The sequence below is a fragment of the Streptomyces sp. NPDC042201 genome (assembly GCF_055582185.1).
Window position 1 is genome coordinate 134,021 of sequence record NZ_JBVJDS010000014.1, and the last position, 57,671, is coordinate 191,691.

A 57,671-nucleotide genomic window follows, 5' to 3' on the forward strand; every position below is an offset into this window, starting at 1 on the left:
CGCGTCTGGACCCCGCTCGCGAGACTGCTGGAGCGCGACGTCCCCGACGCGCTGCCGCTCTCCGAGGACGAGCTGTACGAACTGCTCGGCCCGGGGGCGGCCCGCCTCGCCGCGGCGGGCGTCGCCGTCCACTGGCCCAGGGAGCTGGCCCGTACGCTGTCCGCCGCCGCGGTCGTCCGCCCCGCGCCCGGCTCGGCCACGGACGGCACGCCCTTCTTCGACAGCGAGGAACTGCTCAAGTTCAACTGGCAGTTGGCGCTCGACGGCGATCCCCTCAGTGAGAAGGAGATGGACGCGCTCGCCGAGTCCCACCGCCCGATCGTCCGGCTGCGCGACCAGTGGGTGGTCGTCGACCCCGCGCTCGTCCGCAAGGCGCGCAAACGGGAGCTGGGCCTGCTGGAGCCCGTCGACGCCCTGGCCGTCGCCCTCACCGGCACCGCCGAGGTGGACGGCGAGACGGTGGAGGCGGTCCCGACGGGCGCGCTCGCGATCCTGCGCGACCGTCTCACCGCCGGCCCCGCCGCGGTGCCTCAGCCGGCCGCCCTGGCCGCCACGCTGCGCGACTACCAGCTGCGGGGCCTCGCCTGGCTGGACCTGATGACCTCGCTCGGTCTCGGCGGCTGCCTCGCGGACGACATGGGCCTCGGCAAGACGATCACGGTCATCGCCCTCCATCTGCACCGGGCCCGTACGGCCCCGACCCTCGTCGTCTGCCCCGCCTCCCTCCTCGGCAACTGGCAGCGCGAGATCACCCGTTTCGCCCCCGGCGTGCCCGTGCACCGCTTCCACGGCGCGGGGCGCACGCTGGACGAGGTGGCGGACGGCTTCGTCCTCACCACGTACGGCACGATGCGCGGCAGCGCCGACATACTGGCCGCGCACCCCTGGGGGATGGTCGTCGCCGACGAGGCGCAGCACGTCAAGAACCCCTTCTCGTCGACCGCCAAAGCGCTCCGCACGATTCCGGCGCCCGCCAGGGTCGCGCTGACCGGCACCCCCGTCGAGAACAACCTCTCCGAGCTGTGGGCGCTGCTCGACTGGACCACCCCCGGACTGCTCGGCCCGCTCAAGGCGTTCCGGGCCCGCCACGCCCGCATCGTCGAGAACGTCGAGAACGCGAAGAGCGCCGACATCAAGGACGCCGACAACGCGCAGGCGGTGGAGCGGCTGTCCCGGCTGATCCGGCCGTTCCTGCTGCGCAGGAAGAAGTCCGACCCGGGCATCGTGCCCGAACTGCCCCCCAAGACCGAGAGTGACCACCCCGTCGCCCTCACCCGGGAACAGGCATCCCTCTACGAGGCGGTCGTCCGCGAGACGATGGCGGCCATCGAGAGTGCGGAGGGCATCGCGCGCCGCGGCCTGGTCATGAAGCTGCTCACCTCCCTCAAACAGATCTGCAACCACCCCGCGCAGTATCTGAAGGAGGACGCGGCCCGGCTGACCGGCCGTTCCGGCAAGCTCGCCCTCCTCGATGAACTGCTCGACACGATCCTCACGGAGGACGGCTCGGTCCTGATCTTCACCCAGTACGTATCGATGGCCCGGCTGCTCGCCGCCCACCTCACGGCGCGTGCGATCCCGTCCCAGCTCCTGCACGGCGGCACACCCGTCCTGGAGCGCGAGCGCATGGTGGACCGGTTCCAGTCCGGCGAGACCCCGGTCTTCATCCTCTCCCTCAAGGCCGCGGGCACCGGTCTCAACCTCACCCGGGCCGGCCATGTCGTCCACTTCGACCGCTGGTGGAACCCGGCCGTGGAGGAGCAGGCGACGGACCGCGCGTACCGCATCGGTCAGACCCAGCCCGTGCAGGTCCACCGGCTGATCGCGGAGGGCACGGTCGAGGACCGGATCGCCGAGATGCTCGCCTCCAAACGGGCGCTGGCCGACGCGGTCCTCGGCTCGGGCGAGACGGCCCTGACGGAGCTGACCGACCGGGAGCTGGCCGATCTCGTCTCCCTGCGGAGGCTGTCATGACCGCCCCGCGCACCCCGCGCCACGACGACCGCCGCCGCACCTTCCCAGCCCTGCCGCGCCGGCCGGGCACCGAAGGCGATTTCGCCGCCACCTGGTGGGGCAACGCCTGGGTGGAATCCATGGAGGACGCCGCCCTCGACCCGGCCCGCCTCCAGCGCGGCCGGGCCTACGCGGGCGGCGGCCATGTCGACGCGATCACGGTCACTCCCGGCCGGGTCATGGCCTACGTCCACGGCTCAAGACCTCGCCCGTACCGTACGGAAATCCGTCTGCGCACCCTCGGCGACACCTCCTGGGAGGACCTCCTCGACGCCGCGGCGGCCCGCCCCGACCACATCGCGGCCCTCCTCGACAAGGACATGCCGCACACCCTCGCGGCGTCGGCCGATCTTCTCCCCACCGTGGGCGACCTCACCCCCGACTGCTCCTGCCCGGACGACGGTTACCCCTGCAAGCACGCCGCCGCCCTCTGCTACCAGACGGCCCGGCTGCTCGACGAGGACCCCTTCGTCCTGTTCCTGATGCGCGGCCGCGGCGAACACGAGGTCCTGGCCGATCTGACCCGGCGCAACGCCACCCGCTCGGCGGCCGAACGGACCACGGCCGCACCGCCCATGCCCACGGTCGCGGCCCGCGCCGCCCTCACCCCGCGCACGCTCCCGGCGCTTCCGCCCCCGTTCCCCGCGCCCGCGCAGCCCGGCCGCCCGCCCGTCTATCCGCAGACACCCGGCGCCCCCGACCCGCTGGCGCTCGACCTCCTCGCCACCGAAGCGGCGTCCCGCGCGCATACGTTCCTCACCACCGGCCTCGATCCCGTCGCCGCCCTCACCCCCTGGCAGGACGCGGTCCGCCTGGCCGCCGCCCACCCCGGCTCCGGACTGACCGCCTCGACCCGCGCCCTCTACCGCGACCTCGCCGCCGCCCTCGACCGCACCCCCACCGACCTGGCCCGCGCCGTCGCCGCCTGGCGCCAGGGCGGCCTGGCCGGACTCGCCGTACTGGAAGACCCCTGGGATCCCCCAGCCGGCCCCTTCGACCGCGCCCGCCCCGCCCTGGCCGCCGCCGACTTCGGCCACTTCCGCCCCTGGCGCAACCGCCTCTCCACCCCCTCCCTCCAGCTCCGCTTCGGCCGCGACGGCATCTGGTACGGCTACGAATCGGACCGCGACCGAGAAGACTGGTGGCCCCGAGGCACCCCCGACACCGACCCGGTCGGCGCCCTCACCGCCCTCCTCGGCAGATGACGGACGGCGTCAGTCGCCGTTCAGCCGTGCCTGGTGACAGGCCGGCGCCGGACGGAGACCGCGTCCCGCATCGGGGGCTGGACGAGTTCGCGCAGCTTCGCCCGGGTTTCCGCATCAGTCGAGTAAATGACAGTCCCGACCATGCCCCGCGTCAGCAGTACCTTGTAGGTGTTACGGATCAGTCGATTCACATCGTCGTCCGGCGTGGACCTCTTGAATACCGGGTCCTTAGAAGCCGCACGGTCAATGATCCAGCGGTCCTCACGCCACACCAGATCCGGGCCCATGATGACGCCGCTCCAGTCGTACTCGAAGCCTTGCGCCGTGTAGACACAGCCGACCTGCCCGAAGCCGGCCGGATCGGTCGCCCACAGCGCCGACGGAGGAGCGCCCATGACGGATCGGTCGCCCTTCAGGTTCCAGGGGCGCGCCCAGTTACCGATGACCACATCGGCGGGCAACGGCTCGCCGGGCTTGGCGTCCGACCACCTCCAACAGAAGCCGGCTGACATCCGCGCGCTGTATCCCTTTGACTGGCGCTCCCGCAGAAACTCCTCCAACTCCCCGGGGGAGTCGACGACGCCGAGTTCCATCCTGCCGTCCGGCTCCCACGCGACGGTGTGCTCTCCCTCCAGACCAAGGAGCCGCACGACCCAGCGGACATACGCGTCGCTGCCGCCGCATCTGAACTGGCTGTCCAGAGGAATCACCCGGCACGCAAGATTCTTTGCCGCCGCCGCGACGCGGATCTCCTCCACGGTGCCCATCTCGCCGGGCCTCACCACCTGGTGCTGGTCGAGCAGAAAGACCGGAACGCGCGCCGCGTCGATCAGTTCCTCGATCTGCCGCTTGGGGGTGCGCTGGGCGGCAGGCGTGTAGCGGTTGGCGGATGTCTCGCGGATGCGGTGCGCCTCGTCACAGATCAGCACATCCAGACCATTGCGCCGGGCGGTCATGAAGCTGTTGAAGTACTTGAAGAGATCCTGCACTTCGCGCTTACGGGCACCAGCAACCTTGCGCATGGTTTTCGTGAACGACTGCGAGCCGGTCGCGTGCAGGGCCGGGATGTTCCGCCGGTACAGCTCACCGAGGAGCGAAAGCGCGATCACGCTCTTGCCCGTCCCCGGGCCGCCGGTTACGACGAGTACTTCCTTGTGGTCCGCCTCGTGTGCCTTGCGTACGGCCTTCAGCACCATCTCGTACGCCACTCGCTGCTCGTCCAGCAGTACGAACTGCTCTCGCTCACGTACTTCCTGGGCAGCCACCTTCATCAGTTGCTTCGAGGGCTGGATTCTCCCGGCGAGCAACTGGTCAGCCGCCTCGGCTCCGGACACCGGAGCAAGCCTCGACCGCAGAAACGACAGGAAGTCGCCACGCCGATCGGCGGTGAACAGCTGACCCCGTTCGCTCTCCCCGACCTCGTCCAGCCCCCCGACACCGAAGGCGGTCGCGTTGTGCAGATACGCGGCTCCGAAGATCCGTTCCGGATGCTCCGCCAGCGCGCCGTTGAAGGCGACAAGGTAATCGCAGTAGCCACGGACCTGCTCGATCGGATTCAGCACAGGGTGCGTGTAGGCGTCCACCCGGCACAGCACCGGATCGTCCTCGTCGGGGTGCGCCTCGCTCCACTGTTTGAGCTCGACAACGACGTATGACGGCTCATGCGTCGTGGGATGCACCCCGGCGAGTACGGCGTCGGCTCGTTTGCTGGTCAGAGGCAGCCCGTACTCGAGAAGCACCTCGACCTGCCCGAGTCCGGCGTCGAGCAGCGCATCAGTCAGTGCGGGAATGCTCCGCTCCCAGGAGCGCACCTCGGACACCCCGGGCCGATAGCCGTGCAGATGCACGAACTGCTCGGTCAGATGGAGAGCCAGCGACCCTTCGAGGCGGCGGGCGGTGACCGCGGCGGCGGAGTCGCGGAACAGCAAGGAATGCCCCCAGGCAGCACGAAGTAGCTCGTGCGGGTGGGGGCATGTCCTGGAGCGGAAGCCCGTCGGGCCGCGTGTGTGTTGATCAAATGCTACCCAAGGGCCGATGTGGTGTGCCGGCGGTAAACCGGCATCAAGGTTTGATGATCTTCCGCATGGGCTGGGGCAGTGGGTGACACACCGCTTTGATCACATGTCCGCGGAGAGCATCCCTCGCGTCCGCGTCTGTCGCGTATATCACCACGCCCATGATGCCTCGGGTGAGCAGCACGTGATAGGCGTTGCGTACACACCGTTCGATGTCGGTCTCATCAATGCTCTTCTGTCGCAGTTCCGGGTCGTAGGTGGCCGTTCTGTCGACACCGAACCGGTCTCCCTGCCAGATCAGGTCAGGGCCGATAATGACGCCTACCCAGTCGAATTCGAAGGTCTGAGCCGTGTACGCACAGCCGATCTGTCCGGTCCCCCGGGGGTCCGTGGCCCAGAAGTCGGCATCGGGCGCGTCGGCCACCGCGGAGCCGGCCTTCACGTTCCACGGGCGACGCCAGGTGTCGATGGCGACGTCCGGAACCAGATTGCCGTCATCATCGGGCGCGCTCCAGGGCCAGCAGAAGCCACCCACGATGCGTGTGCTGGCACCCTCCAGCCGACGCGCCTCGAGGAAATCCTCCATCTCCTCAGGCGTGTCGGCGACCTGCACTTGCATCCGTCCGTCGGGTACCCACGGCTGCGGCGTGTGTGTGCCGACGCTGAGGAGCTTGAGCACCCAGTCACGGAAATAGGCACTTCCCTGGGCCCGGAACATCCCGTCCAGGTCGATGAGAGTGTGCTTGAGACCGAGCTCCTTCGCGCGCTGCACCAGGTACTCAGCTGTGCCTACTTCCCCGGGCCGCAGCGACTGCCAGTCGTCGAGGAGGAACACGGGGACGCGAGCCGCAGAGATGATCTCGTCCGCCTGCGGACGTGGATTCTCCCGTTCCTCCCGCGAGGTGTACCGGTCGATGGAGTGACGCCGGATGCGATGCGCCTCGTCGCAGATCACCACATCACAGCTGTCCGGAGCCAACTTCTTCAGCTGGTTGAAATACGTGAACCGCTGGGTGGCTTCCTTCTTCAGCTTGCCTTTCATACCGCGCGGCGCGTCGCGCGCGTAGTTGTCACGCAACGTCAGTGTGAGCGCCTTCGCCCCCGAGGCGTGGATGACTTCCCAGCCGTTCAGTTCGAGGGTGCGGCGCAGTTCAAGTGCGATGGCGCTTTTGCCGCTGCCCGGCCCGCCGCGAACGATGATCACTTCCTTGGTGCCACCGCCCCGGACCCGCTTCACCGCCTCGTGGACCTCCTGATGAGCAATCTCTTGATCATTGAGCAGCTGGAAGCGCTCCGGCTTGCCCATACGGGCGGCGAGATTGACATCGGTGATCTTGGGGGGCGCGTACTCCATGGAGTCGATGAGTGCTTGAGCCGCTTCACCGCCCGGCCTCGCGGCCAGACGCGCTCCGAGCAACTTCCGGAAGGGTTCGAGGCGGTCCATCGTGTAGAGCCGCCCGTGATCGCTTGCCGGAAGACGGAACAGCTCCTGTACGTCGCTGTCATGGGCGTTGTGCATGAGCACTGCCCCCGCGACGCGCTCCGGCTTCCCGCGAAGTACCGCCTTGTACTGCATCAAGTACTGGCAGTACTGCTGCACCTGACGCACCGGATGCAGTTTCCACTTGTCGTAGCCGAGATTGACAGCCACTGATCGCTCCGGGTGCACCGTGGCAGTGCGCTGCTGCTTCAACTCGACCAGTACATAGGAGGGGTCGCCACTTCCGGGGTGTACCCCGGCCAGCAGGATGTCCACATCGGAGTCGGTGTTCGGAAGGCCGAATTCGATGAGTACCTCAACCTGGCCAAGCCCCCGGACCCCGAGTGCGTTGATCACGACGGGAAGGCTGTTCTCCCAGGCTTCGACCCACGAGCCCGCAGGATCCTTCTTCTGCGGGTGACCGTGCTTGTACGCCGTGATCAGGCGCTCGGTCAGAGGACGACGGGTCATCCCCGGTTGCCGCTTGATCTCTTCGACCAGCGCGGATACAGATTCCCGGAGCAGATACGACGACAAGGACTTCCCCCACGGCACGCGAAATCTCGTGCGGGTGGAGGCATGTCCGGTGGGAAGCCTGTCGGGCCGCGATGAAGACAGAAGGCTAGCGCGACCGCTCTGCGGTGGCCACGCGAGCGGTCGGGCTGGGCTGACGTACGGCCTTCCGTCTACGGACCGACCGGTGAGGAGTCCGGGACAGAAGCGGCTGTGGCAAGGGCGCTGACCGAAGCCTGCTCCGGGAAGACGGCCGGCGGTCCACTGACGGGCGCTGTAGCCGTGGCGAACAGTTTGCCCGCGGAATGTTGGCCGCGGCCGTCGGAGACGACGATCCCGCCGGTCCACTTGCCCTCGGGGGACTGGTAGCGGTGCTGGAGTTTGCCCAGCCGAGGACAGTGCCGGGAACGGACTTCCTGGAAACCGGGATGGCAGTGGACGTTGCCGGCCAAGTCGCCCGCGTATGTCACTGCCGCGGCGGGTGCCAGGACCGCGGACACGAGAAGGTCGGCGATCTGCAGACCGAGGTGAGTGTTGCTGTGACCGAAAACGGGAGACTCGGGAAGATGCGGCATGCAGTCCCCGCTCTTGCTGAACTTCTTGGTGGTCACACAGTGCACATTGCCCATGTTGTCGGAGGGATTGCGGCTGTCGAGGACTGCGATACCGCTGCCGGACCGCTCGGCGAGGTAGTGCTCGAAGTTCGCGCACAGCGACGTGACCGCGGCCGCGTACATGGCGGTGTCATCGTTGACCACACGGTCCTGCTTCACCCAGATACGGGCCATGACCGTACAGTCGCGCTGCTCGAGAATGGTCAACAGATGATCGAGGAAGCCGTGTGCCATTCGCCGCTGATTGCGCCCGGTCCGGCGGAAGGACTTGCGGATCGTCTCGCCCTTGATCTCGTGGTGCACCACCTGACTGAGGACGGAGAGCTTGCGCAGCTCGGGCCGGAACTTCTTCTTGAGAGCGATGAAGTCCCACGCGAGTGCCTTGACCTGGTTCTCCGGAACGGTAAATCCGCCGATCACCATGACAGGAACCGAGTCGGCCACAGCGGGATTGAGGAGTTGGCCGGTGCCGGATTCGTCGAGGTAACACAGGTACAAGAGAAGCGCCCCCGGGTGCGGAAACAGCTATGGCCGACCCCAGATCCCTGGGGGACGGCCATAGGATTTGCCACGCCGGGCAGGACCCGGTCGCAGCGTGGTGTTCGTACTGCTCCGTAGCGTAAGTGACCGCTGTCTTGATGAGCAACGTGATCGGCTGCCGGATATGACGGAGCCTGCCGTGTCCGGGAGGGGAGATTTCCCCGTGGCCCTGGCGCGGCAGGCTCCGTCCTCAGCTCCGCGGTCCTGCGGTCCGTCCCGCCGTGGGAATGTTCAGGCGGTGTGGGAGGTCAGGCGGTGTGGAGGGTCAGGCCGTAGCGGCCCAGGATCTCGTTGATCGGTTGGTACCAGGTCTCGCCGCCGCTGCTGCAGTTGCCCCAGCCGCCCGAGGTGACGCCCTGGGCCTGGTCGCCGCTGAGGAAGGAGCCGCCCGAGTCGCCCGGCTCGGCGCAGACGCTGGTCTTCGTCATCTGGTAGACGGCGCCCTGGCTGTAGTTGACGGTCTCGTTCTTCGCCAGCACGTTGCCGCAGTGCCAGTGTGACGTGGAGCCGGAGCGGCAGATCGAGGCGCCTATGGGGGCCTCCGCCGAGCCGCGGACCAGCTGGTCGGGGACGGCGCCCCAGCCGATGACCACGGGGACGGTCCACCAGCCGCTGCCGACGTTCACCCACGCGTAGTCGTCACCCGGGAAGGACGATCCCTGGAAGTTGCCGATGTACGAGCCGTCCCAGCCGCTGACCGAGGCGCCCGCCTGGCCGCAGTGGCCGGCCGTGACGAAGCCGCCGTACACGGAGAAGCCGATGGAACAGCGGACGTTGCCCGTGTAGTACGGGTCACCGCCGACGGTGCCGGCGGAGAAGGTCTGGGGTGCGGCGGCGGTCGTCTTGACGGTGACGGGCCCGGCCTGCCGCGCGCGGGTGAGGAAGCCGCGGACATCGTTGTCGTTCTTCTGCGCGGCGACGACGTTCACCACGACCTGGTTGGCCTGGGGGTCGACGTGCCAGCTGCTGACGCCGGCCGGCGCGGAGAGCGCGTCGATCTGCGCCTTGGCCGCGTCGAGCTGCCGCGCGCTGTGCTTCACGAGCCGTACGGTCGCGCCCGTCGCCCGTACGGCGTCGGCCTTCCGGTCGCTGGTGACCGCGACGGTCAGCTTGCCGCTGGCCGCGTCGAACCAGGAGCCGCCGTACGACGATCCCGCCGCGCGCTGTGCCTTTCCTTCGACAGCCGTGGCTGTCTTCTCCGCGGTCAGTCGCGCCTGGGCCTGGCTCTTCGTCAGGCCCAGGTCCTTCTGCATCGCGGAGAGCAAACCGCTGGAGGCCTGCGGTGCGGGGGTGGGGGAGGGGGAAGCCGCGGCCGCCGGGACCATACCGGCGGTTGCCCAGGTTCCGAGGAGGAGGAGTGCGGACAGACCGGTACGGATCACTGTCGTGCGTCTCAAGGGAGTGGCCCTTCTGTTGTTCCAGCATCGTGGGGATGGAACAGCAGGCGCCTGAGAGCGCTCTCAGGCGATGCCTGGGCGGAGCGTAGCCGAGGATTAAGGGCAGGTCCATGCCAATCAAGAGGGACGACCGAACGGGCCGTGGACGCCGGTGCCGCGTGCCCGGATTCAGGAGGCGCGCGGCCCGATTCCGTCCGCCCAGCGCACCAACGCCGCGAAGTCCGCCTCTCGCAGCCCCCGGCGCGGATGGATCCGCAGCAGCAGCGCCGGAGCGTCGTGGTGCGCCGCCACATGGGCCGTGTCCCGGTCGGTGATCATGTCGTCGACCCAGGCGAAGGGGCGGCCCGCCGCCCACTCCAGCAGGGGGCGGGTCTTCCAGTAGAGGCCGTCGGGGTCCTTCGCGAAGAGCTCCGGCCATTCGATCACCGGGAGGTCCGTGGGGAGGCCGACCACCGGGGCGATCATGGCGTTGGCCTCGTGCATCCAGGTGGTGGCCCAGGCGAGTTCGAACGGCAGGGCCAGCAGCCTGGGGCCATGGCCGGGGTTGAGCCGGACGCGCAGACCGCGCCGGTGGCTGCGCGAGCCCGGGGACTGCCGGGAGAGCCAGACCGAGGGGTGCAGATAGGTGCTCGTGTAGCCGCGCGGGCGGTGCAGGCGGGCGCCGTAGGGATTGAGGGGGCCGTCAACGTCGAGGAGGAGCAGTGGTCGGTCCGTCATGGAAGAGAACTGCCCCTCACGGAGGCGGATTACGACTTCTGCGCGCCGCTATCGGTTAATCGTTCGATCGCCGGTGTCCGATCTTGGTAACGTCCGTGACGTGGCGAAACTCAATCAGATCATCGCAGTCGAGAAGGGCGTCAAGTCCAAGGCGCACCAGGACCTGACGGCAGCTCATCACGGTCTCCAGAAGCCGGCGTTGCTGGCCGGTATCTCCCGTACGTACCAGACGAAGGACGAGGAGGGCGAGCAGCTGCCGCCCGAGTCGACCCGGGTGCAGGTCAAGGCCGAGGACGTACTGCGCGAGACCGCGAAGACCCTGACCAGGCTGTTCGATGTGACCGCCACCAAGGACTGGGCGAACTGCGCGGCGCGCGCCGATGTCACGGTCGACGGGCGGGTGCTGGTGAGCGACGTACCGGTGGCGTATCTGCTCTTCCTGGAGAAGCAGCTGACGGACATCAACACCTTCGTGCGCAAACTGCCGGTGCTGGACGCGTCGGAGTCCTGGAGCCAGGACCCGTCGACGGACGCGTGGAAGACCGAGGCGGTACGGACACTCCGTACGAAGAAGGTCCCCCGCAACCATGTGAAGGCCGAGGCGACGGAGAAGCATCCGGCGCAGGTCGAGGTGTACTACGAGGACATACCCGTCGGGTACTGGACGACGGTGAAGTTCTCCGGCGCGCTGCCGGCCCGGCGGGTGAACGAGCTGCTGGACCGGGTCGAGAAGCTTCAGCAGGCCGTGAAGTTCGCCCGCGAGGAGGCCAACGGCGCCGAGGTCACCGACCAGCGGGTGGGTGACGCCGTGTTCGGTTACCTGTTCGGGTAGCCTCAATGATTCCCCGGCCGCCGGTTGGTCGGCCGGGGTGCGCGAGGAGCGCAAGCTGAAACTGAAGCTTGTCGTGACGGCGCGGTTCCAGTGGAGGTTCGAGTCCTCCCCGCGGCACATCCGGAAGGGTGGACGGGCCGCGGTAGCCCAACGGGCAGAGGCAGACCGCGATCAATCTCAGACTATTGCTCCAGACTCAGCATTCGCCACCGATCGCCGGATCGAACGGGCTCAGGCCCCGGACGTCGAAATGCCGGTTCAAGTCCGGCCTGCGCAGCTCGATGCGCGGTGGTCCAAAGGCAGGACGCGGCGACTTCACACTGACCTGAGTCCTCAAGTGTGCCGGCGTGCGAGATGGGTGGCATCACAGGGCCCGGGGGCCGGCTACGCCCCCGGGTCCGCTCCTTTTTGAGGCGGTCACGGCGGTCACGGCGCTCACAGTGCTCACGGCGCTGAGGGCGTCTGTCGCGTTCGTGGTGCGAAAGAGACACCGCGGCCCGCGAAGAAGCGGGTGAAGTCGTCCAGGGGCAGATCGGCGGTGCGGCTCTCCGCCGTGGTCCCCGACGGATTGTGGAAGTGGACGCGGTCCTCCGTACGGCCCGTGGCAAGGACCAAGTGGCCGCCCCGGCCCGGGGCCGGACGCCGCGGGTTGCGGATCTCGTAGTGGACCGAGGCCATGACCGAGCGGCCCGCGTCGAGGAGGTCCACCAGCTCATCGGGGGTCAGCAGCCGGTGGACCGTCGCGTCCAGGCCGTGTGTCGCGCGTACGTACTCCGCGAAGGGGGCGTAGATCAGGCCGCGGATGGTGCCGTCCTCCGGGTCCTCGGTGTACGCGCCGTACTTCAGCGCCCCGTCCCGCAGCGCGAACAAGGTGGGGACCGCCTCGCCGGTGGCCGTGCCACCGGCGGCGCCCAGGGCCATGCGCAGGCAGGTCATACCGCACAGCTGGCCGCACCAGCGTCCGTAGTCCGCCAAGGTGGCCGCGCCCGAGGTCTCCCAGGCCGGGTCGGTGGCCGGGTCCAGGCCGCCGTACACGATCTGCTCGATCAGATCGGGGGAGGCGAACTGGGTGTGGACGGGGACATGGCAGGTCGGGCAGGTCACCGTACTCCCTGATGTGGCTGATCCGGCCGAGGCGGCTGATGTGGTTGGTCCGGCTGAGGCGGCCGGCGGGACGGATGCCGCCGGTGTCACTGGCGGTAGCCGCTCAGGAAGCGGCCGATGCGGCTGATGGCCGCGTCGAGATCGTCGGCGTACGGGAGGGTCAGGATCCGGAAGTGGTCCGGCCGCGGCCAGTTGAAGCCCGTCCCCTGGACGACCTGGATCTTCTCGCGCAGCAGCAGGTCCAGCACGAACCGCTCGTCGTCATGGATCTTGTGCACCTTGGGGTCGAGCCGGGGGAAGGCGTACAGCGCGCCCTTCGGCTTCACGCACGACACCCCCGGGATCTCGTTGAGCTTCTCCCAGGCGCGGTCGCGCTGCTCGTACAGCCTGCCCCCGGGCGCGGTGAGCTCCCGGATGGTCTGCCGGCCGCCGAGCGCGGCCTGGATGGCGTACTGCGCGGGCGCGTTGGGGCAGAGCCGCATCGAGGCGAGCATCGTCAGGCCTTCGAGATAGCTGCGCGCATGCTGCTTGGGACCGGAGACGACGAGCCAGCCGGAGCGGAAACCGGCGACGCGGTACGTCTTCGAGAGCCCGCTGAAGGTCAGGACGACCAGGTCGGGGGCGAGGGCCGCGGCGGTGTGGTGGACCGCGTCGTCATACACGATCTGATCGTAGATCTCGTCGGCGAACACCATCAGCTGATGGCGGCGGGCGAGATCGAGGATGCCTTCGACGATCTCGCGTGGATAGACCGCGCCGGTGGGGTTGTTGGGATTGATGATCACGACGGCCTTCGTCCGCTCGGTGATCTTCGACGCCATGTCGTCCAGGTCCGGGTACCAGTCCGCGGACTCGTCGCAGAGATAGTGCACGGGGCGGCCGCCGGCCAGGGTGGTGACGGCGGTCCAGAGCGGGAAGTCGGGGGCCGGGATCAACACTTCGTCGCCGTTCTCCAACAGCGCCTGTACGGCCATCGAGACCAGCTCGGAGACGCCGTTGCCGAGGAAGACGTCATCGACGGTGACATCGGCCAGACCCAGGGTCTGGTAGCGCTGGGCGACGGCGCGGCGTGCGGACAGGATGCCGCGCGAGTCCGTGTAGCCGTGCGCCTGCGGCAGCATCCGGATCATGTCCTGGAGGATCTCCTCCGGCGCCTCGAACCCGAAGAGCGCGGGGTTGCCGGTGTTGAGGCGCAGGACGCTGTGGCCCGCCTCCTCCAGGGCGTCGGCCTGCTCGATCACCGGGCCGCGGATCTCGTAGCAGACCTCGCTGAGCTTGCTCGACTGCCGGAATTCCATGCGGTGGCCTCCCAGACCTTGTTGCGATACTTGGTTTTACCAAGTGTGGGCTTGGAAAGTCCAACAACATGTCTAGGATGCGTCACATGCCACGCCGTCGAAGCTACGACCAGTACTGCGCCGCCGCCCGTGCCCTCGATGCCGTGGGCGACCGCTGGACCCTGCTGATCGTCCGGGAACTGCTGGCGGGTCCGCGCCGCTACACCGATCTGCACGCCGATCTGCCCGGCGTCAGCACGGATGTGCTCGCGTCCCGGCTCAAGGACATGGAGCGCGACGAACTGGCCACGCGCCGCAGGCTGCCCCCGCCGGCCGCCGCGTATGTGTACGAACTGACCGAGCGGGGACGGGGGTTGCTGCCGGTCCTGACGGCGCTGGCGGAGTGGGGCGCCCCGGCGCTCGACGAGCGCCGGCCCACCGACGCCGTACGGGCGCACTGGTTCGCCGTACCCCTGCTGCCGGTGCTGGAGGGGCTGTCCGGCCCAAACGGCTCCGGCGGCTCGGGCGGATCTGGCGGTGGCTCCACTCCGGGCGGACCGGGTGTGGGCGTGGTGGAAGTCCGGCTGGACGAGGGCGCGTTCCATATACGGCTCGGTGACGGCGAGCCCGCCTACGGCGACGGGCCGGCCGACCACCCCGACGCCCGCCTCGTCCTCGACGCCGACACCTGCCGCGCGCTGACCGGGGGCGCGCTGACGGTCGGGGACGCGGTGCGGGACGGACGTATCGAGGTGTCGGGCGAGGGGACACTCGCCAAAGTGCTGCGCGGCGAGTGACGGCGTCCGGTGGCCGCGCCGCCCCGGGCTCCGGTCTACTGGACGATGATGGACGGGTGCGACTCGAAGCGATCACCTGGGAGCGGCTGACCGAGGCCCTGGCCGAACGGGTTCTGGAGACAGGGGCGGCGGACGGGAGCCCCTGGCTGCGTGTCGCCGTCGACGGCGCGCCGGCCGCCCGGCCGGGGGAGCCAGCCGCCGCGCTCGCCGAGGCGTTGCGGGTACGCGGCCGGTCGGTGGCCGTCGTCGGGACCGGCGGTTTTCTGCGGCCCGCCTCGCTGCGGTACGAGTACGGGCGCGAGGACCCCGAGACCTACTACGGCGGCTGGTTCGACACGGGTGCGCTGTGGCGGGAGGTGTTCGGACCGCTGGAGCCCGGCGGCTCCGGACGGATCCTGCCCGACCTCTGGGATCCGGCCACCGACCGGGCGACCCGCAGCCCGCGCAGCGAACTCCCGCCCGGCGGTGTGCTGGTGCTGCACGGGCCGCTGTTGCTGGGGCACTGGTTCCCGTTCGACCTCACGGTGCATCTGCGGCTGTCGCCGGGCGCGCTTCTGCGCCGTACCGACGAGAACGAACGCTGGACGCTCCCCGCCTTCGAGCGGTACGAGGCAGAGGTGGACCCGGCCGAGGCCGCCGATGTGGTCGTACGGGCCGACGATCCGCGCCATCCCGCGTGGGGCGGCCTCGGAGCCCGGCGCGGCTGAGCGCGAAGGTCCGGTCCGGGCGGGAAGGTCCTGGCCGAGGCGCTACGTCACGTCCGGGCGGCCGCCGGTCACCGTCACCGCCCGCGCCCCCGCCCGGCAGCCCTCCACCGCGGCCGCCACGGCGTCCGCCCCGGCGAGCCGGGCCGCGAGGAACGCGCCGGTGAAGGCGTCGCCGGCCCCGGTCGAGTCCACGGCCCGCGCCGGGACCGGCGGGACGCGCGCCCTGACGGCGCCCGCCTCCGCCACCAGAGCGCCCCGCGCTCCGAGCGTCACCACCGCCACCGGCACCCGCCGGCTCAGCTCGGCCGCGGCGTCCGCCGCGTCCGTCAGCCCGGTCAGGAGCCCGGCTTCGTCGGCGTTGGGCAGCAGCGTTTCCACCCCCTCGACCGCCGCGAGGAAACGGTCCGTCCCCAGTTCCTTGAGGAATCCCGCCGAGGCGGGGTCCACGCTCACCGGGACACCGCGCTCCCGCGCCGACCGCAGCGCGGTGACGGCGAGCCTCCGGCTCGCGTCGGAGAAGAAGAGATAGCCGGAGAGATGCAGCCGGGCGACGCCGTCCAGCAGCGACGGCGACCAGTCGGCGGGTGACAGGCACAGGGACGCGCCGCTGTCGGTGAGGAGAGTGCGCTCGGCGGACGCGTCGACCAGGCAGATCACCGTGGCGGTCGGCGCCCGGTCGTCGACGACGAGATGGGCGCGTACGCCGGCCTGTCGCAGCCGTTCCTCGTGCCAGGCGTGGGCATCCGTCCCCACCCGGGCCAGCAGCCGCACATCCGCGCATCCGGTGCGGGCCGCCCAGCAGGCCGCGTTGGCCCCGGCGCCGCCCGGCAGCGTACGGATCTCGGCGGCCGTGTCCGTACCGTGCGCGAGGGGGGTGCGATAGCGCGCCACCACATCGGTGACCACGTCCCCGATCACCAGCAGCGCGCCGCCACGGAGCGCGGAGCCGCCGGCCGCGGAGCCGCCGGCCGCGGAGCCTCCGCCCGGCCCGTCGCTCACCGGTCCGTCGCTCACCGGTCCGTCGCTCACGACGCTGCCGCGATCCGCGCCGCCGCGATCCGCGCCGCCGCGATCCGCGCGGCGAGCCGCACATTGCCGCGTACCGCGGCGAGATTGGCCTCCAGCGAGGCGCCCCCCGTCCGCCGCATCAGCTGGTCCAGGAGGAACGGAGTCACGGCCTGCCCGACGATGCCCCGCTCCTGGCATTCGGCGAGCGCCTCCGCGAGCACCCGGTCGTGCAGCGCCGGATCCAGCTGTTCCGCCTCCGGTACCGGATGGGCGACGAGGAGCGCCGCCTCCGGGCCGCCGAGCGTGTCCTGCGCGGCCATTACCGCCGCCACCTCCTCGGGTGTACGGACGGTCCAGTCGACCGGCTCGCCGGAGGAGGCCAGGTAGAAGCCGGGGAACCGGTCCGTCCCGTAGCCGAGGATGCCGACGCCCAGTGTCTCCAGCCGCTGCAGCGTCGCCGGAACGTCCAGGATCGACTTGACTCCCGCGCAGACGACCGTGATCCGGGTCCTGGCCAGCAGCCGCAGATCGGCCGACTCGTCCTGGGTCTCGGTCCAGCCGCGATGGACTCCGCCCAGGCCGCCCGTCGCGAAGACCCGGATGCCTGCCCGCGCCGCCAGGAACGCCGTGGCGGACACGGTCGTCGCCCCGCTCGCCCCGGCCGCGAGCGCGGGCGCCAGATCACGATGACCGAGCTTCCGTACGGAGTCGTCCTCGGCGACCCGCTCCAACTGGTCCTTGGACAGGCCCACGTGGGGCCGGCCGTCCAGCACGGCGACGGTGGCGGGGACGGCCCCGCCGGCCCTGACAAGCGCCTCCAGCTCCTCCGCGACCGCCAGATTGCGCGGGCGCGGCAGACCGTGCGCGATGATCGTCGACTCCAGGGCGACCACGGGACGGCGCGCGGCGAGCGCCTCCCGTACCTCCGGGGACAGCTGCGATGTGGTGTCTGACATGTCCCCATCCATGACACATCCGAGGCCCGCGCAAACGTCAGCCGCAGGCCGGCAGCCCGGGCAGCCGGTCCGTGCGCACCACTTGGATCACGGAGCGCGAGCCGGCCGCCTTCGCGTCGCCCTCGTTGAAGGCGACGGCCAGAGCTCCGTCCCGCGCCTGCGCATAGCCGTAACGCGGGGTGATCCGGGTGTACGAGGACGACCGGAGGTCGAGCGCGTAGGCGGCCTCCGGCGTACGCCAGGTGATCAGCGCGCCACTGATCCGCAGCTGGTCGATGCCCTCGGTCGCGCTCGCGCTCGCGGTCTCGGTTTCGGTCGTGCTCGCGGTCCCGGACGCCGGCCCGGAGCGAGCTGCGTCCAGCGGCGCCGTGGGCCGCGGCTGCCCCGTGCGCCACACCATCAGCCGTTGCCGCTCCTCGCCGGCGATCCACGCCCATGCCGAGCCGTCGGAGACCACCGAGCGGATGTCGCGCACCGCCGCGATCTGCGACGGGAGCTCGGCCGGGCGCCGGGTGACGAGCGAGACCGCGGCGAGCCGGGTGGCCCGCCCGGTCCTGTCGGCCTCCCGCCAGACCAGTAGATCACCGGCGGCGAACGGCGTATCGAGGACTCCGCTGTGGAGGGACAGAGGCGTCCCGCCGGCGGCAGCATGTATCGCGTGGACCGTGGCCCTGCCGCCGCCCGCTCCCTGCGCCCAGTAGACCCAGCCGCCACGCACGACGGGCTGCGGCAGCGGCCCCGGCAGGGTGGACCGGGCCAGCCGCCGGCTGGTGCCCGTGGCGGCGTCCCACACGTACAGGGACCAGGGGCTGTCGAGCGTACGGCCTTCGAGCACCGCGAACGCCGCCCATCGCCGACCGTCGAAGTCGGCGCTCAGCAGCTGGTGTTCGTCGGGGTCGGCCAAGGTCAGCAGGGTGCGGGGCGGGTCGTCGCCGCGGACGAGGGCCGCTCTGCGCCGCCGTTCGTCCGACAGCTGTACGGCGGTCCAGGCGGCCGCGGGCCCCACCTCCGTCAGTACGGCCCGCTGCCCGGCCGGTGCGCTCAGCTCGCCCGCGGCCAGGGCGGAGCGCCAGCTCGCCGGAAGGGGGACCTCGCAGGCCGCGGCGGACGGGGCCGACGCCCCGGACGCCGGTCCTGACGCCGCCCCGGACGCCTGGCTGTGCGCCGGTCCGTGCGCCGGTCCTGACGCCGCCGACGAGCATCCCGCGAGGCCCGCCAGCAGCAGTGCTACGCCCAGGACGCGAACGCCTCTGCTACCAGACGTACCCACGGCCACCCATGATCGTGGTCAGGGTGTCGGCCGAGATCCGGGCGGATTTGGGCACCCCCGCCGCCCAGGGGATGACGCTGGTGCTGACCCCGCCCACCGGATCGAGATAGTTCACCTGCTCCGCCGCCGTGTCGCTGTTGTAGCCGTCGATCGACACCCAGTGGAAGATCTCGATGTTCGGATGCCCCGCCAGATGTGGTCCGCCGGGGACCTCCCAGGCATTGCCCGCGATGGCCCAGTCGTTGTCCGTGTTGTGAACGATGCTCTGCTTGAAGGCGGTCTTGTCGCTCGCGGTGGGCTCGTAGGGCAGTGCCTGGGGCGCGTAACCGGCCCCGGGAAGCCGCTGGTTGAGCGCGTCCGCCATCGGATAGCCGGTCGGATCGGGCACATTGATATTGATGCCGTACCAGGCCGTGCCGCCGCTGTCGGTCTTGAGCAGCGTCGCCGCCTCCTGCTGCGAACGGCCGCCGACCTCGTCGTGGGCGGACTGGGTGATCACGAACGCGGCGGGGCCGCACCAGTAGGAGGTCTGCTGTGACTGGTGGATACCGCCGGAGAGTACGTAACCGGCCTGGGAGGAGGACGATCCCGGGACGGACGCTCTTCGGGTGGTGAGGTCCTCGTACGATCTCGCCGCGCGGGCCCGCTTGGCGGAGGCGAGTTCTCGCTGATCCCGGGTGAGCCGCTGCGGGCCGAGGGTGTCGTGGGCCGCCTTGTAGGAGGCGCCGGGGGTGGGGGGAGCGGCCTTCGCGTTCGCGGGGCCCGTGGCCGACAGGGCCACGAGCACTGCCCCGACGGCGGTGAGGGCGAGCCAACGCCCTGTGCGCGCTGCTGACATCTGTCTTGTCACTCCTGTCCGAGGTGGGGGGAAGCTCGGTGAAGCGCTGTGCCGTCGGTGTCGTGGTGGGATGCGGTGCGGTGAGTTTGACCGGTCCACGCAGGCTCTGTCAGCGGCTCGAACGTATTGCCGGGGACCAACATTGGGCGCACCAAAGACGGAATCGCCGACCAGCGAGGACGCCGGCCGGCGAAACTTTTGAGATGTGTTCCCGGGAGACCTTTCGAAAGGCCCCCCAGGAAGGAGGCGGGTCAGGCGGCCCCCAGGATCAGGCGGCCTTCAGCCCGTCCAGCGCGCCACTCGGGTTGAGCACGTACTTCCGGCTCGCTCCGTGGTCGAACTCCGCGTAGCCGCGCGGCGCGTCGTCCAGGGAGATCACCGTGGCGTTGACCGCCTTGGCGATGTGGACCCGGTCGTTCATGATCGCGTTCGCCAGGCCCCGGTGGTACTTCATCACCGGGCACTGACCCGTGCTGAACGTGTGGCTCTTCGCCCAGCCCAGGCCCAGCCGTACCTTCAGCGTCCCGGTCTTGGCGTCCTGGTCGATACCGCCCGGATCGTCCGTGACATACAGGCCAGGGATACCGAGCGCGCCGCCCGCCTTGACCGTGCTCATGAGCGAGTTGAGGACGGTCGCCGGAGCTTCCTCCGTGTCATGGCCGTGGGCGCGCGCTTCGAAGCCGACCGCGTCTACTGCCGCGTCCACCTCCGGCTCGCCCAGGATCTCGAAGACCTGGTCCTCGACCGAGCCCTCCGTGAGGTCAACCGTCTCGCAGCCGAAGCTGCGGGCCTGGGCGAGCCGTTCGCCGTTGAGGTCCCCGACGATCACGACCGCCGCGCCCAGCAGCTGCGCCGAGGCCGCGGCCGCCAGGCCGACGGGGCCCGCGCCCGCGATGTACACCGTGGAGCCGACGCGCGTGCCCGCGGTCACCGCGCCGTGGAAGCCGGTCGGGAAGATGTCCGACAGCATCGTCAGGTCGAGGAGCTTCTCGCGGGCCGCGTCCCGGTCGGGGAAGCGGAGGAGATTGAAGTCCGCGTACGGCGCCATGACGTACTCCGCCTGGCCGCCCACCCAGCCGCCCATGTCCACGTAGCCGAATGCCGCGCCGGGACGAGCCGGATTCACGTTCAGACAGATGCCGGTCTTCTGTTCCTTGCAGTTGCGGCAGCGGCCGCAGGCGATATTGAACGGTACCGATACGATGTCTCCGACCTGGATGAACTCCACGTCGGGGCCGCGCTCGACGACCTCGCCGGTGATCTCGTGTCCAAGGATCAGACCCTCGGGTGCGGTAGTACGGCCGCGCACCATGTGCTGGTCGCTACCGCAGATATTGGTCGCGAGGATCTTGAGGATGACCCCGTGCCGGCAGACGCGGCCGATGTTCTCCTTGGCCACTCCCGGGCCGTCCTTCAGTTCCAACGTCGGGTAGTCGATGGTCCTCACTTCGACCTCACCCGGCTTGATGTATGCGACTCCCTTGTTTCCTCCACTCATGGCTGACTCGCCGTCCCTTCGCGTCTACTCATCCAGCTGATGACTCGGCCTGTGTGCGTGCTGGAGTTCGCTACCGCTCGGGCGGTCCGGCCATGAGCGCGTTCGAATGCAGGAACTGGCCCGGTCGGTGGGTGCCGGACTTCCCGCACCCACGCACTGTCTTCGCCGGGCTGTACGCGCGGTGGTGCTCCACTGATCAGCCTAAGCCCGCGACGCAAAGCGGACAAGTGGCGTTAAAAAGGTGCAACTTGTCGAGTGGAGTGTGTGTGGTCCTGCCCCCTGGCCGCGATTACCGCGCGTACACCGTTGGCTCACCGTCGGCGAGCGCGGGTCCGCGACAGCGCTCAGAACAGCGGCTCCGGGAGCACGCCCTCCAGGGCCAGGAGCTGCCGCTTCGTCTCCAGCCCGCCGCCGAATCCGCCGAGCCCGCCGTCGCTCTCCACCACCCGGTGGCACGGCACCACCACCGGAAGCGGGTTCGAGCCCATCGCGATGCCGACCGCCTGGGCCGCCCGCGGCTGCCCCACCCGGCCTGCCAGATCGCCGTAACCGACCACCGTGCCGTACGGGACACCCGTCGCCAGCTCGCGCAGCACCTGCCGGTTGAAGCCCGAGGAGAGCGACCAGTCCAGCGGCAGCCCGAACTCCCGCAGCCCGCCCGCGAAGTACGCCGACAGCTGGCGTATCGGCTCGGCCAGCCGGCCCGACGCGGACTCGATCTGCTCGGCGCCGAGGCGGTCCCTGAGCTGCCCGAGCGTCTTCTCCCGCACCGGCCCGTCCGCGTGGAAGGCGACACTGACCAGCCCCTGGCCGGTCGCGGCCAGCAGCAGCGGCCCGATGTCGCTTCTCACGACGGCCCACTCCAGCGGCGACTGCCCGTAGTTGTTCATGCGGACCACCGTACGATCCACCACTGACAACGGACCGGCGAAGTTGGCCACCATGTGAAGAGATTGCGTGGGAAAGCCCCCGGACCGAGGGTTTCGGCCCTTTCGTGTCGACAAATCACCTGCCACCTGTTTGTTTACCGGGCCGGTCGTCCTACTCTCGCCCGAACCAGCGCTTCCGCACACGGAGCACAAGGGGCGAAGGGCACATCGGTATGCAGGGAACGATCGACGGATTCAGCTACGGCCTCGTCACACCCGTGGCGGCTTTTCTCATGGCCTGTCTGGGCGGGGCACTCGGCCTTCGCTGCACCGCGAGATTCCTGCGCACCAGGCACCCGTGGAAGCCGGGCGGCCTCGCGCTCGGCGCGGCCTCGATCGGCTCCGGCGTCTGGACGATGCACTTCATCGGGATGCTCGGGTTCTCCGTCACCGAGGTACCGGTCGGCTACGACAGGCTGACGACGTTCGCCAGCCTGGCCGTGGCGATCGTCATGATCGGCATCGGGATCTTCATCGTCGGCTACCGCGGTACGACCCCGATGGCGCTGGTCACCGGCGGCACGATCACGGGCCTCGGCATCGCCACCATGCACTACCTGGGCATGGCCGGTATGCGGCTGCACGGGCGTATCGAGTACGACACCGTGACGGTCGCGCTCTCCGTCCTGATCGCCGTCGCCGCGGCGACCGCCGCGCTCTGGGGGATCGTCTCGCACCGCGGCTTTCCGGCGAGCCTGGCCGCCAGCGTCGTGATGGGTGTCGCGGCCACCGGGATGCACTACACCGCGATGGCCGCGCTCCACATTCATCTGGACGCCGGTGCGGGCGCCCCCGGCGGCGCTCCTGGCGGCGCCCCGGCGACCGAGCTGCTCGTCCCGATGCTGGTCGGCCCGGCGGTCTTCCTGCTGCTGGCCGGCGTGGTGGTGCTGTTCGACCCGCTGATGGTGACGGGGGACCCGGACCGCGAACGGCCCGTGGAGGCCGTGACCGGGCCGTGCCGCCGGGCCGGGGTGCCCGCGCAGCGGATCAGGCCGCGCCGGCCCTACCGTGAGCCGTCCCCCTACGAGCCGCCCGGCCGCGAGCCGGCCGAGCGGACGGCCGCCACCTCCCGCCGCCAGGGCTCCCCGGACCTTCACGACTGGTGATCCGCCGCCGCCCGGCCCCCGTCCATCGCCGCTGACCGCCCGACTGTCAGTGCGGGGTCGTACGGTGGATCCATGCGGCCCGTTTCCCACATCGAACGTACGGTGGCGCCTTTCGAGGTCGTCAGTTCCTACCAGCCCAGCGGCGACCAGCCGACGGCCATCGCCGACCTGGAGCGGCGCATCCGCGCAGGTGAGCAGGATGTCGTCCTGCTCGGCGCGACCGGCACGGGAAAGTCGGCGACCACCGCCTGGATGATCGAGAAGCTCCAGCGCCCCACCCTGGTGATGGCGCCGAACAAGACGCTCGCGGCCCAGCTGGCGAACGAGTTCCGCGAGCTGCTGCCCAACAACGCCGTCGAGTACTTCGTCTCGTACTACGACTACTACCAGCCCGAGGCGTACGTCCCCCAGTCGGACACGTACATCGAGAAGGACTCCTCGATCAACGAGGAGGTCGAGCGGCTGCGCCACTCCGCGACGAACTCGCTGCTGACCCGCCGCGATGTGATCGTGGTCGCCTCGGTCTCCTGCATCTACGGCCTGGGTACCCCCCAGGAGTACGTGGACCGGATGGTGCCCCTGAAGATCGGCGCGGAGATGGACCGGGACGAGCTGCTGCGCCGTTTCGTCGACATCCAGTACACGCGCAACGACGTGGCGTTCGCCCGCGGCACCTTCCGGGTCCGGGGCGACACCATCGAGATCTTCCCGGTCTACGAGGAGCTCGCTGTCCGCATCGAGATGTTCGGTGACGAGATCGAGGCGCTGTCCACGCTGCACCCGCTCACCGGCGAGGTCATCAGCGACGACGACGAGCTCTACATCTTCCCGGCGAGCCACTACGTGGCCGGCCCCGAGCGCATGGAGAAGGCGGTCAACGGCATCGAGCAGGAGCTCGAGACCCGCCTCGCCGACCTGGACAAGCAGGGCAAGCTGCTGGAGTCCCAGCGGCTGCGCATGCGTACGACGTACGACATCGAGATGATGCGCCAGATCGGCTCCTGCTCCGGTATCGAAAACTACTCGATGCACTTCGACGACCGTTCCCCCGGCACCGCGCCGAACACCCTCATCGACTACTTCCCCGAGGACTTCCTGCTGGTCATCGACGAGTCGCATGTCACCGTGCCCCAGATCGGCGCGATGTACGAGGGCGACGCGTCCCGGAAGCGGACCCTCGTCGACCACGGCTTCCGGCTGCCGTCCGCGCTCGACAACCGCCCGCTGAAGTGGGAAGAGTTCCAGAAGCGGGTCGGTCAGACGGTCTATCTCTCCGCCACGCCCGGCACCTATGAGCTCTCCCGCTCCGACGGCTTCGTGGAGCAGATCATCCGGCCCACCGGGCTCATCGACCCGCAGGTCGTCGTCAAGCCCACGGAGGGCCAGATCGACGACCTGGTGCACGAGATCCGCGAGCGCACCGCCAAGGACGAGCGCGTCCTCGTGACCACCCTCACCAAGAAGATGGCCGAGGACCTCACCGACTACTTCCTCGAGCTGGGCATCCAGGTCCGCTATCTGCACAGCGACGTCGACACCCTGCGCCGGGTCGAGCTGCTGCGCGAGCTGCGCGCCGGGGAGTACGACGTCCTCGTCGGTATCAACCTGCTCCGTGAGGGCCTCGACCTGCCGGAAGTCTCGCTGGTGGCGATCCTCGACGCCGACAAGCAGGGCTTCCTGCGCTCGGGCACCTCACTGATCCAGACCATCGGCCGTGCCGCGCGAAACGTGTCGGGCCAGGTCCATATGTACGCGGACAAGATCACCCCGGCGATGGAGAAGGCCATCGACGAGACGAACCGCCGCCGGGAGAAGCAGACCGCGTACAACACCGAGCGCGGTATCGATCCACAGCCGCTCCGCAAGAAGATCAACGACATCGTCGCGACCATCGCGCGCGAGGAGGTCGACACCGAGGCCCTGCTCGGCACCGGCTACCGGCAGGCGAAGGACGGCAAGCCCGGCAAGGCCCCGGTGCCCTCGCTCGGCGGGAAGAACGCGAAGGGCGGCAGGGCCGGTGCGCGGGGCGCGGTGGTCACCGACCGCCCCGCCGCCGAACTCGCCGGAATCATCGAGGAGATGACCGATCGGATGCGGGCCGCAGCCGCCGAGTTGCAGTTCGAGGTCGCCGCGCGGCTGCGCGACGAAGTGGGCGAACTGAAGAAGGAATTGCGGCAGATGAGGGAGGCGGGACTCGCCTGACGCACCGGGACATCCGGTGTGTTGCAAGACCGACACAAAAACGGTTTAAGCCTCCTGCACCGTCCGCACGACTGCGTAGGGTTCTGCGCAACCGCACACGGACGGTTGCGGGGGAACCATTCGAGAGGGGACAGCGCGTGGTGGACGTATCCAAGGGCAGTGCGCCCGGGGGCCCTGGGGTCAATCTGACCAAGGGTCAGGCCATCAGCCTGGAGAAGAAGGGCGGCGGCACCCTGACCGCGGTGCGGATGGGGCTCGGCTGGCAGGCCGCGCCGCGCCGGGGCCTCTTCGGCTCCCGGACCCGCGAGATCGACCTCGACGCCTCGGCGGTGCTGTTCGCCGACAAGCAGCCGGTCGATGTGGTCTTCTTCCGCCATCTCGTCAGCGACGACGGCTCGGTGCGGCACACCGGTGACAACCTGGTCGGCGGCGCCGGCCAGGGCGGCGACGACGAGGCGATCCTTGTCGACCTGCAGCGCATCCCGGTCCATATCGACCAGATCGTCTTCACGGTGAACTCGTTCACCGGCCAGACGTTCCAGGAGGTGCAGAACGCCTTCTGCCGCATCGTTGACGAGACCAACGGCCAGGAGCTGGCGCGCTACACGCTCGACGGCGGCGGTCAGTACACCGCCCAGATCATGGCCAAGGTGCACCGCGCGGGCGCGGGCTGGCAGATGACGGCCCTCGGAAACCCGGCCAACGGCCGTACGTTCCAGGACCTGATGCCGTCGATCCTGCCGCACCTGTAGACACCCGGTAGACACCGCGGTTCGTCGGAGTGGAGCACACAGCTCGCGGAGGCCAGGCCCTGTCCGACAGGGCCTGGCCTCCGGGGGCTCCACCGACACGTGAATCCGAACACCTCGACCGACACCTGAACACCGACGCGAGACCGATGAGGGGACAGAGGCGATGACGGCCGAGCTGGTCCGGGGGCAGAACCACCCCTTGCCCCACACCCGACTGGAGATCCGGGTGACAGCCGGCGCCCCGGTCATGGCCTGCGCCACGCTCGGTGACGCCCAGGGCAGCGTGCGTGGCACGGAATGGATCGCCCACCCCGGCTCGCCCACCCTCCCGGGCATCGAGGTTTCCCGCCAGGCCGCCGCCGGCCTGCGCTTCCACATCGATCTGGAAGCCGTGCCGGAGCAGGCGCATCTGGTGCATGTGCTGCTCGCCCTCCCCGAAGGCGTCGGCGGACCCGACCGCTTCGGCACCACCGCGGCCCCCTTCGCCGCCGTCACCTCCACCGACGGCACCGAGGTCGCCAGCTTCACCCTCACCGGTCTGGACGCCGAGTCCGCCGTCGTCGCGCTGGAGCTGTACCGCCGCCAGGGCGCCTGGAAGGTCAGGGCCGTCGGCCAGGGATACGCGGGCGGGCTCGCCGAGCTCTTCGGCGACCAGGGACTGCCACAGGCCCGCGCCGTCGCCGCAGACATCCAGCAGGCGGTGGCCCGGCACATGGCCGGCGTCGTCCAGACGCCCCTGCCCGGCGCGCCGGACGGCGTGCGGGTCAGGCCCGACGGGCTTCCTTCGTCCGCGGCGTCAGGACCGGCCACCTCGGGCGGCGCTCCCGCACCGCAGCCCATGACCCCCGCGCCGCAGACCGCGCCCGACGCCGTACCGCAGCCGGCGGCCGCCGCCGCGCAGGCCGGGGCGGGCGGGGCGGGCGGCGCGGTCAACTACACGCACCCGGGCCGTCAGACCTCCGCGCCCCCGACACCGCCCCCGGCCGCGCCGCCGGGACCGCCGGGGCAGCCTGCCCGGCCCGTCGCGGGCGACGCCACGGGCTGGTCGATGGAAGAGCGCCTCTACAACCAGGTCTGGGGCATGTTCGAGGACCTGGCCCGCACCGTCGCGGCGTACCGCAGCGCGATGGACTTCGCCGAGTCCCGGCTCGACCAGGAGCTGGACCGCGTCCTCTCCGATCCCCGTAACCGCATCGGCGGGGCGGGCGACGCCGCCCGTGAGGCGGCCCGCGCCAAGCACGACCAGCTCGCCGGCCAGGCCCGCGACGTCCTGGAGCGCGATCTCGCCCAGCTCGTCGCCGAGTCCGAGGTCGTGGAGCCCGCGCTGCCGGCCGCCTACGCCCGCTGGGACAGCCCCGTCTGGCACGCGTACCGCGTCCCGATGGAGATCCCGATGGCGCTGCGCCTCGGTGATGTCCATCTGCCCGAGCGCCCGGAGCTGCGGATCCCGATGCTGGTACGGCTGCCGCTGGAGCGCGGGCTGTGGGTCGACAGCGGCCGGTCGGGCTCCGAGGCCGCCCTGATGATGGACGAGGCCCAGCTGCGCGGGCTGGCCATGGACACCGCGGTCGCCCTCGCGGCCCGGCTCCTCGCCGTCTATCCGCCCGGCGAGTTCACCGTCCATGTGATCGACCCGGCCGGTTCGGCGGCCCGGTCACTGGCCCCGCTGACGGCCTCCGGCGTGCTCGCCGAGCCTCCGGCGGCGGGTGCCGGGGGAGTGGCGGCCGTCCTCACGAAGCTCACCCAGCGGGTGGATCTGGTGCAGATGGCGGTGCGCGGCGGCGCCGCCGAGTCGCTCCCGCCGGATCTGGACACCGCCGAGCAGCTGCTGATCGTCAATGACTTCCCGCACGGCTTCGACGACCGCGCGGTGACACAGCTGCGCTATCTCGCCGACGAGGGCCCGGCGGTCGGCGTGCATCTGCTGATGGTCGCGGACCGCGAGGACGCGAGCGCGTACGGACCGGTGCTGGATCCGCTCTGGCGGTCCCTGCTGCGGATCACCCCGGTCCCCGACGATCACCTGGCCGACCCGTGGGTCGGACATGCCTGGACGTACGAGCCGCCGGCGGTACCGCCGGGGAGCCGGGTGCTGCTCCAGGTGCTGGAGCAGGTGGCGCTCACTCGACGCTCCTGGCGTCGCTGACCTGCACACTTGGCTCCCCTTTACCTTTTTCTTTACCTTTCCTTGGGCTTTCCTGTACTCTTCTTTGCAGCGGAGGGGAGTACTCCCACATCGCGACGTACCCGTCAATACGGACCGCAATCGGTCCCGGGGCGTCGGCCCGGCCGGCGGCAAGACCGCCCGGGTGGAAGAGACCTCCGGCAGCGACGACGCTGATCAGTAGCCGTACGACGCCGGAGGCGCAGTGGACGTTTCATTGAACTTGTGGGTGCTGACCATTCTTGGTCTGTCCGCCCTGATCGCGGTCGACTTCTTCATCGGGCGCAAGCCCCATGACGTGTCGATGAAGGAAGCCGGTATCTGGACGGTCGTCTGGATCGCCCTCGCCGCGCTGTTCGGCCTCGGCCTGATGGTCTTCGGTACGGGCCAGGCGTCCGGGGAGTTCTTCGCGGGCTTCATCACCGAGAAGTCGCTCAGTGTCGACAATCTCTTCGTCTTCGTCCTGATCATGGCGAAGTTCTCGGTGCCGTCGCATCTGCAGCAGCGGGTGCTGCTCATCGGTGTGCTGATAGCCCTGGTCCTGCGCGCGATCTTCATCGCCGCCGGCGCCGCCATCATCGCCAGCTTCTCGTGGGTCTTCTTCATCTTCGGCGCGTTCCTGATCTACACCGCCTGGAAGCTCATCCAGGAGGCGCGCTCCGACGACGAGGACGAGGAGTTCGAGGAGAACCGCCTCCTCAAGTCCATCGAGAAGCGCTTCGGTGTCGCCGACAAGTACCACGGCACCAAGCTCTTCATCCGGAGCAACGGCAAGCGGATCCTGACCCCGCTGATGGTGGTCATGCTGGCCATCGGCACCACCGATGTGCTGTTCGCGCTGGACTCCATCCCCGCGATCTTCGGCCTGACCCAGGACCCGTACATCGTTTTCACCGCCAACGCGTTCGCCCTGATGGGACTGCGGCAGCTGTACTTCCTCATCGGCGGACTCCTCAGGAAGCTGGTGCACCTCAGCTACGGCCTGTCGGTCATCCTGGGCTTCATCGGAGTGAAGCTGGTGCTGCACGCGCTGCACGAGACGGGTGTGCACGTCCCCGAGATCTCCATCCCGGTCTCGCTGGCGGTCATCTGCGGTGTCCTGGTCATCACCACGATCACCAGCCTGATCGCCTCCAAGAAGCAGGCGGAGCGCGACGCGGCCGCCAAGACCGAGACGGACAGCAAGGACAGCATCGAAGCCTGATCCGCACGGCAGGGGTCCGGGGCGAGTGGCGAGGCTGCCACCCGCCCCGGACGCGTTTCGCGGCGGCGACGGCTCGTTCAGTAGGCGACGGCGGTTCAGCGGTGGCGACGGTTCAGTAGGTCACGGTGATCCGCCGCGCCGTCCCGTCCACCCGTACAGGACCGCCGTACGGAATGACCAGCTGCGGGTCGGTGTGGCCGAAGTCCACATCGAAGACGGCCATGGTGCCGGGGGCGTACGCGGCCAGCGCGCGCACCACCGCCGCCCGCTGCTCCCGCGCGTACCGGGCCGCCTCCTCCGGGCTGTGCCGGCGCTGCAACGACCAGGTCTTGGGGCGTGCCATCAGCAGCGCGGGAAAACGCCGCAGCAGATCGCGCTCGCCCATATTGCGCAGGATCCGGAACACCTCCTCGGCGGCCGGCAGTTCCTCCGAGGTCTCCAGGAGCAGTACGCAGCCGTCGTACGCGGAGAGATCGGCCTGGATCTCCCGGTCCGCCATCAGCAGCCAGGAGAGAATCTCCAGATTGCCGCCCCAGCTGCGGCCCTCCACCACCCGCTCGGGCCCGTGCCAGCTCCAGCCGCCGCCCGGCCGGGTCTCCGGCTCCGTCATGAAGGTCGCCGGATCCGCCCAGTCGCGGTCCGTGTCCCCGAACCGCCGGGCAGGGCGCAGTTCGTACGGCCCGGAGCCGAACAGCGCGGCCCGCAGCGACTCCTCGGTGAGCGGATCCATCGCGCCGGGCCGGCCCAGCGCGGTCATCACACCCCCGCCGTGGTAGCCGACGATCCCGGTGTTCCACAGATACGCCAGCAGATTGGTGTGGTCGCTGAAGCCGAAGAAGGGCTTGGGGTTCTCGCGGATCAGCTTCCGGTCCAGCAGTGGCAGTACGGTGATCTGATCGTCCCCGCCGATGGTCGCCATCAGGGCGGTCACGGTCGGATCCGCGAAGGCGGCGTGCAGGTCGTCGGCCCGCTCCTGGGGCGTCGAGCCCATCTTCCGGGTCGTCGGATACTCGACCGGGATCAGCCCGAAGTCCTTCTCCAGCCGGCTGAGGCCCAGTTCGTACGGGAGCGGCAGCAGCCCCGGCAGACCGGAGGACGGCGAGACCACCCCGATCCGGTCGCCTGGGCGGGGCTTCGACGGATACACGGGGGTCGGCATGGAACGATCGTAAAGAGCGAGCCGAGGGCTATCGAGCGATTATCAGCGGGCAGCCGAGCCGGGCCGCCGAGCCGGGCAGCCGGGGGCCCGGCGGGTCACCAGCCGCGGGCCCGCCACTCCGCGAGGTGCGGGCGTTCCGCGCCGAGGGTGGAGTCGTTTCCGTGGCCGGGGTAGATCCAGGCCTCGTCCGGCAGGGCGTCGAAGACCTTGGCTTCGAGACCGTCCATCAAGCTCGTGAAGTCCGCGGGACCGGCGGTGTTCCCGGGGCCGCCCGGGAACAGGCAGTCGCCGGTGAACACATGCGCGTGGCCGTGCGGGTCGTCGTACACCAGGGCGATCGAGCCCGGCGTGTGGCCCACCAGATGCAGGGCGGTGAGCCCGATCTCCCCGACCCGGATCGTGTCCCCGTCCTCGACGAGGACATCGGTCGGGACGGGGATGCCCTCGGCGTCGTACCGACCGGCGTACGTACGGGCGCCGGTGGCCGCCACGACCTCGGCGAGAGCCTGCCAGTGGTCGCCGTGGCGATGGGTGGTGACGACGGACGCGATGCCGTCGTCACCGATCAGGGTCAGCAGCGTCGCGGAGTCGTTGGCCGCGTCGATCAGCAGCTGCTCGCCGGTGGCCCGGCAGCGCAGCAGATAGGCGTTGTTGTCCAACGGCCCGACGGCGACCTTGGAGATCATCAGGGCGGGCAGCTCATGCACATCCGCCGGTCCGCCGACCTTCACCGCTCCGCTGTACGTCATACGGCTCAGCCTATAGCGGAGGCAGGAGGGGCAGGGGGGCGTCCGGGGACTTCAGCGCCGACCCGTCGCGACGGCCCGCGAGCCAGCCCATCAGGTCCGGGGCCGGACCGGTGACGGGGAGCGGGGCGCCGTCCGTGCGCCCGGTGCGCCAGCTGCGTCCGTCGGGGGTGCTCAGGGCCAGCGGCGGGACGGTGGGGTTCCCGGCGAAGCGCTCCGCGAGGAAGTCGATCTCGCGCCCGGTGAACTCCTCGGACAGGTCTTCCAGCTCACGGTCGAGGCCCAGGTCGACGTGGTGCAGCTCGATCTCGATCCAGCGGCGGAACGGAACGCGGGCGGCCACGTCCGTGACGCCGTTGCGCATCGTGATCACGCGGGTCCAGTCGGCGGGAGCGGCCGCCGCGGAATGCAGGAAGCGGTCGGCGGTGTTACGTAGGTCGGCGAGCTGGTCGGCGGGAGACCTCGGAGCGTCCCGCTCGATGTCCGCGTCGCGCGTCGCGGCGTCCGCGTACATCGGCCGGTCTTCGAGGACATTGACCAGGGCGTCCGCGTTCCTGGCGAGATGGGCCAGCACATGACCACGGCTCCAGCCCGGGAGCCGTGACGGCGCGGCGACCGCCGCGTTGTCCAGTACGGCGACCGCGGCGAGGAGCCGCTCGGTCGCTTCACGTACAGATGCCAGGTCGCGCACATGATCCATCATGACGCCGACGATAGCCCCGCCACTCGATCGGGTGAAGGCGGTGAAGGACCACCGTAAATCGAATGTGCGTGCTATAAGCTCAGGAGAGGCATCCTGGCATGTAGACAACCCTGAGCCGGGCAGTCCCGAACCCGGCGATACACCGCTTGGCAATCCATTGCTCTGGCGACCCCCCTAGTCTGCGTAGGGGGCTCTGCCCCTGCTTCTCTTCAGAAAGGTGCGGACCGGCGTGGCCGACCGTCTCATCGTCCGTGGCGCGCGCGAGCACAATCTCAAGAACGTCTCGCTCGACCTCCCCCGTGACTCCCTCATCGTCTTCACCGGGCTTTCCGGGTCGGGCAAGTCCTCCCTCGCGTTCGACACGATCTTCGCCGAGGGGCAGCGCCGGTACGTGGAGTCACTGTCCTCGTACGCCCGGCAGTTCCTCGGTCAGATGGACAAGCCGGACGTCGACTTCATCGAAGGTCTGTCCCCGGCGGTCTCCATCGACCAGAAGTCGACCTCGCGCAACCCGCGCTCGACGGTCGGCACGATCACCGAGGTCTACGACTACCTCCGGCTGCTCTTCGCCCGGATCGGCAAGCCGCACTGCCCCGAGTGCGGCCGGCCGATCTCGCGCCAGTCGCCGCAGGCCATCGTGGACCGGGTGCTCGAGCTTCCCGAGGGCAGCCGCTTCCAGGTCCTCTCGCCGCTCGTCCGCGAGCGCAAGGGCGAGTTCGTCGATCTCTTCTCCGATCTGCAGACCAAGGGCTACAGCAGGGCCAGGGTCGACGGGCAGACCGTCCAGCTCACCGAGCCGCCGACGCTCAAGAAGCAGGAGAAGCACACCATCGAGGTGGTCATCGACCGCCTCACGGTGAAGGACAGCGCCAAGCGCCGGCTGACCGACTCGGTCGAGACCGCCCTCGGTCTCTCCGGCGGCATGGTCGTGCTCGACTTCGTCGATCTCCCCGAGGACGACCCCGAGCGCGAGCGGATGTACTCCGAGCATCTGTACTGCCCGTACGACGATCTCTCCTTCGAGGAGCTGGAGCCCCGCTCCTTCTCCTTCAACTCGCCCTTCGGCGCCTGCCCCGACTGCACCGGTATCGGGACGCGCATGGAGGTCGACCCGGAGCTGATCATCCCCGACGAGGAGAAGTCCCTCGACGAAGGCGCGATCCACCCCTGGTCCCACGGACACACCAAGGAGTACTTCGGACGGCTGATCGGCGGCCTCGCCGAGGCCCTCGGCTTCCGTACGGACATCCCGTGGGCCGGACTGCCGCAGCGCGCCAGGAAGGCCCTGCTGCACGGCCACAAGACCCAGGTCGAGGTCCGCTACCGCAACCGGTACGGCCGCGAGCGCGCGTACACCACCCCCGCCTTCGAAGGGGCGGTCTCCTTCGTCAAGCGGCGGCACAGCGAGGCCGAGAGCGACTCCAGCAGGGAGCGCTTCGAGGGCTATATGCGCGAGGTGCCCTGCCCGACCTGTCAGGGCACGAGGCTCAAGCCGATCGTCCTCGCGGTCACGGTCATGGACAAGTCCATCGCCGACGTCGCCGCGCTCTCGATCAGCGACTGCGCCGACTTCCTGGGCATGCTCAAGCTGAACGCCCGGGACAAGAAGATCGCCGAGCGGGTGCTCAAGGAGGTCAACGAACGGCTGAAGTTCCTGGTCGACGTCGGCCTGGACTATCTGTCGCTCAACCGCGCCGCGGGCACCCTGTCCGGCGGCGAGGCCCAGCGCATCCGGCTCGCCACCCAGATCGGCTCGGGTCTTGTCGGGGTGCTGTACGTCCTGGACGAGCCGTCCATCGGCCTGCACCAGCGGGACAACCACCGGCTCATCGAGACCCTGGTCCGGCTGCGTGACATGGGCAACACCCTGATCGTCGTGGAGCACGACGAGGACACCATCAAGGTGGCCGACTGGGTGGTGGACATCGGCCCCGGCGCGGGCGAGCACGGCGGCAAGGTCGTGCACTCGGGACCGTTGAAGGGGCTCCTGGCCAACAAGGAATCGATCACCGGCCAGTATCTGTCGGGCAAGCGGGCCATCCCGACCCCCGTCATCCGCCGGCCCGTCGACCCGGGGCGGCGGCTCACCGTGCACGGCGCCCGGGAGAACAACCTGCGGGACATCGACGTGTCCTTCCCGCTGGGCGTGTTCACGGCGGTCACGGGCGTCTCGGGCTCCGGCAAGTCGACGCTGGTCAATGACATCCTCTACACGCACCTGGCACGCGAGCTGAACGGCGCCAAGTCGGTGCCGGGACGGCACACCCGCGTCGACGGCGACGACCTGGTCGACAAGGTGGTCCATGTCGACCAGTCGCCCATCGGCCGTACGCCCCGGTCCAACCCGGCCACGTACACCGGCGTCTTCGACCATGTGCGCAGGCTCTTCGCGGAGACCATGGAGGCCAAGGTCCGCGGCTATCTCCCCGGGCGCTTCTCCTTCAACGTCAAGGGCGGCCGCTGCGAGAACTGCTCGGGCGACGGCACCATCAAGATCGAGATGAACTTCCTGCCGGACGTCTATGTGCCGTGCGAGGTCTGTCACGGCGCCCGCTACAACCGGGAGACGCTGGAGGTCCACTACAAGGGCAAGTCCATCGCCGAGGTGCTGGACATGCCGATCGAGGAGGCCCTGGACTTCTTCGAGGCCGTCCCGACGATCTCGCGCCACCTCAGGACGCTCAACGAGGTCGGCCTGGGCTATGTCAGGCTCGGCCAGTCCGCGCCGACCCTCTCGGGCGGCGAGGCGCAGCGTGTGAAGCTGTCGAGCGAGCTGCAGAAGCGCTCCACGGGCCGTACGGTCTACGTCCTGGACGAGCCGACGACCGGTCTGCACTTCGAGGACATCAGCAAGCTGATCACGGTGCTGTCGGGTCTGGTCGAGAAGGGCAACTCGGTGATCGTCATCGAGCACAACCTTGACGTCATCAAGACGGCGGACTGGGTGATCGACATGGGCCCCGAGGGTGGCAACGGCGGCGGTCTGGTCATCGCGGAAGGCACTCCCGAGCAGGTGGCAGGGGTTCCGGCCAGCCACACGGGCAAGTTCCTGCGCGACATCCTGGACGTCGAGCGGATCAGCGACGCGGCGCTGGTGAAGAAGGCCACAGCCGGGAAGGCCACGGCCAAGAGGACCCCGGCCCAGAAGACCTCGGCCCAGAAAACCCCGGCTCAAAAGACCCCGGCCCAGAAGGCCGTCCCGGCCAGGGCGGCCGCGCGCCGCTCCTGACCGGCGCACCCCGCCGGGAGATCACCGCCTCATCAAACGGCTGTCCCGTCCATTCCGGACCCCGCACAATCCAGGGATGGACGAGACGGCCGTGCCGGGCGAGGCAGTACTGACGGACGACGGGATCCGGCTCTGGGCCGCCCGGGCGGCGGACGGGCCGGGCGAGCCCGTGATCCTCTGCCATGGCGGACCCGGCATCTGGGACACCCTGGAGGAGCCGGCCGCCCTGCTGGGGGACCGCCGGGTGTTCCGCTGGGACCAGCGCGGCTGCGGCCGCTCCCAGCGCACGGGGCCGTACAGCACCGGCCGCTCGGTGGCCGACCTCGATGCCGTACGGCGCCACTTCGGCCTGGAACGGATGGCACTGCTCGGTCACTCCTGGGGCGCCCGGCTGGCCCTGAGCTACGCCCTGGCCCGTCCCGCGCGGGTCAGCGGCCTGATCTATGTCTCCGGCACCGGCATCGACGACGACTCCACGTGGCACCCGGCGTACAAGGAGACCTTCCGCGGGCAGCTGGGCGGACACCGCGAGCGCTGGGAGGAGCTGCGTGACCGGCGAGGTGACCGTACGGAGGCGGAGGACCGGGAGTTCGCGGTCCTCCAGTGGTCGGTGGACTTCGCCGACCGCGACCGCCGCCGCGCCCTGGAGCGGGCCGAGGCCATGGCGACTCCGTGGTTCGGCGTCAATGACGAGTGCAATGCCACCATCACCGCGGAGCTGCGGCGGACCTCGGCCACGGACGGGCTGCGGGACCGGTGCGCGGCGCTCGGCCTGCCCGTACTGATCGTGGACGGGGAGAACGACATCCGGCCCCGGCGGGCGGTGGACTCACTGGAGCGCGCGCTGCCCGACGTGACCAGGACGACCCTGCCCGACGCCGGGCACATGCCCTGGAGCGAAGACCCGGAGGGCTTCCGCGCGGCGGCCGGTGCCTTCCTCGCCCGGCTCCGGGGCGACAGCCGCTGAGCGGCCGCCGGAACAGCCCCGGTATCGTCGCGTATGTCACCGACACGCCCCGCCCGACCGACCGGCCCGACCAGCCCGGTCCCCTGCCCCGTGGAGACACCATGCCCGGCCAGCCCGCCCCTCGCCGCACCGTGCTGAAGGGCGCCGCGCTCGCCGGCGCGGCCGGACTCGGTCTGGCGGCCTGTTCCACCGACTCGAAGCTGGGGCACGCCGAGGAGCCGACGCCGACCTCCCCGGTCGACCTCGGCGCGGCGGACGAGATCCCGGTCGGCGGCGCCAAGCTCTACCGGGAACAGCGGCTGGTCGTGAGCTGCCCGGCGGAGGGCCAGTACAAGGCGTTCAGCGCGCAGTGCACCCACGCGGGCTGCCTCCTGGAGAAACTGGAGGGCACCGTGGGTGACTGCCCCTGCCACGGCAGCCGCTTCGATGTCACCACCGGCAAGGCGCTCAAGGGCCCGGCGACCGTGCCGCTGTCCGAGGTGCCGGTCAGGGCCGAGGGCGGAAAGCTCGTCGCGGGACCGAACGCCTGACGGCCGTCACCGCGGACGGACTCCCGGCGCGGCCACACTGTCGGTGCCCGCCAGTAGGGTGGACGGCATGGCCGACCCCTCCAGCTACCGCCCGAAGCCGGGACAGATCCCCGACTCGCCGGGGGTCTACAAATTCCGCGACGACCACCGCCGGGTGATCTACGTCGGGAAGGCGAAAAGCCTGCGCCAGCGGCTCGCCAACTACTTCCAGGATCTGACGAGCCTGCACCCGCGCACCCGCTCCATGGTCACCACGGCCGCCTCCGTCGAGTGGACCGTCGTCTCCACCGAGGTCGAGGCGCTCCAGCTGGAGTACTCCTGGATCAAGGAGTTCGACCCCCGCTTCAACGTCAAGTACCGCGACGACAAGAGCTATCCCTACCTCGCGGTCACGATGAACGAGGAGTTCCCGCGGGTTCAGGTCATGCGCGGCGCCAAGAGGAAGGGCGTGCGCTACTTCGGTCCGTACGGACAGGCCTGGGCCATCCGCGAGACGGTCGATCTGATGCTCCGTGTCTTTCCCGTACGGACCTGCTCCGCCGGGGTGTTCAAGAACGCCGAGCGGACCGGCCGGCCCTGTCTCCTCGGCTATATCGGCAAGTGCTCGGCGCCCTGCGTCGGCCGGGTCACCCCCGAGGAGCACCGCGAACTGGCCGAGGAATTCTGCGACTTCATGGCCGGCCGTACCGGCACGTACATCCGCCGGCTGGAGCAGCGGATGACGGACGCGGCCGAGGAGATGGAGTACGAGAGGGCGGGCCGGCTGCGCGACGACATAGGCGCGCTGCGCCGCGCGATGGAGAAGAACGCCGTCGTGCTCGCCGATGCCACCGACGCGGATCTGATCGCGGTCGCCGAGGACGAGCTGGAAGCCGCCGTGCAGATCTTCCATGTCCGTGGCGGCCGGGTCCGCGGCCAGCGCGGCTGGGTCACCGACAAGGTCGAGGCCGTCGAGACGGCGGGACTCGTCGAGCACGCGCTGCAGCAGCTGTACGGGGAGGAGCGCGGCGACGCCGTCCCCAAGGAGGTGCTGGTCCCCGCCCTGCCCGAGGACACGGACGCGGTCACCCAGTGGCTGAGCGACCGGCGCGGCTCGCAGGTGTCGCTGCGGATCCCGCAGCGCGGCGACAAGAAGGACCTGATGGCGATGGTCGGGCGCAATGCCCAGCAGGCCCTTGTCCTGCACAAGACCAAGCGCGCCAGCGATCTCACCACCCGCTCGCGCGCCCTGGAGGAGATCGCGGGAGCGCTCGGCCTGGACAGCGCGCCGCTGCGGATCGAGTGCTTCGACATCTCCCATCTCCAGGGCGACGACGTCGTGGCGTCCATGGTGGTCTTCGAGGACGGCCTCGCTCGCAAGAGCGAATACCGCCGCTTCCAGATCAAGGGGTTCGAGGGTCAGGACGACGTACGGTCGATGCATGAAGTGATCAGCCGTCGCTTCAGGCGCTATCTGCAGGAGAAGGAGAAGACGGGGGAGTGGTCGGAGCAGCCGGAGCAGGAGCCCACGGCCGAGCCCATCACAGGGCCGGCCGCCGAGCCCGCCGCAGGGCTGGTCACCGGGCCCGCCGCAGGGCCGGCCGCCGAGACCCCCACAGGGCCGGCCGCCGGGCTCTCCGACGAGCTTCCGGCCGGATCCCCGGTCGAGGACGACGGCAGGCCCAAGCGCTTCGCCTACCCGCCCCAGCTGGTCGTGGTCGACGGCGGACAGCCCCAGGTCGCGGCGGCCAAGAGGGCCCTCGACGAGCTGGGCATCGACGATGTCGCCGTCTGCGGCCTCGCCAAGCGGCTCGAAGAGGTCTGGCTGCCCGAGGACGACGACCCGGTGGTACTGCCCCGCTCCAGCGAGGGCCTCTACCTCCTCCAGCGCGTGCGCGACGAGGCGCACCGCTTCGCGATCACCTATCAGCGGGCCAAGCGGGCCAAACGCATCAGGACCAGTCCGCTGGACGACGTCCCCGGCCTCGGCGAGTCCCGCAAACAGGCCCTCATCAAGCATTTCGGCTCGGTGAAGCGGCTGCGGCAGGCGACAATCGAGCAGATCTGCGAGGTTCCGGGCCTCGGCCGCAAGACGGCGGAGTCCGTGGCCGTGGCGCTCGCCAAGGCGGCCCCGGCGGCACCCGCCGTGAACACGGCAACAGGAGAGATCATGGAAGACAACGGGGGCAGTACGCATGACTGAGCACGACCGGGACGGAGCGGAGCACGTGAGTACGGGCACCACGAAGGAGGCCGGTGAGGCCGTCGACGCGGCCATCCCCGAGCTGGTGATCATCTCCGGCATGTCGGGCGCGGGGCGCAGCACCGCGGCCAAGTGTCTGGAGGACCTCGGCTGGTTCGTCGTGGACAACCTGCCGCCCGCGCTGATCCCCACCATGGTGGAGCTCGGCGCCCGCTCGCAGGGCAATGTGGCGAGGATCGCCGTCGTCGTCGACGTACGCGGCCGCCGGTTCTTCGACAACCTCCGGGAGTCCCTCGCCGACCTCGACGCGAAGGAGGTCACCCGGCGGATCGTCTTCCTGGAGTCCTCCGACGAGGCGCTGGTCCGCCGCTTCGAATCCGTACGCCGACCGCACCCGCTGCAGGGCGACGGCCGGATCGTCGACGGCATCGAGGCCGAGCGCGACCTGCTGCGCGAGCTGCGCGGTGACGCCGATCTGGTGATCGACACCTCCAGCCTCAACGTCCACGAGCTGCGCGCCAAGATGGACGCCCAGTTCGCCGGCGACGAGAAGCCGGAGCTGCGGGCCACCGTCATGTCCTTCGGCTACAAGTACGGCCTGCCGGTCGACGCGGACCTGGTGGTGGACTGCCGCTTCCTGCCCAACCCGCACTGGGTTCCCGAGCTGCGCCCCTTCACCGGGCTCAACGAGGAGGTGTCCGCCTATGTCTTCAACCAGCCGGGCGCCAAGGAGTTCCTCGACCGCTACACCGAGCTGCTCCAGCTGATCGCCGCCGGATACCGCCGCGAGGGCAAGCGCTATGTGACCGTCGCCGTCGGCTGTACGGGGGGCAAGCACCGCTCCGTCGCCATGTCGGAGAAGGTCGCCGCACGCCTCGCCTCCGAGGGCGTCGAGACCGTCGTCGTCCACCGGGACATGGGGCGCGAGTGACCGGACGCACCTTCCGCCTGCGCCGGCTGAGCAGGGGCGCCCCCGCGCTGTCGGCGCGGGGGCGCGGTGCCCAGCCGAAGGTCGTCGCGCTCGGCGGTGGCATGGGCCTGTCCGCCTCCCTCGCGGCGCTCCGCCGGATCACCGGCGACCTCACCGCCGTGGTCACCGTCGCCGACGACGGCGGCTCCAGCGGCCGGCTCCGGGAGGAGCTCGGCGTCCTGCCGCCCGGCGATCTGCGCAAGGCCCTGGCGGCGCTGTGCGGCGACGACGACTGGGGCCAGACCTGGGCCCGGGTGATCCAGCACCGCTTCCAGTCCCAGGGCGAGCTTCATGAGCACGCGGTCGGCAATCTGCTGATCGTCGCCCTCTGGGAGCAGCTCGGTGACCATGTCCAGGCCCTGGACCTGGTCGGCAAGCTCCTCGGCGCGCACGGCCGGGTGCTGCCCATGTCCGCCGTACCGCTGGAGCTGCAGGCGCTCGTACGGGGCCATGACCCGGCGCGGCCCGACGAGGTGCAGACGGTGCGCGGCCAGGCGACGGTGGCGCTCACCCGCGGTGAGGTGCAGTCGGTGCATCTGGTGCCGCACGACCCGCCGGCCGTCCCTGAGGCCGTCGCCGCGGTCATGGACGCGGACTGGGTGGTGCTCGGTCCCGGCTCCTGGTTCTCCTCGGTGATCCCCCATCTGCTGGTGCCCGAGCTGCTCGAAGCGCTCGTCGAGACCAAGGCCCGCCGGGTCCTCTCGCTGAACCTCGCGCCACAACCCGGTGAAACCGATGGGTTCTCACCGCAGCGTCATTTGGAGGTTTTGGGGCGACACGCCCCTAAACTCGCCCTGGACGTGGTGCTGGCCGACCAGGCCGCCGTGCCCGACCGCGAGTCACTCGCCGATGCCGCAAAACGGTTCGGTGCCGCGGTCGAGCTGGCGCCGGTGGCAGCGCCCGACAGTTCCCCGGTCCACGATCCGGAGCTGTTGGCAGCCGCGTACGACCGTATTTTTCGGATGCATGGAAGGATCGGCCCATGGCGATGACGCCAGCGGTGAAGGACGAGATCGCCCGCCTCCCCGTCACCCGGACGTGCTGCAGGAAGGCGGAGGTCTCGGCGATCCTTCGGTTCGCGGGCGGGCTGCACCTGGTGAGCGGCCGCATTGTGATCGAGGCGGAGCTGGACACCAGCATCGCCGCGCGCCGGCTCCGCAAGGACATCCTGGAGATCTTCGGGCACAGCTCCGAGCTGGTGGTGATGGCCCCCGGCGGACTGCGCCGCGGCAGCCGTTACGTCGTACGGGTGATTACCGGTGGTGATCAGCTCGCCCGGCAGACCGGCCTGGTCGACGGCCGCGGGCGCCCGATCCGCGGACTGCCCCCGCAGGTCGTCTCGGGTGCCACCTGTGACGCCGAGGCCGCCTGGCGCGGCGCGTTCCTGTCCCACGGCTCGCTCACCGAGCCCGGCCGCTCCTCCTCGCTGGAGGTGACCTGCCCGGGCCCCGAGGCCGCCCTCGCGCTGGTCGGCGCGGCCCGCAGACTGCAGATCGCCGCCAAGGCCCGTGAGGTGCGCGGGGTGGACCGCGTGGTCGTACGGGACGGGGACGCGATCGGCGCCCTGCTGACCCGGCTCGGCGCGCACGAATCGGTGCTGGCCTGGGAGGAGCGGCGGATGCGCCGCGAGGTCCGCGCCACGGCCAACCGTCTCGCCAACTTCGACGACGCGAACCTGCGCCGCTCCGCCCGCGCCGCGGTCGCGGCCGGCGCCCGGGTGCAGCGCGCACTGGAGATCCTCGGCGAGGAGGTGCCCGAGCATCTCGCCGCCGCGGGCCGGCTGCGGATGGAGCACAAGCAGGCGTCCCTGGAGGAGCTGGGCGCGCTCGCGGACCCGCCGCTCACCAAGGACGCGGTCGCGGGCCGGATCCGCCGTCTGCTGGCCATGGCCGACAAGCGGGCGCAGGATCTCGGGATTCCGGGCACGGAGTCCAATCTCAGCGAGGAGCTGGCCGACGGTCTCGTCGGCTGACAGGCTCTGAGTCCGCCCCGTCGCCTGCTGCCCGCGCCCAATAGGTGCTGGCAGCAGGCATGTTGCGGGTTATCGGTAGGCCCTTGACATGATCATGGAGCATGGTCAGCCTGACGTCTGTCCACGGATGTGGCACACAACGGCAAGGGGGGCACATGAGACGAAGAGCGAGATCGATCCTCGCGGCGGGCGCGTTGCTGCTGGGCGGAATGACGGCGGCGCCCGCCGCCCAGGCACAGCCCGGATCCGAGGCAGGACCCGGCGCGGACGCGGTGAAGGTCTTCGACGCCGAGGTCACCAAGGAGCAGATACCGCTGCTCCTCTCGGCCGGCCAGGACGCCCACGAACTGACCGAACGGGCCCCCGAGAAGGGGACCGCGAAGGTCGAGCTGTTCCTCACCGACGCCCAGGCCCGCGCCCTGGGGAAGCAGGGCGTCGATGTCACCGAGCGCACGGTCCCCGCGAAGGCCGCGGCCCGGCTGCGGGCCGCGGGCGACGGTGTCTACCGCCCGTACAGCGGCAAGGGCAATCTCCAGGAAGAGATCGTCACGACCGGGCAGGCCAACCCCGGGATCGCCAAGGTCGTCTCCATCGGCAAGACGGTCAAGGGGCAGGACATCCTCGCCCTCAAGGTCAGCAAGGGCGCGCGGACGACCAAGGACGGAGCCAAGCCGTCCGTGCTCTACATGTCCAACCAGCACGCCCGGGAGTGGATCACTCCCGAGATGACGCGCCGGCTGATGCACCACTTCGTGGACGGCTACGGCAAGGACCGGCGGATCACGAAGATCGTCGACTCCACCGAGCTGTGGTTCGTCCTCTCCGCCAACCCGGACGGCTACGACTACACCCACACCGGTGACAGCGCCCGGCTGTGGCGCAAGAACCTCCGTGAGGTCGACGGGGACGGCACGCTGACCTCCGCCGACGGCGTCGACCTCAACCGGAACTTCGGCTACAAGTGGGGCTACGACGACGAGGGTTCGTCCCCCCGCTCCACCAGCGAGACTTACCGCGGCGCCGGCCCGAACTCCGAGCCCGAGACGCAGGCGATCGACCGCTTCGAGAAGCGCATCGGCTTCGACTACGGCATCAACTACCACTCCGCCGCCGAACTGCTGCTCTACGGCGTGGGATGGCAGGTCGCCACGCCGACACCCGACGACGTCCTCTACAAGGCGCTCGCCGGCACACCCGAGAACTCCGCCGTCCCCGGCTACTACCCGCAGGTCTCCTCCGAGCTGTACACCACCAACGGTGAGGCCGACGGCCACGCGGCGAACGTCAACGGAACGATGATGTTCACCCCGGAGATGACGACCTGCCAGACCGCCTCCGCGAGTGACCCCGGTGACGCGTGGGAGGCCAGGGACTGCCGGTCCGGCTTCAACTTCCCCGACGACGAGAAGCTGATCCAGGAGGAGTTCGCCAAGAACGTCCCCTTCGCGCTCTCCGTCGCCGAGACCGCCGCCCACCCCGACCAGCCGTCCTCCTCGGTCGGCCTGGACGCCCCCGACTTCACCCTCGACCCGTTCACCACCTCGTACGCGCGCGGCGCCGACCAGGAAGTCTCCGTCATCGCCCGCAAGTCGGTCCGGGACAAGGAGCTCAACTACCGGATCAACGGCGGCCGTACGCACGACGAGAACCTCAAGGCCTGGAAGGGCGGCGAGACTTACGGCGGCGAGGACAACATCCACTTCGACGAGTACCGCGCCGAGGTCGAGGACGCCGATCCGGGCGACAAGGTCGAGGTCTGGTTCACCGGACGGACCAAGAACGGCAGGTCCACCTCCAGCGAGCACTTCACCTACACCGTCGCCGACCGCTCCCGCGCCGACACGCTCGTGATCGCCGAGGAGGGTGCGGCCGCCCAGCAGACCCGGGCGTACGTCGACGCCCTGCGCGCCAACGGCCGTACCGCGGCCGTCTGGGACGTCGCCACGCAGGGCGCCCCGCACGCGCTGGGCGTCCTCAGCCACTTCTCCACCGCCGTCCACTACACGGGCGCCGTGGCCCCGGGCGGCGCCACCCAGCTGGCCGTGCGCGCCTTCCTCAACGAGGGCGGCAAGCTGATCGAGGCCGGCGAGCAGGCCGGCGGCAACGCCCAGGTCGGGCGCGCCGCGACCGACGACTTCAGCCAGTACTACCTCGGTGCGTACGGACGTACGTCCAGCTCCGGCGCCACCGGCTTCACCGGTGCGGGAACGCTCGCCGGGGCGAGCGGACGGCTCGGCGCGGCGCCCGGCAACCCGCTGAACGCGGCGGGCGCCTACACCGTCACCTCCGACGTCCTGAACCCCGCGACGTATCCGCAGTTCAAGAGCGCGCAGGCGGGCACGTACGCGGGGATCGTGAACCCGTACGCCCCCTTTGCGGGCCAGTGGATGGCGGCCGCCGCCCACGAGGACAACGACTGGCGCCGGCTCGCCCGCACCGTCGACCTCACCGGCGTCACCGCGGCCGACAAGCCCGAGCTCCGTTTCGCGCTCAACTGGAACACCGAGCCGGGCTACGACCACGCGGTCCTGGAGGCCCACACCACCGGGGCCGACGACTGGACCACACTCCCCGAGGCCGGCGGCGCGAGCAGCACCACCGTCCCCGCCGAGTGCGAGGCCGGCTTCTTCCTCGACGGCCACCCGTTCCTGGGCCGCTATCTGACGCTCGGCGCGGACGGCTGCACCGCGACCGGCACCAGTGGCGCCTGGAACAGCCTCACCGGCAGCTCCAACGGCTGGAAGCAGGTGGCCTTCGACCTGAGCGCCTACGCGGGCAAGAAGGTCGACCTGTCCCTCAGCTACATCACCGACCCCGGCAGCGGCGGGCGGGGCGTCTTCGCGGACAGCGCGCGGCTGGCCGTGGGCGGTGCGGAGAAGGAGTCCGAGGGCTTCGAGACCTCCCTCGGGGTCTGGACCACCCCCGGATCCCCGGCGGGAAGCCCCGTCGTGGAGGGGGACTGGGCGCGATCCCAGGAGCTCTTCAAGTCGTACGCCGCGGTCACCACGCGTGACACCGTGCTGCTCGGCTTCGGCCTGGAGCACGTGCAGGACGCGGCGCAGCGCGCGGCGGTGCTCGGCAAGGCGCTGCGCGCCCTGCGGCACTGAGGCCACGCCCGGCACATGCGTGCCGGGCGCCCGGCACGGCGGCGGCCCGTACCCCCTACTGGTGGGTACGGGCCGCCGTCGGCTCGCAGGGCCGCTCGATGTCACCGGGCGGCCCGTGGAGAGGTAGGGTCATAAGCGGTCGGGGACATCCCATACAACTCGCCGGCGTCGAAACCCGGCGTACCTAACGAGGAGATCGGTTCGTGACGATCCGCGTAGGCATCAACGGCTTTGGCCGCATCGGTCGTAACTACTTCCGCGCGCTGCTGGAGCAGGGTGCAGACATCGAGATCGTGGCTGTCAACGACCTGGGTGACACTGCGACCACGGCACATTTGCTGAAGTACGACACCATCCTGGGCCGCCTCAAGGCCGAGGTCTCCCACACCGCCGACACCATTACGGTCGACGGTCACACCATCAAGGTGCTCTCCGAGCGCAACCCGGCAGACATCCCCTGGGGTGAGCTGGGCGTCGACATCGTCATCGAGTCGACCGGCATCTTCACCAAGAAGGCCGACGCCGAGAAGCACATCGCGGGCGGCGCCAAGAAGGTCCTCATCTCGGCTCCGGCCAAGGGCGAGGACATCACCATCGTGATGGGCGTCAACCAGGACAAGTACGAGGCGGCGAACCACCACGTCATCTCCAACGCCTCCTGCACCACCAACTGTGTGGCGCCGATGGCCAAGGTTCTCCTGGAGAACTTCGGCATCGTCAAGGGCATGATGACGACGGTCCACGCGTACACGAACGACCAGCGCATCCTGGACTTCCCGCACAGCGACCTGCGTCGCGCCCGGGCCGCCGCGGAGAACATCATTCCGACCACCACCGGTGCCGCCAAGGCCACCGCGCTGGTGATCCCGGAGCTGGCGGGCAAGCTCGACGGCATCGCGATGCGCGTCCCGGTCCCGACGGGCTCCGTCACCGACCTGGTGATCGAGCTGGAGCGCGAGGTGACCAAGGACGAGGTCAACGCCGCGTTCCAGAAGGCCGCCGAGGGTCAGCTCAAGGGCATCCTGGACTACACCGAGGACCCGATCGTCTCCTCGGACATCGTCAACTGGCCGGCTTCCTGCACCTTCGACTCCTCCCTGACCATGGTCCAGGGCAAGAGCGTCAAGGTCATCGGCTGGTACGACAACGAGTGGGGCTACTCCAACCGTCTGGTCGACCTGACCGTCTTCGTCGGCGGCCAGCTCTGATCCAGGGCCGGTAGGCATCTCGATGTGAGCGACAGGGCTCGGTCGGCGCACCCGCGGCGACCGAGCCCTGTCGGCCTGTCCAGACACCCTCAAGGAGTCCAGCAGCAGATGAAGACGATCGACGAACTTCTCGCCGAAGGGGTCGGCGGCAAGCGCGTATTCGTCCGCGCCGACCTCAATGTGCCGCTCGACGGCACCACCATCACCGACGACGGCCGCATCCGCGCCGTACAGCCGACGATCGCCAGGCTCGCCGAGGCCGGCGCCCGCGTGATCGTCGCGTCCCATCTGGGCCGCCCCAAGGGCGCCCCGGATCCCGCCTTCTCGCTCGCCCCCGTCGCCGCGCGCCTCGGTGAACTCCTCGGCGCCGACGTGGCGTTCGCGACCGACACGGTCGGCGACTCCGCCAAGGCCGTGGTCGCGGACCTCGCCGACGGCCGGGTCGCCGTCATCGAGAACCTCCGCTTCAACGCGGGCGAGACCTCGAAGGACGACGCCGAGCGCGGCGCCTTCGCCGACCAGCTCGCCGAACTGGCCGACCTGTACGTGGGCGACGGCTTCGGAGCCGTGCACCGCAAGCACGCCTCGGTCGTCGACCTGCCGGCCCGTCTGCCGCACGCCGCGGGCGGTCTGATCGCCACCGAGGTCGGCGTCCTCAAGAAGCTCACCGATGACGTCGAGCGGCCCTACGCCGTCGTGCTCGGCGGCGCCAAGGTCTCCGACAAGCTCGGTGTCATCGACCATCTCCTGGAGAAGGCCGACCGCATCCTGATCGGCGGCGGCATGGTCTTCACCTTCCTCAAGGCGCAGGGCCACGAGACCGGCTCCTCGCTGCTCCAGGAGGACCAGATCCCGGCCGTCCAGGACTACCTGAAGCGGGCCAAGGCGCGTGGCGTGGAGTTCGTACTCCCCGTGGACGTCCTGGTCGCCCCGGAGTTCCCGGACCTCAAGACCAAGGCCCCGGCCCACCCCACCACGGTGGCGGCGGACGCCATCCCGGCCGGACAGATGGGCCTGGACATCGGCCCCGAGACCGGCCGGCTGTACGCCTCGAAGCTCGCCGACGCGGCCACCGTCTTCTGGAACGGGCCCATGGGCGTCTTCGAGCACCCCGACTACGCCGAGGGCACCAAGGCCGTCGCCCAGGCGCTCGTCGACTCCCCGGGCTTCTCGGTCGTCGGCGGCGGCGACTCCGCCGCCGCCGTCCGCATCCTGGGCTTCGACGAGAAGGCATTCGGCCACATCTCGACCGGTGGCGGCGCGAGCCTCGAATATCTCGAAGGCAAGACGCTTCCCGGCCTCGCCGCACTGGAGGACTGACCCCTTAATGGCTGCTTCATCAGAAAAGACCGGCCGCACCCCGCTGATGGCGGGCAACTGGAAGATGAACCTCAACCACCTCGAGGCCATCGCGCACGTCCAGAAGCTCGCCTTCGCGCTGGCGGACAAGGACTACGACGCCGTCGAGGTCGCCGTCCTGCCGCCCTTCACCGACCTGCGGTCCGTGCAGACCCTGGTCGACGGCGACAAGCTCAAGATCAAGTACGGCGCCCAGGACATCTCGGCGCACGAATCCGGTGCGTACACCGGTGAGATCTCGGGCGCCATGCTGGCGAAGCTCAAGTGCGGCTATGTGGCCGTCGGGCACTCCGAGCGGCGGCAGTACCACGCCGAGACGGACGAGATCTGCAACGCCAAGGTGAAGGCCGCGTACCGGCACGGCCTGACCCCGATCCTTTGTGTCGGCGAGGGCCTGGACATCCGCAAGGCGGGCGAGCAGGTCGCGTACACGCTGAGCCAGCTCGACGGCGGCCTCAAGGACATCCCGGCCGAGCAGGCCGAGTCCATCGTGATCGCGTACGAGCCGGTGTGGGCCATCGGCACCGGCGAGGTCGCCACCCCGGAGGACGCCCAGGAGGTCTGCGGTGCGATCCGCGGGCGGCTGGCCGAGCTGTACTCGCAGGAGCTGGCCGACCAGGTCCGCATCCAGTACGGCGGCTCGGTGAAGTCCGGGAACGTGGCCGCGATCATGGCCAAGCCCGATGTGGACGGCGCCCTGGTGGGCGGCGCGGCGCTGGACGCCGACGAGTTCGTCAAGATCGTCAGGTTCCGCGACCAGTGAGTATGCGGTAGCACGGATCCGTCGTACCCTTGCGGGGGCCGCGTGAGCATTTCCGGTTGTGTGTCACGGAAGATCTCGCCCGGTCCCCGCAGTCCGTCTCAGTCCCGTCAGTCCGAGGAAGTTGGTCCAGCCGTGGTTATGGGGTTCTCGATCGCCCTCATCATCTTCAGCCTGCTGATGATGCTGCTGGTGCTGATGCACAAGGGAAAGGGTGGCGGTCTCTCCGACATGTTCGGTGGCGGAATGCAGTCGTCGGTCGGTGGTTCCTCGGTCGCCGAGCGTAACCTCGACCGCATCACCGTGGTTGTCGGTCTGCTGTGGTTCGCGTGCATTGTCGTCCTTGGTCTGCTGTTCAAGCTGGACAGCTGACCACGCGTACGGCGCCGCGGGCGCGGCCTATCATGGGGTTCCGCGCCCCGCGGCAGGGGGTAACTCCCTTCACTGGACGCGCGTTGGGCCTTACGTAGACTGGGGCGCCTTGGCAGCGGAGCTGCCTATCGATGCTTTGCGGCACCATCACGCAGGGAGTTACGACCGTGGCAAGTGGCAACGCGATCCGGGGAAGCCGGGTCGGAGCGGGGCCGATGGGTGAGGCCGAGCGTGGCGAGTCCGCGCCGCGTCTGCGCATCTCCTTCTGGTGCTCCAACGGGCACGAGACGGTGCCGAGCTTCGCCAGTGACGCACAGGTTCCGGAGACGTGGGACTGCCCGCGCTGCGGTTTCCCGGCCGGCCAGGACCGGGACAATCCGCCGGACCCGCCGCGCACCGAGCCGTACAAGACGCATCTCGCCTATGTACGGGAACGGCGCAGCGACGCGGACGGCGAAGCGATCCTCGCTGAAGCACTCGCCAAACTGCGTGGCGAAATCTAGCCAACATGTTCCGGCCGGACTCCTCAAGGTGTCCGGTCGGATCGCTTTTATCCCGTACTGCCCCCTTTGGGCGCCTCCGGCGTCCGGGCCGCGTTGTCAGTGCCACCCCCTACGGTCATGAATCGGTCGACCGGAAGGGGTAGTTGTGACGGCTGTCGACGCTGTGGAGGTACGGGCACCCGCGTGGCGCGGGGGGTTCGGCCGGCTGTGGTCGGCCGCGGTCATCTCCCGGTTCGGTGACGCGCTGCGGGCGGCGGCCATGCCCCTGCTCGCCGCCTCGCTGACGGACGACCCGCTGCTGATCGCCTCGGTGACGGCCTGCGGCTATCTGCCCTGGCTGCTGTTCGGGCTGCTCGGCGGGGCGGTCGCGGACCGGGTCGACCAGCGGCGGGCGATGTGGGGCGTGGATCTGGTACGGGGCGCGCTGATGGCGGCCTTCGCGGTGGCCGTCGGCCTCGGCCAGGCGTCCATCGCCCTGTTGATCGCGCTCGCCTTCGTCCTCACCACCCTCCAGACCCTCTTCGACAACGCCGCCACGGCCCTGCTGCCCTCGCTGGTGCCGCCGCAGGCGCTCGGCAGCGCCAACGCCCGGCTGATGACCGGACAGCAGATCGCCAACGCCTTTCTCGCCGCGCCCCTGGTGCCGGTGCTGCTGCTCGCGGGCGCCGCCGTGCCGTACGCGGCCGACGCCGTCACCTATGGGGTGGCCGCGCTGCTGATCGGCTCGCTGCGGGCCGAGCCCCCGGCGCGGGCCCCGCGCAAGGCGGGCGCCACGCTGCGCGGGGAGATCGCCGAGGGAATGCGTGCCCTGTGGCGCGACCGGACGCTGCGCGGTCTCTGCCTGGCGACCACGCTCTGCAACATAGGGATGGGCGGTCTGATCGCGACCCTGGTCCTGCATGTCACGGGCTGGCTGGACGCGGGCACCAAGGGCTATGCCCTGACCCTCGCGGCCTACGGGATGGGGAGCGTGCTGGGCGGCCTGCTGGCCAAGCGGCTCTCCGAGCGGGTGGGGCGGGTGCGGAGCATTTTCCTCGCCGGGCTGGTCCAGACGGGCAGTCTGGTCGTGCTGGGGACGGTGCGTGAGACAGCGGCGGCGATCAGCTGTCTCGCGGTGTTCGGTGTCTTCGGGATGGTGTGGAACGTGAACCAGACGACCCTGATGCAGGAACGCAGCCCCGCGCACATGCTGGGCCGGATCAGCTCCGCCTTCCGCACCCTCGCCGTGGCCGGGGCGCCGTTCGGCGCGCTGCTGGGCGGTGTGGCGGCGGCCGGCTGGGGGCTCAATACCCCCGCCCTGCTGGCGGCCGGGCTGTTCGCGCTGGCCGTCGCGTCGTTGTCGGCGCTGATCAATTAAGTTGGTTCGGACAGCGGCGGCGCAGGCACGCAGGCACGAGAAGAAGTGGGCTGATGTCCGAGATGAACGCAGGAAGCCGTACCAGGCTCAACCGGATGCCCGAGTGGAGCGCACTGGGCAAGCACCGCGAGCAGCTGGGGGCGACGCAACTGCGGGAGCTGTTCGCCTCCGACGCGGCGCGCGGCACCGGCTACACCCTCCAGGCCGGCGACCTCCACCTGGACTACTCGAAGCATCTGGTGACGGACGAGACACTGGCGCTGCTGCGCGAGCTGGCCGCGGCCGCCGGGGTGACGGAGCTGCGGGACGCGATGTTCCGCGGCGAGAAGATCAACACCACCGAGGACCGCGCCGTGCTGCACGTCGCGCTGCGCGCCCCGCGTGACGCCGTCATCGAGGTGGACGGGGTGAACGTCGTGCCGGGGGTGCACGCCGTGCTCGACAAGATGAGCGCCTTCGCCGACAAGGTCAGGTCCGGCGAGTGGACCGGCCACACCGGCCGGCCCATCAAGAACGTGATCAATATCGGTATCGGCGGCTCCGACCTCGGTCCCGCGATGGCGTACGAATTCCTCCGGTCCTTCACCGACCGCGATCTGACGGTCCGTTTCGTCTCCAACGTCGACGGCGCCGATCTGCACGAGGCCGTCCGGGACCTGGACGCGGCCGAGACGTTGTTCATCATCGCCTCGAAGACCTTCACCACCATCGAGACCATCACCAACGCCACCTCCGCCCGCGACTGGCTGCTGACCGAGCTCCAGGACGGCCAGGAGGCCGTCGCCAAGCACTTCGTGGCGCTCTCCACGAACGCCGAGAAGGTCTCCGACTTCGGCATCGACACGGCCAACATGTTCGAGTTCTGGGACTGGGTCGGCGGGCGCTACTCGTACGACTCGGCGATCGGGCTCTCGCTGATGATCGCGATCGGCCCCGGCCGCTTCCGCGAGATGCTCGACGGCTTCCATCTCATCGACGAGCACTTCCGTACGGCTGCGCCCGAGGACAACGCCCCGCTGCTGCTCGGCCTGCTCGGCGTCTGGTACGGATCGTTCTTCGACGCCCAGTCGCACGCCGTCCTGCCGTACAGCCACTACCTGTCGAAGTTCACGGCCTATCTCCAGCAGCTGGACATGGAGTCCAACGGCAAGTCCGTGGACCGGGACGGCAACCCCGTCGACTGGCAGACCGGACCGGTGGTCTGGGGCACGCCGGGCACCAACGGGCAGCACGCGTACTACCAGTTGCTCCACCAGGGCACCAAGGTCATCCCGGCGGACTTCATCGGCTTCGCCCGGCCGGTCGACGATCTGTCACGCCGGCTGGTCGCGCAGCACGACCTGCTCATGGCCAACTTCTTCGCCCAGACCCAGGCGCTCGCCTTCGGCAAGACGCCCGAGGAGGTACAGGCCGAGGGGGTGCCCGAGGAGCTGGTGCCGCACAAGACGTTCCGCGGCAACCACCCGACCACCACCATCCTCGCCGAGAAGCTCACCCCGTCCGTCCTCGGCCAGCTGATCGCGCTGTACGAGCACAAGGTGTTCGTCCAGGGCGCCATCTGGAACATCGACTCCTTCGACCAGTGGGGCGTCGAGCTCGGCAAGGTCCTCGCCAGGAAGATCGAACCGGTGCTCACCGGCGACGAGGCCGGCGAGGGGCTGGACAGCTCGACCGCGGCGCTGGTCGCCACCTACCGCTCGATGCGCGGCCGCTGAACCGATGGGGGAGGGGATACGACGGCTGCGGCCGCCGAAGAACACGCTGGACGAGCGCGCCATCGGCTGGTGGCGCGCGCAGTGGCTGCTGCTGACCGTGATCCCCGTCGCCGTGCTGGCCGTGCTGGGGGCGCTCATCGCCCCCGCGCGGCTGTGGCTGCTGGTCCCCGCCGTGGTGCTGGCGGTGTTCGGGACGGCCTGCACGGCGCTCATACCCACGTGGTGGTTCCGGGTGCACCGCTGGGAGGTGACGGACGAGGCGGTCTATGTCCGCACCGGCTTCTTCTGGCAGGAGTGGCGGATCGCGCCGATGTCCCGGATCCAGACCGTGGACACCGTGCGCGGTCCGCTGGAGCAGCTGTTCAAGCTCTCCACCGTGATCGTCACGACCGCGTCCTCCAAGGGCGCGGTACGGATCGAGGGGCTCGACCACGAGCTGGCCGCGGAGCTGGCCGAGCAGCTCACCCGGATCACCCAGGCCACCCCGGGGGACGCCACATGAGCGGGGCGGCTGAGCCCGCGGAGCAGGAGTGGCGGCGGCTCGACCGGCGTACCCTCCTCGTCACCGCGGCGGTCATGGCGGGGGTCGTCCTGGGCGCGGGTGTACCGGCCGCCATCGGAATGGCGGGCGGCATGCCGCTCTGGAAGGCACTCGCCTGGGTGCTGGCCGGGGCCGTGGCGCTGATCGCCTGCGGTACGGGCGGGGACTACGTCCGCTGGCGACGCACCCGCTATCGCATAGGGCCCGAGCGGGCCGAGCTGCACACGGGCCTGTTCCTGGTCAGGCGCCGCTCACTGGCCCGCGAGCGGATCCGCAGCGTCGACCTGACGGCCCATCCCCTGCTCCGGGTGCTCGGCCTCGTGAAGGTCCGCATAGGCACCGGGGAACACTCCGGGGGTGAATCCACGCTGGAACTCGACCCCGTCACCCGGGCCGAGGGCGAGCGGCTGCGCACGGAGCTGCTCGACCGCACACCGGCGGCGCCCGGGGCGCACCGGGAATCCACGCTGGCCGTCCTTGACCCCGGCTGGATCCGCTACGCCCCGATATCCTTCCTCGCCCCGGCGCTCGGTGGCGCGGCGGCCGGCGGTCTGCTGCAGGTCAGCGAGTGGTTCGGCGCGCAGGCGCGGGTGATCCACTGGGTGGGCGACCGGTTCAGGGACACCCCTCTCGTCTGGATGATCCTGGTCCTCATGGCGGCGGCGGGGCTCGCCGGGGTCGTCGGCGCGCTCGGCCTGTGGATCGAGATGTGGTGGAACTACCGGCTGGAGCGGGAGCCGGGCGGCACCCTGCGGGTCCGCCGGGGGCTGCTCACCTCCCGTTCGGTCTCCATCGAGGAGCGGCGGCTGCGGGGCGTGGAGCTGGTCGAGCCGCTCGGCGTCCGGATGGCCGGGGCGGCCAGGCTGGACGCGGTCGCCACCGGCCTCGTCCAGGACGAGGAGGACCAGCACGCCGACCACAAGACCCTGCTGCCCGCCGCGCCGCGCGCGGTGGCGGACGCGGTGGCGGCGCGGGTCCTGCGCGAGCCCGCGTCCCCGCCGCACTCGGCCCGGCTGGCCCCGCACCCCCGCGCCGCCCGCGGCCGCAGGCTGCGCAGGGCCGTGGCCGCCGCACTGCTGCCGGCCGTCATCCTCACCGTCCTCGGGCTGCTGCTCACCGACGTCCTGCTGTACGTGGCGTCGGCGACCGCCGTGATCCTGCTGCCGGCGGCCGTCCTCCTCGCCCTCGACGCCTACCGCAGCCTGGGCCACGGCCTCAGCGGCTCCTATCTGGTCGCCCGCTCGGGGACGCTGCGCCGTACGACGGTCGCCCTCCAGCGCGGCGGCGTGATCGGCTGGACCGTCAGACAGTCGTACTTCCAGCGTCGCGCGGGCCTGCTCACGCTGACGGCGACCACGGCGGCCGGCGCGGGCGCGTACCACGTGTTCGACGCGGCGGAGGAAGAGGGCCTCAGCTTCGCGGAAGCGGCGGTCCCCGGCCTGCTGACGCCCTTCCTCGAAACCTGACGAGCACAAACGGCGCGGCCCGGACCGCCGGGGAGGCGAGCCGGGCCGCGTGCTGTCGTACCGCTGAGGCGTCAGGCGGACGCCGGGGGATAGAGGCCGCGGGGGAGGGCCGACGCCGCCGCCGCGTCCAGCAGCCACAGCGTGCGGCTGCGGCCGTAGGCGCCGGCGGCCGGGGCCTGGATCTCGCCCGCGCCCGACAGGGCGATCTCAGCGGCCTTCGCCTTGTCCTCGCCCGCCGCCAGCAGCCACACCTCGTGTGCCGCGCGGATCGCGGGCAGCGTGAGGGAGATACGGAGCGGCGGGGGCTTTGGGGCGCCGTGCACCGCGACCACCGTGCGTTCGGTCTCCCGTACGCCCGGCAGCTCCGGGAAGAGCGACGCCACATGGGTGTCCGGACCGACACCGAGCATCAGGACGTCGAAGCTCGGCACCTGCGCGTGGTCCTCCGGCCGGGACGCGGCGGCGAGTTCCGTGGCGTACGCGGCGGCCGCCGCCTCCACGTCGCTCCCGTACGCACCGTCCGAGGCCGGCATCACATGCACCCGCGACGGGTCGAGCGGCACCGAGTCGAGCAGTGCCTCCCGCGCCTGGGTGATGTTCCGCTCCGGATCGCCCTCCGGGAGGAAGCGCTCGTCGCCCCACCACAGATCCAGCCGCGACCAGTCGACCGCGTCACGCGCGGGCGCCGCCGACATCGCGGCCAGCAGCCCGTTGCCGTTGCGTCCGCCCGTCAGGACGACCGAGGCGGAGCCCCGGGCGGCCTGCGCGTCCACGATCTTCGTGATCAGCCGGGCCGCCGCGGCCTGCGCCATCAGCTCCTTGTCGCGGTGGACGACGAGTTGGGGAGCGCTCACTTCGAGGCCGCCTTCTTGGCCGGTGGCTTCTTCGCCGCGGCAGCGGCGGCCGGCGGGCCGGCCTTCGACGAAGCGGACGCCGGCTCCGATGCCTCACCCAGCCGGTGCACACCGAACCGCAGGACCGACGCGTAGGTGTCGTCCGGGTCCAGCCTGCGCAGCTCCTCCGCGATCAGCTCCGAGGTCTCGCGGCGCTTCAGCGCCACCGCCCGGTCCGGCTGCCCCTCGATGGCGAGAGTCGCCAGTGAGCCGTCCGCCCGGTCCAGCTTGATCGGCCCGCAGGTCGTCTCCATCCGTACGGCCGTGAGGCCAGGACCCGACGAGACGCCGCGCTTCACCGGTACCTTCAGCCGGCTCGCGAGCCACATGCCGAGCAGCTCGCAGCTCGGGTTGTGCTCCTCGCCCTCCACCTCCACCGAGGTGACCGCGCAGTCCACCTGGTCCAGGGCGGCCGCGACCATCGAGCGCCACGGCGTGATCCGGGTCCAGGCCAGATCCGTGTCGCCCGGGGTGTACGCGTCGGCGCGGGCCGTCAGCTCCTCGACGGGGTGCTCGGCGGCGTAGGTGTCCGTCACCCGGCGCTGCGCCAGCTTGCCCAGTGCGTCCGCCGCCGGGTTCACCGGCGCGTTCACCGGCCACCACACCACGACGGGAGCGTCGGGCAGCAGCAGCGGCAGCACCACCGACTGGGCGTGGTCCATGACCTCGCCGTACAGCCGCAGGACGACCGTCTCACCGGTGCCCGCGTCCACGCCCACCCGTACCTCGGCGTCGAGCCGGGGCTTGGCCCGGTCACGCGGCGAACGCGAGATGCGCTTGACGACGACGAGCTTCCTCGACGGATGCTCACGGGACGCCTCGTTGGCGGCCTTGAGCGCGTCGTACGCGTTCTCCTCGTCGGTGACGATGACCAGCGTGAGAACCATGCCGACGGCGGGGGTGCCGATCGCCCGGCGTCCCTGCACCAGTGCCTTGTTGATCTTGCTGGACGTGGTGTCCGTAAGGTCGATCTTCATGGCCGGCGCCAGCTCCGTCCGTCTCGTGCGAGCATCTCGTCCGCCTCGGCCGGACCCCAGGTCCCGGACTCGTACTGCGCGGGCTTGCCGTGCTTCTCCCAGTACTCCTCGATCGGGTCGAGGATCTTCCAGGAGAGCTCGACCTCCTCCACGCGCGGGAAGAGGTTGGAGTCGCCGAGCAGCACATCGAGGATGAGCCGCTCGTACGCCTCGGGGCTCGACTCCGTGAAGGACTCGCCGTAGGCGAAGTCCATCGAGACGTCCCGCACCTCCATCGAGGTGCCCGGCACCTTCGAGCCGAAGCGCATCGTCACGCCTTCGTCCGGCTGGACCCGGATGACCAGGGCGTTCTGTCCCAGTTCCTCCGTGGCCGTGTGGTCGAAGGGGGAGTGCGGGGCGCGCTGGAAGACGACCGCGATCTCGGTGACCCGGCGGCCGAGCCGCTTGCCGGTACGGAGATAGAACGGGACACCCGCCCAGCGGCGGTTGTCGATCTCCAGCTTCACCGCGGCGTAGGTGTCGGTCTTCGACGTGGCGTTGATCCCGTCTTCCTCCAGATAGCCGACGGCCTTCTCACCGCCCTGCCAGCCCGCCGCGTACTGCGCGCGCACCGTGTGGGCGCCGAGGTCCTTGGGCAGCCGTACGGCCCCCAGCACCTTGGTCTTCTCTGCGGCCAGCGCGTCCGCGTCGAAGGAGGCGGGCTCCTCCATCGCGGTCAGCGCGAGCAGCTGGAGCAGGTGGTTCTGGATGACGTCACGGGCGGCGCCGATGCCGTCGTAGTAGCCGGCGCGGCCGCCGATGCCGATGTCCTCGGCCATGGTGATCTGGACATGGTCGACGTACGACCGGTTCCAGATCGGCTCGAAGAGGGTGTTGGCGAACCGCAGCGCCAGAATGTTCTGGACGGTCTCCTTGCCCAGGTAGTGGTCGATCCGGAAGACCTCGTTGGACGGGAAGACCTCGTGGACGACCTTGTTGAGGTTCTGCGCGGACACCAGGTCGTGGCCGAACGGCTTCTCGATGACCGCGCGGCGCCAGGAGCCCTCCTTCTCGGCCAGCCCGTGCTTCTTGAGCTGCTTGACGACCTGGGGGAAGAACTTCGGCGGCACGGAGAGATAGAACGCGAAGTTGCCGCCGGTGCCCTGCGACTTGTCGAGCCCCTCGATCGTCGACTTCAGGTTCTCGAACGCGTCGTCGTCGTCGAAGTCGCCCTGGACGAAGCGCATCCCCTGGATGAGCTGCTGCCAGACCTCCTCGCGGAACGGGGTGCGCGCGTGCTCCTTGACGGCGTCGTGCACCTCCTGCGCGAAGTCCTCGTCCTTCCACTCGCGGCGGGCGAAACCGACGAGCGAGAAGCCCGGCGGCAGCAGACCACGGTTGGCCAGGTCATAGATGGCAGGCATGAGCTTTTTGCGGGACAAATCGCCCGTAACGCCAAAGATGACCAGGCCCGACGGCCCCGCGATACGCGGGAGCCGTCGGTCCGCGGCGTCACGGAGCGGGTTTGCTCCGTGGGTTGCGGTCAAGGGTTCAGCCCTCCGAAGGAGCGAGGCGCTTGAGCTCCGCCTCCGTCGACTTGAGCAGATCGGTCCAGGCCGTCTCGAACTTCTCGACGCCCTCGTCCTCCAGCAGCTGGACGACGTCGTCGTACGAGATCCCGAGCTTCTCGACGGCCTCGAGGTCGGCGCGCGCCTGGTCGTACGTGCCACGCACCGTGTCGCCCGTGATCGAGCCGTGGTCCGCCGTGGCGTCGAGCGTGGCCTCCGGCATGGTGTTCACCGTGTTGGGGGCCACCAGCTCGTCGACGTACATCGTGT

Annotated in this window: 47 protein-coding genes and 1 pseudogene (2 of these 48 running past the window's edge); 28 read left to right on the top strand and 20 right to left on the bottom strand. The window is 70.1% G+C overall.

The annotated features are described in order from the left end of the window. A protein-coding gene (locus ACZ6MZ_RS29270) for a DEAD/DEAH box helicase (protein WP_469355336.1) crosses the window boundary here: on the top strand, window positions 1–1,974 show its 3' portion. The gene continues 1,155 nt to the left of window position 1, outside the view; only the last 1,974 of its 3,129 coding nucleotides appear in the window; its start codon lies off the left edge, out of view; its stop codon occupies window positions 1,972–1,974. Then, window positions 1,971–3,218: an SWIM zinc finger family protein gene (locus tag ACZ6MZ_RS29275; RefSeq protein ID WP_386877788.1), complete on the top strand. Its 1,248-nt coding sequence runs from the start codon at window positions 1,971–1,973 to the stop codon at window positions 3,216–3,218. The genes ACZ6MZ_RS29270 and ACZ6MZ_RS29275 overlap by 4 nt, the downstream gene beginning before the upstream one ends. Window positions 3,219–3,238: 20 nt before the next feature. Here the strand turns inward: ACZ6MZ_RS29275 and ACZ6MZ_RS29280 are convergent, their stop codons facing one another. The 5 genes from ACZ6MZ_RS29280 to ACZ6MZ_RS29300 all read right to left on the bottom strand — a co-directional run bounded on the left by ACZ6MZ_RS29280 (window position 3,239) and on the right by ACZ6MZ_RS29300 (window position 10,494). Beyond that, on the bottom strand, window positions 3,239–5,146 hold the full coding sequence (locus ACZ6MZ_RS29280; RefSeq protein WP_469355338.1) for a DNA/RNA helicase domain-containing protein: 1,908 nt from the start codon (window positions 5,144–5,146) through the stop codon (window positions 3,239–3,241). A gap of 133 nt (window positions 5,147–5,279) precedes the next feature. Then, window positions 5,280–7,250, bottom strand: a complete 1,971-nt coding sequence (locus ACZ6MZ_RS29285) for a DUF2075 domain-containing protein (protein WP_469355340.1) — start codon at window positions 7,248–7,250, stop codon at window positions 5,280–5,282. Between the two features lie 149 nt (window positions 7,251–7,399). Continuing rightward, the gene (locus ACZ6MZ_RS29290; protein WP_469355342.1) at window positions 7,400–8,338 is read right to left on the bottom strand and encodes a DUF3800 domain-containing protein; all 939 of its coding nucleotides are present in this window, start codon (window positions 8,336–8,338) and stop codon (window positions 7,400–7,402) included. Between the two features lie 290 nt (window positions 8,339–8,628). Further along, window positions 8,629–9,705, bottom strand: a complete 1,077-nt coding sequence (locus ACZ6MZ_RS29295) for a S1 family peptidase (RefSeq protein WP_469355410.1) — start codon at window positions 9,703–9,705, stop codon at window positions 8,629–8,631. Window positions 9,706–9,945: 240 nt separating this feature from the next. Continuing rightward, entirely contained in the window at window positions 9,946–10,494 is a 549-nt protein-coding gene (locus ACZ6MZ_RS29300; RefSeq protein ID WP_469355344.1) for an HAD domain-containing protein, read from the bottom strand. A gap of 100 nt (window positions 10,495–10,594) precedes the next feature. Here ACZ6MZ_RS29300 and ACZ6MZ_RS29305 point away from each other — a divergent pair, with 100 nt between their 5' ends. Together ACZ6MZ_RS29305 and ACZ6MZ_RS29310 are read left to right on the top strand one after the other, a co-directional pair. Continuing rightward, on the top strand, window positions 10,595–11,326 hold the full coding sequence (locus ACZ6MZ_RS29305; RefSeq protein WP_384331537.1) for a DUF7873 family protein: 732 nt from the start codon (window positions 10,595–10,597) through the stop codon (window positions 11,324–11,326). A gap of 16 nt (window positions 11,327–11,342) precedes the next feature. Then, window positions 11,343–11,443, top strand: a pseudogene (locus ACZ6MZ_RS29310). Between the two features lie 327 nt (window positions 11,444–11,770). On the opposite strand, the gene ACZ6MZ_RS29315 reads toward ACZ6MZ_RS29310, so the two are convergent. Both ACZ6MZ_RS29315 and ACZ6MZ_RS29320 read right to left on the bottom strand, forming a co-directional pair. Then, the gene (locus tag ACZ6MZ_RS29315; RefSeq protein WP_469355347.1) at window positions 11,771–12,430 is read right to left on the bottom strand and encodes a C39 family peptidase; all 660 of its coding nucleotides are present in this window, start codon (window positions 12,428–12,430) and stop codon (window positions 11,771–11,773) included. Window positions 12,431–12,516: 86 nt separating this feature from the next. Further along, window positions 12,517–13,728 carry a pyridoxal phosphate-dependent aminotransferase gene (locus ACZ6MZ_RS29320; RefSeq protein WP_469355349.1) on the bottom strand — a complete coding sequence of 404 codons (1,212 nt, stop codon included), beginning with the start codon at window positions 13,726–13,728 and terminating at the stop codon, window positions 12,517–12,519. Window positions 13,729–13,796: 68 nt separating this feature from the next. Here ACZ6MZ_RS29320 and ACZ6MZ_RS29325 point away from each other — a divergent pair, with 68 nt between their 5' ends. Together ACZ6MZ_RS29325 and ACZ6MZ_RS29330 are read left to right on the top strand one after the other, a co-directional pair. Beyond that, window positions 13,797–14,504 (top strand): winged helix-turn-helix transcriptional regulator, encoded by a 708-nt coding sequence (locus tag ACZ6MZ_RS29325; protein WP_469355351.1) that lies wholly within the window; start codon window positions 13,797–13,799, stop codon window positions 14,502–14,504. A gap of 56 nt (window positions 14,505–14,560) precedes the next feature. Continuing rightward, window positions 14,561–15,211, top strand: a complete 651-nt coding sequence (locus tag ACZ6MZ_RS29330) for a nucleoside/nucleotide kinase family protein (RefSeq protein WP_469355353.1) — start codon at window positions 14,561–14,563, stop codon at window positions 15,209–15,211. 42 nt (window positions 15,212–15,253) lie between these two features. Here the strand turns inward: ACZ6MZ_RS29330 and ACZ6MZ_RS29335 are convergent, their stop codons facing one another. From ACZ6MZ_RS29335 to ACZ6MZ_RS29360, 6 genes are all read right to left on the bottom strand, one after another. After that, window positions 15,254–16,240: a carbohydrate kinase family protein gene (locus ACZ6MZ_RS29335; protein WP_469355355.1), complete on the bottom strand. Its 987-nt coding sequence runs from the start codon at window positions 16,238–16,240 to the stop codon at window positions 15,254–15,256. After that, window positions 16,237–17,175: a pseudouridine-5'-phosphate glycosidase gene (locus ACZ6MZ_RS29340; RefSeq protein WP_469355357.1), complete on the bottom strand. Its 939-nt coding sequence runs from the start codon at window positions 17,173–17,175 to the stop codon at window positions 16,237–16,239. Before ACZ6MZ_RS29340 ends, ACZ6MZ_RS29335 begins: the two co-directional genes overlap by 4 nt. Window positions 17,176–17,212: 37 nt before the next feature. Next, a complete protein-coding gene (locus ACZ6MZ_RS29345) occupies window positions 17,213–18,445 on the bottom strand; it encodes a hypothetical protein (RefSeq protein ID WP_469355359.1) in 1,233 nt (410 codons plus the stop codon). Next, window positions 18,429–19,283, bottom strand: a complete 855-nt coding sequence (locus ACZ6MZ_RS29350) for a hypothetical protein (protein ID WP_389788215.1) — start codon at window positions 19,281–19,283, stop codon at window positions 18,429–18,431. The genes ACZ6MZ_RS29345 and ACZ6MZ_RS29350 overlap by 17 nt, the downstream gene beginning before the upstream one ends. 268 nt (window positions 19,284–19,551) lie before the next feature. Further along, complete coding sequence (fdhA, locus tag ACZ6MZ_RS29355; protein ID WP_384183578.1) at window positions 19,552–20,781, bottom strand: formaldehyde dehydrogenase, glutathione-independent; 1,230 nt, start codon at window positions 20,779–20,781, stop codon at window positions 19,552–19,554. Window positions 20,782–21,125: 344 nt separating this feature from the next. Beyond that, entirely contained in the window at window positions 21,126–21,671 is a 546-nt protein-coding gene (locus ACZ6MZ_RS29360) for a methylated-DNA--[protein]-cysteine S-methyltransferase (protein ID WP_469355361.1), read from the bottom strand. Window positions 21,672–21,883: 212 nt separating this feature from the next. Between ACZ6MZ_RS29360 and ACZ6MZ_RS29365 the strand changes: the two genes are divergently transcribed. The 5 genes from ACZ6MZ_RS29365 to ACZ6MZ_RS29385 all read left to right on the top strand — a co-directional run bounded on the left by ACZ6MZ_RS29365 (window position 21,884) and on the right by ACZ6MZ_RS29385 (window position 29,138). Beyond that, a complete protein-coding gene (locus ACZ6MZ_RS29365; RefSeq protein ID WP_469355363.1) occupies window positions 21,884–22,816 on the top strand; it encodes an MHYT domain-containing protein in 933 nt (310 codons plus the stop codon). A 72-nt stretch (window positions 22,817–22,888) separates the two neighbouring features. Next, window positions 22,889–25,018: an excinuclease ABC subunit UvrB gene (uvrB, locus tag ACZ6MZ_RS29370; protein ID WP_389788207.1), complete on the top strand. Its 2,130-nt coding sequence runs from the start codon at window positions 22,889–22,891 to the stop codon at window positions 25,016–25,018. Window positions 25,019–25,203: 185 nt separating this feature from the next. After that, on the top strand, window positions 25,204–25,770 hold the full coding sequence (locus ACZ6MZ_RS29375; protein WP_389676906.1) for a TerD family protein: 567 nt from the start codon (window positions 25,204–25,206) through the stop codon (window positions 25,768–25,770). A gap of 163 nt (window positions 25,771–25,933) precedes the next feature. Continuing rightward, window positions 25,934–27,916, top strand: coding sequence for a TerD family protein (locus tag ACZ6MZ_RS29380; protein ID WP_469355365.1), 1,983 nt, complete (start codon window positions 25,934–25,936; stop codon window positions 27,914–27,916). A gap of 223 nt (window positions 27,917–28,139) precedes the next feature. Continuing rightward, the gene (locus ACZ6MZ_RS29385; protein ID WP_384183565.1) at window positions 28,140–29,138 is read left to right on the top strand and encodes a TerC family protein; all 999 of its coding nucleotides are present in this window, start codon (window positions 28,140–28,142) and stop codon (window positions 29,136–29,138) included. 112 nt (window positions 29,139–29,250) lie between these two features. Here the strand turns inward: ACZ6MZ_RS29385 and ACZ6MZ_RS29390 are convergent, their stop codons facing one another. The 3 genes from ACZ6MZ_RS29390 to ACZ6MZ_RS29400 form a co-directional block, all read right to left on the bottom strand. Continuing rightward, window positions 29,251–30,297, bottom strand: a complete 1,047-nt coding sequence (locus ACZ6MZ_RS29390) for a S66 family peptidase (RefSeq protein ID WP_469355367.1) — start codon at window positions 30,295–30,297, stop codon at window positions 29,251–29,253. A gap of 95 nt (window positions 30,298–30,392) precedes the next feature. Then, a complete protein-coding gene (locus ACZ6MZ_RS29395; RefSeq protein ID WP_469355369.1) occupies window positions 30,393–31,046 on the bottom strand; it encodes an MBL fold metallo-hydrolase in 654 nt (217 codons plus the stop codon). A 10-nt stretch (window positions 31,047–31,056) separates the two neighbouring features. Further along, the gene (locus ACZ6MZ_RS29400) at window positions 31,057–31,746 is read right to left on the bottom strand and encodes a maleylpyruvate isomerase family mycothiol-dependent enzyme (protein WP_469355371.1); all 690 of its coding nucleotides are present in this window, start codon (window positions 31,744–31,746) and stop codon (window positions 31,057–31,059) included. Between the two features lie 229 nt (window positions 31,747–31,975). Between ACZ6MZ_RS29400 and uvrA the strand changes: the two genes are divergently transcribed. The 17 genes from uvrA (at window position 31,976) to ACZ6MZ_RS29485 (ending at window position 53,984) form a co-directional block, all read left to right on the top strand. After that, entirely contained in the window at window positions 31,976–34,975 is a 3,000-nt protein-coding gene (uvrA, locus tag ACZ6MZ_RS29405; RefSeq protein ID WP_469355372.1) for an excinuclease ABC subunit UvrA, read from the top strand. A gap of 76 nt (window positions 34,976–35,051) precedes the next feature. Then, on the top strand, window positions 35,052–35,942 hold the full coding sequence (locus tag ACZ6MZ_RS29410) for an alpha/beta fold hydrolase (RefSeq protein WP_469355374.1): 891 nt from the start codon (window positions 35,052–35,054) through the stop codon (window positions 35,940–35,942). A gap of 101 nt (window positions 35,943–36,043) precedes the next feature. Next, a complete protein-coding gene (locus ACZ6MZ_RS29415; protein ID WP_389788196.1) occupies window positions 36,044–36,472 on the top strand; it encodes a Rieske (2Fe-2S) protein in 429 nt (142 codons plus the stop codon). A 67-nt stretch (window positions 36,473–36,539) separates the two neighbouring features. Beyond that, entirely contained in the window at window positions 36,540–38,654 is a 2,115-nt protein-coding gene (gene uvrC / locus ACZ6MZ_RS29420) for an excinuclease ABC subunit UvrC (protein ID WP_389788194.1), read from the top strand. After that, a complete protein-coding gene (gene rapZ / locus ACZ6MZ_RS29425; protein ID WP_384183543.1) occupies window positions 38,647–39,585 on the top strand; it encodes an RNase adapter RapZ in 939 nt (312 codons plus the stop codon). The genes uvrC and rapZ overlap by 8 nt, the downstream gene beginning before the upstream one ends. Next, window positions 39,582–40,616, top strand: coding sequence for a gluconeogenesis factor YvcK family protein (locus ACZ6MZ_RS29430; protein ID WP_384183540.1), 1,035 nt, complete (start codon window positions 39,582–39,584; stop codon window positions 40,614–40,616). Before rapZ ends, ACZ6MZ_RS29430 begins: the two co-directional genes overlap by 4 nt. Then, window positions 40,607–41,596, top strand: a complete 990-nt coding sequence (gene whiA, locus ACZ6MZ_RS29435; RefSeq protein ID WP_384183537.1) for a DNA-binding protein WhiA — start codon at window positions 40,607–40,609, stop codon at window positions 41,594–41,596. Before ACZ6MZ_RS29430 ends, whiA begins: the two co-directional genes overlap by 10 nt. A 155-nt stretch (window positions 41,597–41,751) precedes the next feature. Then, the gene (locus ACZ6MZ_RS29440) at window positions 41,752–44,703 is read left to right on the top strand and encodes a M14 family metallopeptidase (RefSeq protein WP_469355378.1); all 2,952 of its coding nucleotides are present in this window, start codon (window positions 41,752–41,754) and stop codon (window positions 44,701–44,703) included. Between the two features lie 203 nt (window positions 44,704–44,906). Then, window positions 44,907–45,911, top strand: a complete 1,005-nt coding sequence (gap, locus tag ACZ6MZ_RS29445; protein ID WP_384183531.1) for a type I glyceraldehyde-3-phosphate dehydrogenase — start codon at window positions 44,907–44,909, stop codon at window positions 45,909–45,911. A 108-nt stretch (window positions 45,912–46,019) separates the two neighbouring features. After that, window positions 46,020–47,231 carry a phosphoglycerate kinase gene (locus ACZ6MZ_RS29450; protein ID WP_469355380.1) on the top strand — a complete coding sequence of 404 codons (1,212 nt, stop codon included), beginning with the start codon at window positions 46,020–46,022 and terminating at the stop codon, window positions 47,229–47,231. A 7-nt stretch (window positions 47,232–47,238) separates the two neighbouring features. Continuing rightward, window positions 47,239–48,033, top strand: coding sequence for a triose-phosphate isomerase (tpiA, locus tag ACZ6MZ_RS29455; RefSeq protein ID WP_384183526.1), 795 nt, complete (start codon window positions 47,239–47,241; stop codon window positions 48,031–48,033). 138 nt (window positions 48,034–48,171) lie between these two features. After that, window positions 48,172–48,402 (top strand): preprotein translocase subunit SecG, encoded by a 231-nt coding sequence (gene secG / locus ACZ6MZ_RS29460; protein WP_384183672.1) that lies wholly within the window; start codon window positions 48,172–48,174, stop codon window positions 48,400–48,402. Between the two features lie 167 nt (window positions 48,403–48,569). Continuing rightward, complete coding sequence (locus ACZ6MZ_RS29465; RefSeq protein ID WP_078615979.1) at window positions 48,570–48,905, top strand: RNA polymerase-binding protein RbpA; 336 nt, start codon at window positions 48,570–48,572, stop codon at window positions 48,903–48,905. Window positions 48,906–49,050: 145 nt separating this feature from the next. Next, window positions 49,051–50,262, top strand: coding sequence for an MFS transporter (locus ACZ6MZ_RS29470; RefSeq protein ID WP_469355383.1), 1,212 nt, complete (start codon window positions 49,051–49,053; stop codon window positions 50,260–50,262). Between the two features lie 62 nt (window positions 50,263–50,324). Beyond that, window positions 50,325–51,977, top strand: a complete 1,653-nt coding sequence (pgi, locus tag ACZ6MZ_RS29475; protein ID WP_469355412.1) for a glucose-6-phosphate isomerase — start codon at window positions 50,325–50,327, stop codon at window positions 51,975–51,977. Window positions 51,978–51,981: 4 nt separating this feature from the next. Continuing rightward, window positions 51,982–52,479: a PH domain-containing protein gene (locus ACZ6MZ_RS29480; RefSeq protein WP_469355385.1), complete on the top strand. Its 498-nt coding sequence runs from the start codon at window positions 51,982–51,984 to the stop codon at window positions 52,477–52,479. Further along, on the top strand, window positions 52,476–53,984 hold the full coding sequence (locus ACZ6MZ_RS29485; RefSeq protein ID WP_469355387.1) for a PH domain-containing protein: 1,509 nt from the start codon (window positions 52,476–52,478) through the stop codon (window positions 53,982–53,984). Before ACZ6MZ_RS29480 ends, ACZ6MZ_RS29485 begins: the two co-directional genes overlap by 4 nt. A gap of 71 nt (window positions 53,985–54,055) precedes the next feature. Here the strand turns inward: ACZ6MZ_RS29485 and pgl are convergent, their stop codons facing one another. The 4 genes in view from pgl to tal are tightly spaced (at most 4 nt apart) and all read right to left on the bottom strand, a layout consistent with a single transcriptional unit that may run on beyond the window. Further along, window positions 54,056–54,838 (bottom strand): 6-phosphogluconolactonase, encoded by a 783-nt coding sequence (pgl, locus tag ACZ6MZ_RS29490; protein WP_469355388.1) that lies wholly within the window; start codon window positions 54,836–54,838, stop codon window positions 54,056–54,058. Continuing rightward, the gene (gene opcA / locus ACZ6MZ_RS29495) at window positions 54,835–55,854 is read right to left on the bottom strand and encodes a glucose-6-phosphate dehydrogenase assembly protein OpcA (protein ID WP_389676793.1); all 1,020 of its coding nucleotides are present in this window, start codon (window positions 55,852–55,854) and stop codon (window positions 54,835–54,837) included. Before opcA ends, pgl begins: the two co-directional genes overlap by 4 nt. After that, window positions 55,851–57,380, bottom strand: coding sequence for a glucose-6-phosphate dehydrogenase (zwf, locus tag ACZ6MZ_RS29500; protein ID WP_384183509.1), 1,530 nt, complete (start codon window positions 57,378–57,380; stop codon window positions 55,851–55,853). Before zwf ends, opcA begins: the two co-directional genes overlap by 4 nt. A 4-nt stretch (window positions 57,381–57,384) precedes the next feature. Continuing rightward, on the bottom strand, window positions 57,385–57,671 hold the 3' portion of the coding sequence (gene tal, locus ACZ6MZ_RS29505; protein WP_469355391.1) for a transaldolase. Its footprint extends 832 nt past the window's final position; 287 of the gene's 1,119 nt are visible here — the last part of the coding sequence; the start codon falls outside the window, past its right edge; its stop codon occupies window positions 57,385–57,387.

Bases quoted from the DNA above. Each gene is read 5' to 3' on its own strand.
- ACZ6MZ_RS29275 (WP_386877788.1), top strand. From the start codon at position 1,971: ATGACCGCCCCGCGCACCCCGCGCCACGACGACCGCCGCCGCACCTTC.
- ACZ6MZ_RS29295 (WP_469355410.1), bottom strand. From the start codon at position 9,705: ATGGTCCCGGCGGCCGCGGCTTCCCCCTCCCCCACCCCCGCACCGCAG.
- ACZ6MZ_RS29300 (WP_469355344.1), bottom strand. From the start codon at position 10,494: ATGACGGACCGACCACTGCTCCTCCTCGACGTTGACGGCCCCCTCAAT.
- ACZ6MZ_RS29320 (WP_469355349.1), bottom strand. From the start codon at position 13,728: ATGGAATTCCGGCAGTCGAGCAAGCTCAGCGAGGTCTGCTACGAGATC.
- ACZ6MZ_RS29325 (WP_469355351.1), top strand. From the start codon at position 13,797: ATGTCTAGGATGCGTCACATGCCACGCCGTCGAAGCTACGACCAGTAC.
- ACZ6MZ_RS29340 (WP_469355357.1), bottom strand. From the start codon at position 17,175: ATGTCAGACACCACATCGCAGCTGTCCCCGGAGGTACGGGAGGCGCTC.
- ACZ6MZ_RS29350 (WP_389788215.1), bottom strand. From the start codon at position 19,283: ATGTCAGCAGCGCGCACAGGGCGTTGGCTCGCCCTCACCGCCGTCGGG.
- fdhA (WP_384183578.1), bottom strand. From the start codon at position 20,781: ATGAGTGGAGGAAACAAGGGAGTCGCATACATCAAGCCGGGTGAGGTC.
- ACZ6MZ_RS29360 (WP_469355361.1), bottom strand. From the start codon at position 21,671: ATGAACAACTACGGGCAGTCGCCGCTGGAGTGGGCCGTCGTGAGAAGC.
- ACZ6MZ_RS29365 (WP_469355363.1), top strand. From the start codon at position 21,884: ATGCAGGGAACGATCGACGGATTCAGCTACGGCCTCGTCACACCCGTG.
- uvrB (WP_389788207.1), top strand. From the start codon at position 22,889: ATGCGGCCCGTTTCCCACATCGAACGTACGGTGGCGCCTTTCGAGGTC.
- ACZ6MZ_RS29380 (WP_469355365.1), top strand. From the start codon at position 25,934: ATGACGGCCGAGCTGGTCCGGGGGCAGAACCACCCCTTGCCCCACACC.
- ACZ6MZ_RS29390 (WP_469355367.1), bottom strand. From the start codon at position 30,297: ATGCCGACCCCCGTGTATCCGTCGAAGCCCCGCCCAGGCGACCGGATC.
- ACZ6MZ_RS29395 (WP_469355369.1), bottom strand. From the start codon at position 31,046: ATGACGTACAGCGGAGCGGTGAAGGTCGGCGGACCGGCGGATGTGCAT.
- ACZ6MZ_RS29400 (WP_469355371.1), bottom strand. From the start codon at position 31,746: ATGATGGATCATGTGCGCGACCTGGCATCTGTACGTGAAGCGACCGAG.
- ACZ6MZ_RS29410 (WP_469355374.1), top strand. From the start codon at position 35,052: ATGGACGAGACGGCCGTGCCGGGCGAGGCAGTACTGACGGACGACGGG.
- ACZ6MZ_RS29415 (WP_389788196.1), top strand. From the start codon at position 36,044: ATGCCCGGCCAGCCCGCCCCTCGCCGCACCGTGCTGAAGGGCGCCGCG.
- uvrC (WP_389788194.1), top strand. From the start codon at position 36,540: ATGGCCGACCCCTCCAGCTACCGCCCGAAGCCGGGACAGATCCCCGAC.
- rapZ (WP_384183543.1), top strand. From the start codon at position 38,647: ATGACTGAGCACGACCGGGACGGAGCGGAGCACGTGAGTACGGGCACC.
- whiA (WP_384183537.1), top strand. From the start codon at position 40,607: ATGGCGATGACGCCAGCGGTGAAGGACGAGATCGCCCGCCTCCCCGTC.
- ACZ6MZ_RS29440 (WP_469355378.1), top strand. From the start codon at position 41,752: ATGAGACGAAGAGCGAGATCGATCCTCGCGGCGGGCGCGTTGCTGCTG.
- ACZ6MZ_RS29450 (WP_469355380.1), top strand. From the start codon at position 46,020: ATGAAGACGATCGACGAACTTCTCGCCGAAGGGGTCGGCGGCAAGCGC.
- tpiA (WP_384183526.1), top strand. From the start codon at position 47,239: ATGGCTGCTTCATCAGAAAAGACCGGCCGCACCCCGCTGATGGCGGGC.
- secG (WP_384183672.1), top strand. From the start codon at position 48,172: ATGGGGTTCTCGATCGCCCTCATCATCTTCAGCCTGCTGATGATGCTG.
- pgi (WP_469355412.1), top strand. From the start codon at position 50,325: ATGAACGCAGGAAGCCGTACCAGGCTCAACCGGATGCCCGAGTGGAGC.
- ACZ6MZ_RS29480 (WP_469355385.1), top strand. From the start codon at position 51,982: ATGGGGGAGGGGATACGACGGCTGCGGCCGCCGAAGAACACGCTGGAC.
- ACZ6MZ_RS29485 (WP_469355387.1), top strand. From the start codon at position 52,476: ATGAGCGGGGCGGCTGAGCCCGCGGAGCAGGAGTGGCGGCGGCTCGAC.
- opcA (WP_389676793.1), bottom strand. From the start codon at position 55,854: ATGAAGATCGACCTTACGGACACCACGTCCAGCAAGATCAACAAGGCA.